The sequence below is a fragment of the Olsenella sp. kh2p3 genome (assembly GCA_900119625.1).
Lineage (GTDB): Bacteria > Actinomycetota > Coriobacteriia > Coriobacteriales > Atopobiaceae > Tractidigestivibacter.
In genome coordinates, this window is record FPKD01000009.1 from 57,672 (window position 1) to 104,548 (window position 46,877).

The 46,877-nt window shown below is 62.2% G+C and carries 43 protein-coding genes, 1 tRNA gene and 1 pseudogene (1 of these 45 only partly in view); 36 read left to right on the forward strand and 9 right to left on the reverse strand.

Going from position 1 to position 46,877, the window contains the following annotated elements:
* The 7 genes in view from infB to rpoD are tightly spaced (at most 43 nt apart) and all read left to right on the forward strand, a layout consistent with a single transcriptional unit that may run on beyond the window.
* Positions 1-148 carry the 3' end of a translation initiation factor IF-2 gene (gene infB / locus BT122_RS09230; protein ID WP_072355636.1) on the forward strand. 2,501 nt of this gene lie to the left of the window's left edge, so only the last 148 of its 2,649 coding nucleotides appear in the window; the start codon falls outside the window, past its left edge; it ends in the stop codon at positions 146-148.
* A 10-nt stretch (positions 149-158) separates the two neighbouring features.
* Complete coding sequence (rbfA, locus tag BT122_RS09235; RefSeq protein ID WP_072355637.1) at positions 159-623, forward strand: 30S ribosome-binding factor RbfA; 465 nt, start codon at positions 159-161, stop codon at positions 621-623.
* A gap of 11 nt (positions 624-634) precedes the next feature.
* A complete protein-coding gene (locus BT122_RS09240; RefSeq protein WP_072355638.1) occupies positions 635-1,690 on the forward strand; it encodes a DHH family phosphoesterase in 1,056 nt (351 codons plus the stop codon).
* A complete protein-coding gene (gene truB / locus BT122_RS09245; protein WP_072355639.1) occupies positions 1,687-2,646 on the forward strand; it encodes a tRNA pseudouridine(55) synthase TruB in 960 nt (319 codons plus the stop codon). The genes BT122_RS09240 and truB overlap by 4 nt, the downstream gene beginning before the upstream one ends.
* Positions 2,643-3,728 carry a riboflavin biosynthesis protein RibF gene (gene ribF / locus BT122_RS09250; RefSeq protein ID WP_083432429.1) on the forward strand — a complete coding sequence of 362 codons (1,086 nt, stop codon included), beginning with the start codon at positions 2,643-2,645 and terminating at the stop codon, positions 3,726-3,728. Before truB ends, ribF begins: the two co-directional genes overlap by 4 nt.
* Positions 3,725-5,707 (forward strand): DNA primase, encoded by a 1,983-nt coding sequence (dnaG, locus tag BT122_RS09255; RefSeq protein ID WP_072355640.1) that lies wholly within the window; start codon positions 3,725-3,727, stop codon positions 5,705-5,707. Before ribF ends, dnaG begins: the two co-directional genes overlap by 4 nt.
* A gap of 43 nt (positions 5,708-5,750) precedes the next feature.
* Complete coding sequence (gene rpoD / locus BT122_RS09260) at positions 5,751-7,139, forward strand: RNA polymerase sigma factor RpoD (RefSeq protein WP_083432430.1); 1,389 nt, start codon at positions 5,751-5,753, stop codon at positions 7,137-7,139.
* A gap of 184 nt (positions 7,140-7,323) precedes the next feature.
* On the opposite strand, the gene yaaA is transcribed toward rpoD, so the two are convergent.
* Complete coding sequence (gene yaaA / locus BT122_RS09265; protein WP_072355641.1) at positions 7,324-8,112, reverse strand: peroxide stress protein YaaA; 789 nt, start codon at positions 8,110-8,112, stop codon at positions 7,324-7,326.
* A 245-nt stretch (positions 8,113-8,357) separates the two neighbouring features.
* Here yaaA and BT122_RS09270 point away from each other — a divergent pair, with 245 nt between their 5' ends.
* Both BT122_RS09270 and BT122_RS09275 read left to right on the forward strand, forming a co-directional pair.
* On the forward strand, positions 8,358-8,825 hold the full coding sequence (locus BT122_RS09270) for a pyridoxamine 5'-phosphate oxidase family protein (protein WP_072355642.1): 468 nt from the start codon (positions 8,358-8,360) through the stop codon (positions 8,823-8,825).
* Positions 8,826-8,901: 76 nt separating this feature from the next.
* Positions 8,902-9,618, forward strand: a complete 717-nt coding sequence (locus BT122_RS09275) for a DUF554 domain-containing protein (RefSeq protein ID WP_072355683.1) — start codon at positions 8,902-8,904, stop codon at positions 9,616-9,618.
* 342 nt (positions 9,619-9,960) lie between these two features.
* On the opposite strand, the gene BT122_RS09280 is transcribed toward BT122_RS09275, so the two are convergent.
* Positions 9,961-10,857: a LysR family transcriptional regulator gene (locus BT122_RS09280; RefSeq protein ID WP_072355643.1), complete on the reverse strand. Its 897-nt coding sequence runs from the start codon at positions 10,855-10,857 to the stop codon at positions 9,961-9,963.
* Between the two features lie 150 nt (positions 10,858-11,007).
* Here BT122_RS09280 and BT122_RS09285 point away from each other — a divergent pair, with 150 nt between their 5' ends.
* From BT122_RS09285 to BT122_RS09295, 3 genes are all read left to right on the forward strand, one after another.
* On the forward strand, positions 11,008-11,886 hold the full coding sequence (locus BT122_RS09285) for an AzlC family ABC transporter permease (protein WP_286130356.1): 879 nt from the start codon (positions 11,008-11,010) through the stop codon (positions 11,884-11,886).
* The gene (locus tag BT122_RS09290) at positions 11,876-12,184 is read left to right on the forward strand and encodes an AzlD domain-containing protein (protein ID WP_072355684.1); all 309 of its coding nucleotides are present in this window, start codon (positions 11,876-11,878) and stop codon (positions 12,182-12,184) included. The genes BT122_RS09285 and BT122_RS09290 overlap by 11 nt, the downstream gene beginning before the upstream one ends.
* A 268-nt stretch (positions 12,185-12,452) precedes the next feature.
* Positions 12,453-13,664: an MFS transporter gene (locus BT122_RS09295; protein WP_072355644.1), complete on the forward strand. Its 1,212-nt coding sequence runs from the start codon at positions 12,453-12,455 to the stop codon at positions 13,662-13,664.
* A gap of 162 nt (positions 13,665-13,826) precedes the next feature.
* Here the strand turns inward: BT122_RS09295 and BT122_RS09300 are convergent, their stop codons facing one another.
* On the reverse strand, positions 13,827-14,372 hold the full coding sequence (locus BT122_RS09300) for a GNAT family N-acetyltransferase (protein ID WP_072355645.1): 546 nt from the start codon (positions 14,370-14,372) through the stop codon (positions 13,827-13,829).
* A 398-nt stretch (positions 14,373-14,770) separates the two neighbouring features.
* Here BT122_RS09300 and BT122_RS09305 point away from each other — a divergent pair, with 398 nt between their 5' ends.
* The 6 genes from BT122_RS09305 to BT122_RS09330 all read left to right on the forward strand — a co-directional run bounded on the left by BT122_RS09305 (position 14,771) and on the right by BT122_RS09330 (position 21,738).
* On the forward strand, positions 14,771-15,976 hold the full coding sequence (locus BT122_RS09305) for a tyrosine-type recombinase/integrase (protein WP_072355646.1): 1,206 nt from the start codon (positions 14,771-14,773) through the stop codon (positions 15,974-15,976).
* A gap of 145 nt (positions 15,977-16,121) precedes the next feature.
* Positions 16,122-18,914, forward strand: a complete 2,793-nt coding sequence (locus BT122_RS11175; protein WP_072355647.1) for a DNA methyltransferase — start codon at positions 16,122-16,124, stop codon at positions 18,912-18,914.
* Between the two features lie 259 nt (positions 18,915-19,173).
* Complete coding sequence (locus tag BT122_RS09315) at positions 19,174-19,662, forward strand: hypothetical protein (RefSeq protein ID WP_072355648.1); 489 nt, start codon at positions 19,174-19,176, stop codon at positions 19,660-19,662.
* A 139-nt stretch (positions 19,663-19,801) separates the two neighbouring features.
* Positions 19,802-19,984, forward strand: a complete 183-nt coding sequence (locus BT122_RS09320) for a helix-turn-helix domain-containing protein (RefSeq protein ID WP_177242223.1) — start codon at positions 19,802-19,804, stop codon at positions 19,982-19,984.
* Between the two features lies 1 nt (position 19,985).
* The gene (locus tag BT122_RS09325) at positions 19,986-20,393 is read left to right on the forward strand and encodes a hypothetical protein (RefSeq protein WP_072355650.1); all 408 of its coding nucleotides are present in this window, start codon (positions 19,986-19,988) and stop codon (positions 20,391-20,393) included.
* Between the two features lie 718 nt (positions 20,394-21,111).
* Positions 21,112-21,738, forward strand: a complete 627-nt coding sequence (locus tag BT122_RS09330) for a hypothetical protein (RefSeq protein WP_072355651.1) — start codon at positions 21,112-21,114, stop codon at positions 21,736-21,738.
* A gap of 248 nt (positions 21,739-21,986) precedes the next feature.
* Here the strand turns inward: BT122_RS09330 and BT122_RS09335 are convergent.
* Positions 21,987-22,063: transfer RNA gene (locus tag BT122_RS09335), tRNA-Pro, on the reverse strand.
* Positions 22,064-22,490: 427 nt separating this feature from the next.
* On the opposite strand from BT122_RS09335, the gene BT122_RS09340 reads away from it, so the two are divergent.
* From BT122_RS09340 to BT122_RS09370, 7 genes are all read left to right on the forward strand, one after another.
* Positions 22,491-22,700, forward strand: coding sequence for a hypothetical protein (locus BT122_RS09340; RefSeq protein ID WP_072355652.1), 210 nt, complete (start codon positions 22,491-22,493; stop codon positions 22,698-22,700).
* A complete protein-coding gene (locus BT122_RS09345) occupies positions 22,697-25,936 on the forward strand; it encodes a helicase-related protein (RefSeq protein WP_072355653.1) in 3,240 nt (1,079 codons plus the stop codon). Before BT122_RS09340 ends, BT122_RS09345 begins: the two co-directional genes overlap by 4 nt.
* The gene (locus tag BT122_RS09350) at positions 25,930-26,550 is read left to right on the forward strand and encodes a DUF4391 domain-containing protein (protein ID WP_072355654.1); all 621 of its coding nucleotides are present in this window, start codon (positions 25,930-25,932) and stop codon (positions 26,548-26,550) included. The genes BT122_RS09345 and BT122_RS09350 overlap by 7 nt, the downstream gene beginning before the upstream one ends.
* The gene (locus BT122_RS09355; RefSeq protein WP_072355655.1) at positions 26,551-28,596 is read left to right on the forward strand and encodes a site-specific DNA-methyltransferase; all 2,046 of its coding nucleotides are present in this window, start codon (positions 26,551-26,553) and stop codon (positions 28,594-28,596) included. It begins immediately after the preceding gene.
* Between the two features lie 71 nt (positions 28,597-28,667).
* Positions 28,668-30,182: an RNA-binding domain-containing protein gene (locus BT122_RS09360; RefSeq protein WP_072355656.1), complete on the forward strand. Its 1,515-nt coding sequence runs from the start codon at positions 28,668-28,670 to the stop codon at positions 30,180-30,182.
* Positions 30,179-33,370: a restriction endonuclease gene (locus BT122_RS09365; RefSeq protein ID WP_072355657.1), complete on the forward strand. Its 3,192-nt coding sequence runs from the start codon at positions 30,179-30,181 to the stop codon at positions 33,368-33,370. The genes BT122_RS09360 and BT122_RS09365 overlap by 4 nt, the downstream gene beginning before the upstream one ends.
* Positions 33,371-33,372: 2 nt before the next feature.
* Positions 33,373-35,151, forward strand: a complete 1,779-nt coding sequence (locus tag BT122_RS09370) for a GmrSD restriction endonuclease domain-containing protein (RefSeq protein ID WP_072355658.1) — start codon at positions 33,373-33,375, stop codon at positions 35,149-35,151.
* 135 nt (positions 35,152-35,286) lie between these two features.
* Here BT122_RS09370 and BT122_RS09375 read toward each other — a convergent pair whose 3' ends face one another.
* Positions 35,287-36,171: an SDR family oxidoreductase gene (locus BT122_RS09375; protein WP_072355659.1), complete on the reverse strand. Its 885-nt coding sequence runs from the start codon at positions 36,169-36,171 to the stop codon at positions 35,287-35,289.
* A 108-nt stretch (positions 36,172-36,279) separates the two neighbouring features.
* Here BT122_RS09375 and BT122_RS09380 point away from each other — a divergent pair, with 108 nt between their 5' ends.
* The gene (locus tag BT122_RS09380; protein ID WP_072355660.1) at positions 36,280-36,801 is read left to right on the forward strand and encodes a TetR/AcrR family transcriptional regulator; all 522 of its coding nucleotides are present in this window, start codon (positions 36,280-36,282) and stop codon (positions 36,799-36,801) included.
* 413 nt (positions 36,802-37,214) lie between these two features.
* Here the strand turns inward: BT122_RS09380 and BT122_RS09385 are convergent, their stop codons facing one another.
* The 4 genes and pseudogenes from BT122_RS09385 to BT122_RS09400 form a co-directional block, all read right to left on the reverse strand.
* Positions 37,215-37,490 (reverse strand): hypothetical protein, encoded by a 276-nt coding sequence (locus BT122_RS09385; protein ID WP_072355661.1) that lies wholly within the window; start codon positions 37,488-37,490, stop codon positions 37,215-37,217.
* Between the two features lie 323 nt (positions 37,491-37,813).
* Positions 37,814-38,458: pseudogene (locus BT122_RS09390) on the reverse strand (type II toxin-antitoxin system HipA family toxin); the annotation flags it as partial.
* A gap of 56 nt (positions 38,459-38,514) precedes the next feature.
* Entirely contained in the window at positions 38,515-38,811 is a 297-nt protein-coding gene (locus BT122_RS09395; protein WP_286130357.1) for a helix-turn-helix transcriptional regulator, read from the reverse strand.
* A 222-nt stretch (positions 38,812-39,033) separates the two neighbouring features.
* Entirely contained in the window at positions 39,034-39,492 is a 459-nt protein-coding gene (locus BT122_RS09400) for a MerR family transcriptional regulator (RefSeq protein ID WP_072355664.1), read from the reverse strand.
* Between the two features lie 229 nt (positions 39,493-39,721).
* Here BT122_RS09400 and BT122_RS09405 point away from each other — a divergent pair, with 229 nt between their 5' ends.
* The 10 genes from BT122_RS09405 (at position 39,722) to BT122_RS09450 (ending at position 46,390) form a co-directional block, all read left to right on the forward strand.
* Positions 39,722-40,270, forward strand: a complete 549-nt coding sequence (locus BT122_RS09405; RefSeq protein ID WP_072355665.1) for a flavin reductase family protein — start codon at positions 39,722-39,724, stop codon at positions 40,268-40,270.
* Between the two features lie 78 nt (positions 40,271-40,348).
* A complete protein-coding gene (locus BT122_RS11180; protein WP_083432434.1) occupies positions 40,349-40,483 on the forward strand; it encodes a flavodoxin in 135 nt (44 codons plus the stop codon).
* Positions 40,484-40,510: 27 nt separating this feature from the next.
* Positions 40,511-41,533 carry an aldo/keto reductase gene (locus BT122_RS09415; RefSeq protein ID WP_072355666.1) on the forward strand — a complete coding sequence of 341 codons (1,023 nt, stop codon included), beginning with the start codon at positions 40,511-40,513 and terminating at the stop codon, positions 41,531-41,533.
* A gap of 115 nt (positions 41,534-41,648) precedes the next feature.
* Complete coding sequence (locus tag BT122_RS09420) at positions 41,649-42,008, forward strand: cyclophilin-like fold protein (RefSeq protein ID WP_072355667.1); 360 nt, start codon at positions 41,649-41,651, stop codon at positions 42,006-42,008.
* Position 42,009: 1 nt separating this feature from the next.
* Positions 42,010-42,528 (forward strand): flavodoxin family protein, encoded by a 519-nt coding sequence (locus BT122_RS09425; RefSeq protein WP_072355668.1) that lies wholly within the window; start codon positions 42,010-42,012, stop codon positions 42,526-42,528.
* A 211-nt stretch (positions 42,529-42,739) separates the two neighbouring features.
* Positions 42,740-43,102 (forward strand): cyclophilin-like fold protein, encoded by a 363-nt coding sequence (locus BT122_RS11015; RefSeq protein ID WP_083432435.1) that lies wholly within the window; start codon positions 42,740-42,742, stop codon positions 43,100-43,102.
* 158 nt (positions 43,103-43,260) lie between these two features.
* Entirely contained in the window at positions 43,261-43,908 is a 648-nt protein-coding gene (locus tag BT122_RS09435) for a flavodoxin family protein (RefSeq protein ID WP_072355670.1), read from the forward strand.
* 146 nt (positions 43,909-44,054) lie between these two features.
* Positions 44,055-44,516, forward strand: coding sequence for an Rrf2 family transcriptional regulator (locus BT122_RS09440; RefSeq protein WP_072355671.1), 462 nt, complete (start codon positions 44,055-44,057; stop codon positions 44,514-44,516).
* On the forward strand, positions 44,513-45,523 hold the full coding sequence (locus BT122_RS09445) for an NADP-dependent oxidoreductase (protein ID WP_072355672.1): 1,011 nt from the start codon (positions 44,513-44,515) through the stop codon (positions 45,521-45,523). The genes BT122_RS09440 and BT122_RS09445 overlap by 4 nt, the downstream gene beginning before the upstream one ends.
* Before the next feature lie 54 nt (positions 45,524-45,577).
* On the forward strand, positions 45,578-46,390 hold the full coding sequence (locus BT122_RS09450) for a nitroreductase family protein (protein WP_072355673.1): 813 nt from the start codon (positions 45,578-45,580) through the stop codon (positions 46,388-46,390).
* The last annotated feature ends 487 nt before the right edge of the window (positions 46,391-46,877 follow it).

The window sequence follows — 46,877 nt, forward strand, 5'->3', positions numbered from 1 at the left end:
GATCGCCTCGCTCAGGCGCTACAAGGACGACGTCAAGAGCGTCAAGGCCGGCTTCGAGTGCGGCATTGGCCTGGAGAACTTCCAGGACATCCACCCCGGCGACCAGATCGAGGCGTTCCGCATCGAAGAGGTCGCCCGCACGGAGTAGGGAGGCACACGTGAAGCAGAACCAGAACTCGCGCCGGACCAACCAGCTCGCGCACGAGAAGCTCGCCACGATCATGCTCTTCGAGGTCTCAGACCCCGACCTCCAGCTCGTGACCATCACGGGCGTGGAGGTCTCGGTCGACAGGTCCTTCATGCGCGCCTACGTGAGCTGCGACGCCTCCCGCTACGAGGAGGTATCCGCGGCCCTCGAGCGCGCGAAGGGACGCATCCGCTCGCTTCTCGGCCACGCGCTCGGCTGGCGCGTGACGCCGGAGCTGGCGTTCCAGATCGACACCACGACCGACGAGGCGGAGCGCATCTCTCGTGCGCTCGAGAACGTCCCGCCGACGCTTGGCGTCGAGAAGGACGAGAACGGCTATCCCATTGCGGCGGACGCCGAGGGGAATGGCGACGACACTGCCGACGAGACGGCCATCGATGTCGCCCCCGCCGGCGACGAGGCAGAGGGCGAGTAGGGAAGAGCCTGATGAGGGTTTCCGAGTACATGGAGCAGGCCGAGCTCTTCAAGGGCGTCGTCGCGCTGATCGAGGATGCGGACACCATCGCGATCTGCGCGCACACCTCGCCCGATGGCGACGCCATCGGGTCCGGCCTCGCGCTCGCCGAGGTCATCCGCACGGCATGGCCCGGCAAGCGCGTGACCAACCTCCTGGCCGACAAGGGCCCCGTGCCGAGGATCTACCGCTTCCTCCCGGGCTCTGACACCTTCGTCCACGCCGCCGACTACGACGTGACGCCCGACCTCTTCATCTGCGTGGACCTCTCCCAGAAGTCCCGGCTGGCAGATGCCGAGAAGGTCTGCGACCGGGCCCGCCACGTCGCCGTCCTCGACCACCATCCCTCGGGCGAGCCCTTCTGGGACGCCGGCGTGGTGCGCCCCGACGCCGCCGCGACGGGCGTCATCATCTCCGAGTTCTGCCTGCACTCCTCGCGCGTGCTCACGCCCACGATCGCTCAGAACCTCCTCTGCGCCATCGTGACCGACACGGGACGCTTCCAGTACCAGAACGCCGACAGCGAGGCCTTCGATACGGCAAGCATGCTGGTCGAGGCCGGTGCCTCTCCCGCAGAGGTCGCGCTCAACGTGTACCAGTCCGACCGTCTCGCCTACGTGCACCTGGCCGCCCGCGTGCTCGCGCGCATCCAGACCTTCGCCGAAGGGCGCATCGCCTACAGCTTTGCCACCAACGAGGACATCGCCCAGGCCGGCGTCACGCTCGACGAACTCGACGGCCTCATCGACCTGGTGCGCTGCATCGAGGGCACCCAGGTGGCCCTCTTCTTGAAGGAGGTCGACGGCGGCAAGGTCCGCGGCAACCTCCGCTCAAAGTGCGACCTCGACGTCTCGGGCATCGCGCGCGAGATGGGCGGCGGCGGGCACCGTGCCGCGGCAGGGTTCACCGCCACGGGCACCGTGGACGAGGTGCGCGCCATCGTGCTCCCCAAGCTCTGCGCCCTCTTCGAGGACGGCGCGTGCCGGGATGTTGCGACTTCGGCAGACGTGCGAGGTGCGTCACGGTGAAGCGCGGCGAGTCGGGTGTGAATGCCCTCCTCGGCATCGACAAGCCCTGCGGCATGACCAGCCACGACGTGGTGAACCGCGTGCGGCGCGTCCTGGGGGAGCGTCGCGTGGGACACGCTGGCACGCTTGACCCCGCCGCGTCCGGCGTCATGGTCGTGGGCGTGGGCCAGGGCACGCGCCTCATGGGCCTTCTCACCGCCGAACGCAAGCGCTACACGGCGGGCATCCTCTTTGGGTGCGAGACCGACACCGACGACGCCGACGGCGCCCCCACGGTTGCCGCCGAGGTCCCCGAGCGCCTGGCCAGCGAGGACGTGGCGCGCGAGGTTCTCGCCGGCTTTGTCGGCGAGCAGGACCAGGTGCCACCCGCATACTCGGCCATCTCCGTGGGTGGCCAGCGCTCCTACGCGCTCGCCCGCGAGGGGAGGGCGCCCGAGCTGGCGGCGCGGCGCATCACGGTCTTCTCGGCCACGCTCGTCGAGATAGCCTCCGTGGAGGGGCAGCTCAGCTGGGTCGTGGACTTTGACGTCTCCAAGGGCACCTACGTGCGGAGCCTGGCGCGCGACATTGGCCGCGCGGCCGGGTCTGCCGCGCACCTCGTGGCGCTGCGGCGCACGCAGTCTGGCTCGGTGGGTCTCGACGCCTGCCTGGCGCTTGACGCCGTCGATGCGGCGCGCGAGCCTGCGGAGGTGCTTGCCCACGCGCTCGACCCCATTGCTGCCTTGGGTGCTCCGGTGCGCCAGCTGAGCGCGCAGGAGGCGGCCGATGCCGCCTGCGGCAAGGTCGTGGCGGCAGGAACGGTGCGCGTGGGAGATGGCACAAAGCGTGCCCCGCTTCCCGGCGAGCGCATTGCCATGGTCTTTGACCAGCGCCTTGTTGGCGTCTGGAGCTGTGGCAGGCGTGGCCTTGCCTGCGAGGTCAACTTCCCGGCCGGCATCACGGGGGTGCGCGCATGACGGGCGAGCCCTTCTCCTGCGCGCCCGCCTGGCACGAGCCCACCTGGCCGCTTGCTGCTGCGGAGGCGCGCCAGCTGGCTGCAGCATCGACCTTCTCGGGCGTGTCGCTTGGCGCATCCGTGCATCTGCCGGACGCCACGGCCTACCTCGCTCCTGGCGTCACGCTGGGGTCTAACCAGCGCTTTGTCTGTGTAATCGGCGCCTTTGATGGCCTGCATGCGGGACACCGCGCCCTCATCACCCAGGCCGCCGCAGACGCCCATGCGCGGAACCTGCCGCTTGCCCTGGTGACCTTTGACCCCGACCCCTCGGAGGTCCTTTCCGCCCGTCCGCCCGAGCGTCTGCTCTCCGATGCGGACCGCGTGCGCTCGCTGGCTCTCGCCGGCGCGGACGCCGTCCTCGTGCACCGCTTCACGCCTGAGCTTGCGGCGCTCCCGTACGACCGCTACGTCACCGAAGTGCTGGGCGGCATTCTTTCGCCTGCGGCCATCCATGTGGGCGAGGACTTCCGCTTTGGCTCCGGCGGCGCGGGAACGGTAACGGCAATGGCTGCCCTGGGCGAGAAGCGCGGCTTCGACGTCTTTGGTCACTCGCTCGTGACGGCGGAGGGAAGCCCCGTCTCGGCCACGCGCGTGCGCGGGCTTCTCGGCGAGGGCAAGGTCGAGAAGGCCGCCCAGCTCCTGCTTCGCCACCACTTCCTGGGTGGGCGCATCGTCTATGGCCGCGGCGAGGGCACCTCCTTTGGGTTCCCCACGGCAAACGTCGAGCTAGACGGCCGCGACTGCCTGCCCGCCAACGGCGTCTACGCCTGTCTCGCCATCATTGACGGGCGCGTCTGGCCGGCGGCGGTCAACGTGGGCGCGCCGCCGTCCTTTGACGTGGCTGCCCACCCCATGCTCGAGGCAAACCTCGTGGGCTTCTCGGGAGACATCTACGGCGAGGACGCCCGCGTGGTGTTCCTTCGCCACCTTCGCGCCTCTCGTCGATTCGACTCGCTCGCCGAGCTGGAATCCGTTGTGTTGGGGAACATCCAATGGGTACGGGAGAACGTCGGGGAGGAGTGCGTGGGGGTGGTCGCGTGATCAGCGACGAGGACAAGGAGCGGGTTCGCCAGGCCACCGACATCGTGCAGCTGGTGGGCGAGACGGTCGAGCTGCGTCAGCGCGGCCGCGAGTTCTGGGGATGCTGCCCCTTCCACCACGAGAAGACCCCCTCGTTCAAGGTGGACCCGGCAACGGGTCTGTGGCATTGCTTTGGCGCGTGCAGCGAGGGCGGCGACGTCTTCAAGTACGTGATGAAGCGCGAGAACCTCTCGTTCCCGGACTCCATCCGCTACCTGGCAGATCGCGCCGGCATCGAGCTTACCGAGGATAGGGGCGCTGCCCGCGGGCCGCGCAAGAACCGCCTGATCGAGGCCCTTACACTGGCGGACGACTACTACCACACCATGCTCATGCGCGGTCGTGGCGAGGGGCCCGCCGCCGCGCGCGCCTACCTCGCGGGCCGCGGCTTTGGCTCGGACGTGTGCCGTCGCTGGCACCTTGGCTACGCGCCTGGACGCGGCGCGCTCGTCGCGTACCTGCGCGGGAAGGGCTTTAGCCCCAAGGAGCTCATCGCCGCCAACCTTGCCGTGGAGCGCTCGGGGCGCCTTGCCGACTGGTTCTACGATCGGGCGATGTTTCCCATCCACGACGAGCAGGGCAGGACCATCGCCTTTGGCGGCCGCATCCTGCGCCCGGCCAACAACGCGCCCAAGTACCTCAACACCCGAGACACCACGGTCTTCAACAAGGGCAAGCACCTCTTTGCCTACGACCGCGCCAAGGAGACCATGGCGGCAACCGGGACGGCCATCGTCTGCGAGGGCTATACCGACGTCATCGCCATGCATGAGGCCGGCTTCACCAACGCGGTGGCGGCGCTGGGGACCGCCTTCCGCATCGACCACATCCGGCTCATGGAGCGCCAGCGCGTCTCTCGCATCATCTGCATGTTCGACGGCGACGAGGCGGGCCAGCGCGCGGCCGAGCGCGCCGTGCAGTTCATTGACAAGACCTCGGCCTCGATGGTCTGCGTGGTTCTGCCCAACGGCCAGGATCCTATGGAGTTCCTCTCGTCCCACGACGCCTCCGCCATGCAGGTGCAGCTCGACGCCGCGGTGCCGCTCATGGACTTCGTGTTCACCAAGCGCCTGGCGGGCTACGACCTCTCGGCGCCAGGCCGGCGCGTCAAGGCGCTGGACGAGATGGCCCAACTTTTGGCGCCGCTCAAGAACTCCGTGCTGCTTGACGAGTACGCCACGCAGCTGGCGGACGCCCTTGGCATGGACGTTGCCGAGACAAAGCGCGTGATTCGCGAGAAGCCCGTGAAGGCGGCCGAGCCCGAGGAGCGGGAACGCCGCCGCGAGGCCGCTCCCAGGCCGAGGACGGCTGGCCCCTGGCAGGCGTCCTCGGCGCCGGACCCCGAGGACGCCTACGTGCCCGAGGACTACGTTCCGGCCGACGCCTACGAGGACGGCGGCGTCCCCGTAGCCGCCGCGACCGCAGGCGGCGCTCCCGCTGCGGGCGGCGGTTCCTTCTCGGTCTCGCGCATGCTCTCGGGCGACGAGCGCATGCAGGTCGCCGTGGAGCGCGAGCTCCTCTCGATGCTCGCCGCCATGCCCGACGAGGTGCGGCCCTACGCTGACCGCCTCGCTGACGTGATGTGGGCGGACGGCCGCCACGAGGGGATGGCGTGGGCCATGCTCGCCACGCCGGAGGGCACCGCGCCCGCAGACGTGGTGGCCGCCGCAACGGCCGTCGAGCCAGACGCGCCGCAGATCCTCTCGTCCGGCCGCGTGGTCTCGAGCCCCGGCATGGATGCGCATGAGAAGGTCGCGTTTCTCGTCGATTCGGTCGAGCTCTACTCGTGCAAGCGGCGCGTGCGCGAGATCAAGGCGCGGCTGCGCCAGGCTGGTGACGCGGGCGGCGAGGACGCCGAGGCGCTCTTCGAGCAGGCCACTGCGCTCCAGAAGCGTATTAATGAGCTGACTAAGAAACTTTCTGCTGTTGTCGAGCAGTAAAAACGGGTAGCATTCTGAAGGTTACTGCGTCGAAGGGAATAACTTGGCTGCTGCAAAGAAGACGAAGGACGACATCAAGCTCTCCGACGAGCTGGGGCGCGTTGTCGATGGGCTGGTGAGCGCATCTGCCAAGGCTGGCGGAAGCGTGTCCGAGGACGACATCCAGGTTGCCATCCGTGACGTCGACGTGGACGGGGACGAGCTCTCCGACCTCTACGACATGCTGCGCGCCAAGGGTGTCGAGATCACCACGTCGGGCGAGACGGCCAACCCCGCCTACGGCATTGGTTCCATGGATTCCGGCGACGACGATGACGACTTTGGCGCTGACGACGACTTCTCCGACGACGAGGACTCCCTCGATGGCGAGGATGACGAGGAGTCCGAGGCCGCCAACGAGGCCAAGGAGATCAAGGAGGCCCTGCGTTCGGTGCCCAAGGCCAAGGTCTCGAAGCCCAAGCGCTCGAGCCGCGCCCGCGCGCGTCGCCAGGACACCTCCACCGTCATGCTCACCGGCGACCCCGTGCGCATGTACCTCAAGGAGATCGGCAAGGTCGACCTGCTCACCGCCGACGAGGAGGTCCACCTCGCCATGAAGATCGAGGCCGGCACCGAGGCCTCCGAGAAGCTCGAGGCCGCGGAGAACGGCGAGATCGAGCTCACGCGTGCCGAGCAGCGCCGCCTCATGCGCATCGAGCAGGTGGGCCTCGATGCCAAGCAGCAGCTCATCTCCGCTAACCTGCGCCTGGTGGTGTCTATCGCCAAGCGCTATGTTGGCCGCGGCATGCTCTTCCTCGACCTCATCCAGGAGGGCAACCTTGGCCTTATCCGCGCGGTCGAGAAGTTCGACTACACCAAGGGCTTCAAGTTCTCCACGTACGCCACGTGGTGGATTCGTCAGGCCATTACCCGCGCCATCGCCGACCAGGCCCGCACCATCCGCATCCCGGTGCACATGGTCGAGACCATCAACAAGCTCATCCGCGTGCAGCGCCAGCTCCTGCAGGACCTGGGCCGCGACCCCACGCCGGAGGAGATTGGCGCCGAGATGGGCATGTCGCCCGACCGCGTGCGCGAGATCCAGAAGATCAGCCAGGAGCCCGTCTCGCTGGAGACGCCTATTGGCGAGGAGGAGGACTCCCAGCTTGGCGACTTCATCGAGGACTCCACCGCGGTGGCGCCGCCCGAGGCCGCGAGCGACTCCATGCTGCGCGAGCAGCTCGACCAGGTGCTCGATGGGCTTGCCGACCGTGAGCGCAAGGTCATTAAGTTCCGCTTTGGCCTTGAGGACGGGCACCCCCGCACGCTTGAGGAGGTTGGCCGTGAGTTTGGCGTGACGCGCGAGCGCATCCGCCAGATCGAGTCCAAGACGCTGGCCAAGCTGCGTCATCCCAGCCGCTCCGGCAGGCTTAAGGACTACATGGAGGAGTAGCGCTTCTCGTACGTGTTGCTGAGAAAACCCGCCCTCCGGCACCAATTGGCGCCGCAGGGCGGGTTTCGTACGTAGTAGCTGCGGGAATGGCCCTTGTGGCGCCAAAACGGCGCCCTAGCTGCGGTTTCGTACGCACTTGCTGCCAAAACGCGGCCTGTGGCGCCCAGGCGGCGCCACAGCGGCGTCAGCGCTTCTCGCTACAGCGCACAAACGTGAGCGTCTCGGCGTCGGAGCGGTCGCGGTCCAAGCGGTACCCGCGCTCGGCGAAGTCCTCGATCTGCTCGGCCTTCTCGACGCCCCTCTCGGCGCACCACCGCACAAAGGCGCCGCGCGCCGCCTTTGCCTCGGTCGCGCGTTGGACAACGCGCCCGTCAGATGCGCGCGTCTCCCCAAAGATGCAGGTCACAACTGGTATCCCGGCTTTTCTCGCCCAGGGGACCACGGCCTTTGCGTACTCCTTGGAGGCTACGTTTACGATGATGTCCGTGCCGTCTCCGACCATGGCCTCGAGCAGCCGCGTCCCCCAGAACCCGTAGAGGTCGCGCTGTCCCGCCACGGAAAGCCTCGCTTGCATCTCGAGCCGGTAGGGCACCACGCCGTCAAACGGACGGAGAACCCCATACATCCCAGAGAGAATGCGCAGGTGAGACGAGAGCCACCCCAGCTCACGTTCGGTCATGACCTGCGGGGCAAGGTGCTGGTACTGTATGCCCACATACGTGAGGACGGCGGGGGAGAGCAGCCACGGGTCTCTCGCCATATCCTCTGGCATGGTACCAAGCCGGTCCCAGTTGGGCCGTGCCAGTGCGTCGCTGCATCGCCAGACCCTGCGTGCGCCGTCGTAGCCAAGGGAGCGCAGCTCGCGGGCTAGGTGCTGCGCGTCGGCGAGAAACGCGGGCCGAGTCTGGGCGAAGGGCGGGCCTTCGACTACGTCCATCCGCTTCGCCGGCGATATTACGAGCATCAATGCCATGTTGGCGCCTTTCGACCACACGTCCAAACGTCCTGCGTAACGTACCAGCCAAACCCAGGGAGATGTGCTGGCCTCTTCCGATTCTGCGAGAAACCAAGGCCGCCCAATGCGGCAACTTAGAATTTTATGTAACAAAGACGGGCTCGATGCGGTTGGCCGGGCGTTGGACGTGCAAGCTTGACCGCGCTTCTCGGGGGTCGGCGTTTCCCGGGGGTATTTTCGCACGGCTTGCAGAGAGGTGAACCATGTTCAGGAAGATGAGGCGCTTCAAACAGCAGCTCTCCCCAGAGGAGTGCGAGCAGATCCTGCTTGCCGAGCGTCGTGGGGTCCTCGCGGTTCACGGCGAGGACGGCTACCCGTATGGTGTCCCCATGGATTACCTCTACGAGCAGGGAAGGATTTACTTCCACGGCGCCAAGGAAGGCCACAAGCTCGACGCGATCAAGGCCGACAATCGCGTGTCGTTCACGGTTGTTGACCAGGGCGTGCAGGTCGAGGGCAAGCAGGGTCCCGACGTGAGGAGCGTCATCGTCTTTGGGCACGTCGCGCTCATGGAGACGACCTCGGAGTCCCTCGAAATTGCCCGCCGCCTTGGCGAGAAGTACGACCCCGCGGACTTTGTTGCCGACGAGCTGGTCCGTAACGAGAAGCGCCTGCAGATGCTCGAGCTTGTCGTCGACCACATGACCGGCAAGCGCGTGAACGAGTCGTAGGCGAGCCTTTCTCGCACGTCGGGTGCGTGCAGGAGTGCACGGCTGAACGGCAGGGCAAAGCAAGCAGGGAGTGAACGTGGTACTAGCAGGAGCCCTTATTAACGGTCTCGAGGCAGCGGTTGGAGGTATTCTCGGCCTTCTCTTCAAGGGGCGTGTTTCCGAGCGCCTTGGGGACTTTCTCCTCAAGGGACAGGGGCTCGCCGTGGTTCTGGTGGCCGTCCAGGGTATGATGCGCGGCGGCAACGTTGCCATTGTCACGCTGTCGCTGGCGCTTGGCTCTGTGGTTGGCCTGGGCATCGACATCGACGCGCGGATCCGCTCGCTGGGCGACTGGGCCCAGCGGCGTCTCAACCAAGCGTTTGCTGGCTCGAAGCGGCTGGGGAACTTCTCGGATGGGTTTGTGACGGCGTCGATTTTCACCTGCACGGGGGCTATGGCCATCGTGGGGTCGCTCTCTAGCGGCATCTCGCTTGATCACGCGACTCTCATCTCGAAGGGCGTCATCGACCTTGCCGTTTGCCTGCCCATGGCGGCGACCATGGGCATCGGTGTGCCCTTCTGCGGGGTGAGCCTTGTTGTGTACGAGGGGGTCCTTTCCGTTGCGGCAAGCCTGGTGGGGTCGTTTCTCACCGACGCCGTGGTCACCGAGGTTGCCGTCACGGGATCCACGCTGTTGCTCGCCGTTGGCACCAACCTCCTTGGCGTGACCGACATCAAGGTGGCCAACCTCATCCCTGCGGCATTTGTCCCCATTCTTCTGGTTCCCGTCGCGACGGCGCTTGGCCTGATGTAGCGGCCGGGGCGCCTACGCTGGAGCGCCAAGGAAGCGCGCTCGAAGCTTGTGTCGGCTGCATCCGGCGCAGGATTCCGCAGGCGGAGGTCTCGGTGCGCGACGGCGGACCGACAGTGCGTTGTTACCGGCCCGGGGTGCTGTCCGAGCGTTTCCCCAGATAACGGCAACGACTCCTCGTCGTGCCGGTAACAACAGAACTGATGCGGCAGCGCGTTGTTACCGGCTCGCGGCTTCTGCCAGACCTTATCTGCGAAAACGCTCGCGAGCAAAGACGGGCCGGTAACAACGTGCGCGCGGGCGCCGGGTGGCACGCGAGCAGACCAACCCCAGTCTGCGGCGCGGCTACCCCAGCTCGCTGATGAGGTATTCCGCAAAGCGCCGCGCCGCCAGCGGCAGCGTGGCAGAGTTGCGCCAGCCAAGCGTGATGGTGCGCCGCGGCTCCTCGCGAATGGGCCGCACCACCACGCCAGACTCAAAGCCCACGAGCATCATCTCGTAGAGAATCGTGACGCCCAGCCCCTGGCGCACCATGGCAAGGATCGAGTAGTCGTCCGTGACCTCGTAGCACACGCGTGGCGAGAGACCCGCCTGCTCAAACGCGTGAAGCGTCACGGATTCGCGGCCCTCGTCAAGGAGGATGAACGGCTGTGTGGCGAGGTCGGCAAGCGTGAGCTCGTCCTTCTTGGCAAGCGGGTTCTCGGGCGGCACCACGGCCATCATACGGTCGGGGCCAAACGAGTGGGACTCCAGACCCGCGGACTCGGCGTCCGCCAGGTTGGTGAAGCCTAGGTCGCATTCCCCGGTGCGCACCCACTCCGCAATCGAGGTGTACTCGCTCTGGCGCAGGTTGAAGCGGACAGAGGGGTACAGGCGCCTGAAGTCGAGCATGGGGCGGGGGAGAAGGTTCCTGCTCACGCTGGTGAAGGTGCCAATCGTGATGGAGGCGCGTCCCAGGCCCTGGACCTCGCGCTGCTTCTCGGCAAGCGCCCGCTCGTCGCGAGCAACCGCCTGCAGGTAGGGCATGAACTGCTGCCCGTCCTTGGTGAGGGTGACGCCGTCGCGGCCGCGCTCCACAAGCGTGCACCCAAGCTCGCGCTCCAGGGCCTTGACCGTCTGCGAGACGGCGCTCTGGGTGTAGCCAATGCGGTTGGCGACCTTGGTGAAGCTGCCCTCCTCGACAACGTCGACAAAGACTGCGTAGCGAGAGTAGCGTGCCTGTGCGTCCGGCTGCTGAGGCATGTGCGGCCCTTTCTTCAGTTGCTTCCTCGGGTTTCTAGATATTAGTATAGCTACTCAACTAATTAGAACCATTCGTTTTACTAATAACTGAATCTGTTGCTTAATGTGCTCAGAACGCTTTGAGCGGAGAAGTTCGAGCAGGTTTGGCGGGTGATTCTTGTGGAGTTTGCAGAGACGAGAAACGCGTTTGCCACGGGTGCGCTTGTGAGCGGCGATCGTCGTGCCCACCGTGGGGCGGGGCTTCTCGCCCGCCATGGTGAGGCGCTGCGCGAGGGTGTTCGCGACGGTGTTCCCATTGCCCTGGGATACCTGGCCGTCTCGTTCTCGCTGGGAATCGCCGCGCGCAAGGTGGGCCTCGATGCGGTGCAGGGCTTCTTTGCAAGCCTCTTCAACAACGCTTCGGCAGGGGAGTACGCTGGCTTTGCCGTGATTGGTGCAGGCGGGTCGCTCCTCGAGATGGCCGTGGTGATGCTCGTGGCAAATGCTCGCTACCTGCTTATGAGCTGCTCGATGGCACAGCGTTTCTCGCCCAAGACGCCGCTCATCCATCGCGTGCTTGTGGGTTTTGACCTTACCGACGAGCTCTTTGGCATCGCGATTGCGCGGCCGGGTTTGGCCGACCCGTACTACAGCTACGGAGCCATGGTGGTGGCGCTTCCCGGATGGGCGTTTGGCGGCATGGCGGGCGTGATTGCCGGCAGCGTGCTGCCCGAGCGCATCGTGAGCGCGCTTTCCGTGGCGCTCTTTGGGATGTTCCTTGCCATCATCATTCCGCCGGCGCGCAAGAGCCGCGTGATTGCGGGGCTGGTGCTGGCCGGCTTTGCTACCAGCGCTTTGTTTGCATGGACACCACTGCTCTCGGGAGTCTCCGAGGGCACGCGCACCATCATTCTCACCGTGGCGCTTTCGGCGCTTGCGGCGGCGCTCTTCCCGGTGGACGAGCAGGACGGCGGCAGCGAGAACGCGGGTGCCGCGGACCCCGCGATTGCGGTTCCTGCTCCAGAGGGGGATGCCTGCCGTGCGGCCTAGCATTGTTGCCTATCTTGTGGTGATGTCGGCGGTCACGCTGGGGACCAGGATTTTGCCGCTCACGCTCATCCGGCGGCCGATCTCCAACCGGTTCCTGCGGTCGTTTCTCTACTACGTGCCGTACGTGACGCTTGCCGTGATGACCTTCCCGGCGATCCTCTCTGCGACGGATTCTCCGCTTGCCGGTGCGGCGGCGCTGGTCGTAGGCATTGTGGCCGCGTGGTTTGGGGCGAGCCTCCCGCAGGTTGCGGCCGGATGCTGCGGCGTGGTGTTTGCGCTGGAGCTGCTGCTCGCGTAGGGGTGTCCGGGCCTGGCACCGGCGCCAGCTTCCGCAGGTGCTGCCGAGAATAAATTCGACATTTTCCCGCCCTCGCCGGCTGATTTCTGTCGAAATTGTTCTCGTTAGCACCAGCCGCCCGGCTGGCCGGCTTCCAACCTCGAGCACATGTGGCTGTTTTGCTCAGCCGGTAGCCAACGCCACGCTAACCCGCGCAATCCCCCATACTAGGGGACTTACAAACGAGAAGAACAAGGGCGGCCGCAAGGCTCGAGGGGCTGGTAGTACCGTGGGTTCACGCAGCAAGACGCAGGAGAAAACCGACAAGATCACGCGTGGCCAATGGCTTGCGCTTGCCGGCCTGGCGGTTTCGGCTTTTATCTTCAACACGTCCGAGTTCATCCCCATTGGTCTTCTCAGTGACATCGGCCAGACCTTCTCGCTCACCGAGGCCCAGACCGGCATCATGATCTCGGTCTACGCGTGGGGCGTCATGATCCTTTCGCTGCCGCTCATGGTCTTTGCGTCGCGCTTTGACTTTCGCCGACTGCTGCTGGGACTTATCGCCATCTTTGCCACGGGGCAGTTCCTTTCGGCGATTTCGCCCACCTACCTGCTGCTCATTTGCTCGCGCCTGGTGGTGGCAACGGCGCACGCGGTTTTCTGGTCCATCGTTATGGTGGTCGCGGCCCGCGTGGTGAGCCCCCGCCACTCGTCCACGGCGATGGGCATCGTTGCCACGGGAAGCTCCATCGCGCAGATCTTTGGCATGCCGCTGGGCCGTGCGATAGGTCTTGCGCTTGGCTGGCGCATGACCTTTGCCGTGGTGGGGCTGGTCGCTGTCGCAAGCTTTGTGTATCTGGCGATGGTCTTCCCGCCGCTCAGCGCCGGCGAGAGGTTCACGCTGGACAAGCTTCCCGAGCTCTTCCGCAATGGGCCGTTGGTCTCGCTTTACGTGGCTATCGTGTTTCTCGCCACGGGGCAGTACGTGGCATACAGCTACGTCGAGCCGTTCCTTTCGCAGACGGTCGCCCTGAGCGCGGAGGGCGTGACGGCGGCGCTGGTGGTCATTGGCGTCGCCGGGCTACTTGGCAGCTACCTCTTCTCACGCTTCTACGACGGCCACAAGAAGGGCTTCATTGCGGCGTCGCTGGTGGGGGAGACTGTTGCCCTGCTGGCGCTGCTGCCCGCGGCAGCCTCGCTGGGCGCGACGGTTGTCGTGCTTGTGGTGTGGGGCGCGTGCGAGATGGGCTTCTGCGTGGCGTTCCAGTCGATTCTCATCTACATCACCGAGAATGACCAGGCGTCGGTGGCGATGTCGATCTACTCGGGGCTCTTTAACCTGGGCATTGGCGCGGGATCGGCGATTGGTGGCGTTACGGTGACGCAGCTAGGCGTGAGTGCCGTCGGGCTTGTGGGCGGCGCGTTTGTGGCCGTGGGAACCGTTGTTACCGTTGTGGTGATGTTTGCGCTCATGCGGCGCAGGGCCGTGTGCGCGTAGGCGATGCCGTGTGTGACGCCGCTGCCGGCGCCGTTTGGCGACGTATTTCTCGGCGCAATTACGCACGTCTGAAGGCGAGAACGACAAAAGCCCAGCAATCCACAAACCTTAATCGCAGTCGTGCGTAATTCGGCTACGAGAGGAGCGCCGGCCTAGCAAGGCTCAGCGATGCTCTCTCCACTCGCTCTCCAGGATTGACATCAGGATGTCGTCGCCGTAGCTGCCAGTCGCTGAGTCAATGACGGCGTCTCTCAATGCGCCTTCACGAACGAACCCCGCTTTCTCATACGCACGAATTGCGCGAGGATTGAAGCTGAAGACGTCAAGGGAAAGCCGGTGCAGACCAATCTCGCGGAAAGCAAAGTCGATTGTCTGCTCGATTGCCCAAGAACCGATTCCGCATCCTAGTGAACTTGTATCAAATATTCCGATACGGAAATTGGCGGAGCGGAGCTTGGAATCGATTTCGTTGATGACGGATTCGCCGATGATGCGGGACGTGGGGTCAAGAAGCAGAAAGTCACGTCTGGTTTCGTCGTCGATGTTGGCGAGAAAGAACGAGACAACCTCGTCGCAATCGTAGTGCAGAGCGCTACCCGTAAGTCGAGCAACTTCGGGATTGACCTGGTCGAAGAGCCGTGCGTAGTTTTGCGCATCCTCGGGTAGGGAAGGGCGCAGGATGTAGCCAGAGTCGTTGCGAGAAATCATCTCGTGGCCTTTCGAAGTTACCGAAGTGCAGCCGCGTAGCGCATCGAAAACAAAGACCCGCCAGTTGAGCTTCTGCGAGAGGCCGGCGGGTTTACTGGAGACAAGTGTACATGACTAGGAGAGACCTACAAAAAGAAAAAGGCCGCACGGTAAATCCCATGCGGCCCGCTCATTTCTGGTCGGGTGGACTGGATTCGAACCAGCGACCCCTTGACCCCCAGCGGGACACGCTGGGCAAACTTCTTCGACAGGCGTGAACACGCTCGCAGATATCGCCACGTAAACGGCGCAATGCCGTGTAACCTTCGCCATGACCGGAAGGGCTCGACGCCCAAGTTTGGTGCACGTGCACCAAGCGATTTGGTGCACGTTTGGTGCAAGGCGAGGGGACGGATTCTATGCACTTCACCAACGCGTTTATACGCGGCAAGAAGCCGCCGTTCCGCGGCGTCTTCAAGTACAAGGACAAGGACGGCGAGTGGCGTCAGACAGTTCGCACACTAAAGGCCCAAGGCATCTCCGAGGCAAAGCGAGAACTCGCGGAGATGAGAATCGCGCTCGAGGAGGAGCACGAGCGCAAGGCGGAGGTCGCGAAGGCCACCATGACGGTGGACGAGTACCTCGAGAGTTACATATCCGACCTCGACAGGTCTCGCTCGCTCGAGCGCTCCACCATCAACGGCTACCGCTGCTACGCCAAGAACGTCTCGAACGGCCTCGGCAGGATCCGCCTCTCGGAGCTCAACGCGGCACAGGTGAGGGCGTGGGAGGCCAAGCTCCTCAAGGACGGCCTCTCGGGCACCACGGTGCGCAAGGCCCACGTCCTGCTCAAGAGCGCCTGCGAGCAGGCCGTCCAGGCCGACCTCATCCCCAGGAACCCGCTCGCCGCCGTGAGGCCTCCCAAGGCGGAGGACCCCATGCCCAACGCCCTCAGCGAGCGCACGAGGCGCGCTCTCCTCACGTACCTCGACGCAGCCGCGGACACGCCCTTCAACCTCGCCGTCCTCATGGCGCTCTCCACCGGTATGCGAGAGGGCGAGCTCTGCGGCCTCAGGTGGGCCGATGTGGACCTCAAGAACCGCACCCTCTGGGTGAGGAGGTCTGTGGCACGCGATAACGGAAAGTACTACGTCAAGCCTCCCAAGACGCGCACGAGCGTGCGCGACATCCCCCTCACGCTCGCCCTCGCTGAGAAGCTGAAGGCAAGGAAGGACGCTCAGGAGACCGAGCTCATCGTCGCGGGCCTCGAGCCCTCGGAGGAGCGCATGTCCCAGATCTACGTCCTCGGTGAGGTGGACGGCTCGTTCATGAAGCCGCATGGGCTCTGGAGGCCTTGGAAGGCGCTTGCAGACTCGATGGGCCTCGTGGGCACGCAAGGCAGGAGGCCGACCTTCCACGACCTCCGTCACACCTTCGCCACTTTCGCAATCGCAGAGGGAATCGACGTCAAGACCGTGAGCTCGATCATGGGCCATGCAAACGCGGCGATGACGCTCAACATCTACGCAAGCGCTGACGCGGACGCCAAGCGGGCGGCCGCCATGACGATAGACGAGGTCATGGGCAGGAGGCTCGCTCCGCAGGAGCTGAGGAGCTTCGCATGACCGTACAACCATGCTACGGTTTCTCAATGTTGTAGCAGCGTTGGAACCATGTGAGGCGTAGTTGCGCTCACCCACAAGGCCCCTCATGTGTCCGGAGGGTCTGCGATAATGTCACTCGTGACTGATTCGTACGCGGGAGGCACGCATGGCATCGAGCAAGAAGGCCGCCGAGGAGTTCGTCAAGCGCTGGACGGGCAAGGGCAACGAGGAACAGGACAAGCACCTCTACTGGATCGGGCTCTTCCAAGACGTCCTCGGGCTCACAGACGCGCTCGACCGCCTCAAGTTCGAGCAGCCAGTCCACACCAAGGCGTCGGAGCACCAGGGCTTCATCGACGTGCTCATCCCCACCGCGTCCGCAATCGTGGAGCAGAAGGGCATCGGGCACGACCTCTCCAAGGCGGAGGTGCGCCAGGGACGCCCCGTGACGCCCGCCCAGCAGGCGCTCGCCTACACCGAGGGCCTGCCCCTCTCGCAGAAGCCCCGCTACGTCATCGCCTCCAACTTCGCCGAGATGTGGGTCTACGACACCGAGCGCGACCCGCTCTGCAAGGGCGAGCCCCTGGTCATCACGCTCGCCGACCTCCCCAAGAACCTCCCCGCTATCCAGTTCCTCGCGGGCAAGGGCCAGGCGCCCGAGACCATCCAGCGCGCCGTCTCGGTCGAGGCGGGCCGCATCATGGGCCGCATCCACGAGGCTGTGGCCAAGAGCTTCGAGAGCGCGGGGTTCGACCGCAACGACGAAGCCACGCACCATGCCATCAGCGCCTTCTGCTGCCGCGTGATGTTCCTCATGTTCTGCGAGGACGAGGCGGGCCTCATACCTCAGAACGCCTTCCGGAACTACGTCCAGCACTTCCCTGCAGACTACCTCAGGAACGCCCTGCGCGAGCTCTTCGAGTGGCTCGACACGCCAGACGAGGCGCGCGACCCCTTCGCGAGCGACCTCCTCAAAGCGTTCCCCTACATGAACGGAGGCCTCTTCTCGGAGCGCACCATCATCCCCACGCTCTCGGAGGACCTGCGCACCACCATCATCGTCGAAGGCTGCCAGGAGTTCGACTGGTCCGAGGTCAACCCCACGGTCTTCGGCTCCATCTTCGAGGGGAGCCTTAGCCACGACCAGAGGCGCGCGGGTGGCATGCACTACACCACACCGGAGGCCATCCATAAGGCAATCGACCCGCTCTTCCTCGACGACCTCGAAACCGCATTTGCCGATGCCTGTGCGAAGCCCCTCGCGGGAGGCGCCCGTACCAAGGCACTCGAGGACCTGCACGAGAGGCTCGGCAGCATCTCCATCTTCGACCCAGCCTGCGGCAGCGGCAACTTCCTCACCGAGAGCTACCAGTGCCTGCGTAGGCTAGAGAACCGCGTGCTCATCGAGCTCTCCAAGGACGGCCAGATCTCCTTCGACATCGAGGGTACCGGAGAGGACCAGGTCAAGGTGTCCCTCGCTAACTTCCATGGCATCGAGATTAACGACTTCGCCTGCGCAGTCGCACGCACCGCCCTCTGGATCGCCGAGAAGCAGGCGGACGCCGACACCGCGAGCATCGTCCACCGCGTCTACCAGGCGTTGCCCCTCACCGACTACGGCAACGTTCGCCAAGGAAACGCCTTGCGCATGGACTGGAACGAGGTCGTGCCAGCTGAGAAGTGCTCGTTCATCTGCGGAAATCCACCCTTCATAGGCTACTCAAACCTTAATAGCGAGCAAAAGGAGGACCGTGCCGGCATTTTCGGCAAGGATGGCGGCACGCTCGACTACGTTTCATGCTGGTACAAGAAGAGCGCTGACTATATGCGCGGCCATCACATCCGAGCCGCGCTTGTCTCTACCAATTCAATCTGCCAAGGCCAGCAAGTGGCACCTTTGTGGAAGCCACTATTCGCTGATGGCATTCATATCGACTTTGCCCATCGCACCTTCGTCTGGAACTCCCAAGCAGACGATGTGGCCCACGTGCACGTTATCATTGTGGGTTTTTCACGCGAGAACGTAGAGCCGAAGTTGCTCTTCACGGGTAGTCAGATACGTGAGGCTGCACACATAAACGGATATCTTTCTGCCATGGATGATGTGTATGTTGCCAAGAGAGCTACGCCTATTTCTCCCGTGCCAACTATGAAACGGGGTGGAGGCGTTGGCGATTGGGGGTTGCTCACCCTCTCAGAAGGCGAACGCGATGAGATGGTGAAAGCAGATCCTGAAGCAAATCAATGGATACGACCGTTCTCGATGGGTGCGGAATTCATAAAGGGAGAAGAGCGCTTCTGTCTGTGGATGCCCGACATTAACCCGACACAGCTTAAATATCACCCTCTCATACTTGATCGCGTGAAGGCTGTAAGAGAAAAGAGGCTATCATCCAATAGAAAGAGAACTCTCAAGGCAGCCGAAACGCCTTGGCGGTTTGACGAACCGATTGAGCCATGTGGCACCTTTTTAGCGCTTCCGCAAGTTTCGTCTGGCCGCCGAAAGTACATCCCTATTGGGTTTATAACCACTGGTCTCATCCCTGGGAATAAACTGTTCTTTGTGGACGGCGCCGGTCTTTATGAGTTTGGCGTTCTCATGAGTCGAGTGCATAATGCCTGGATGCGAATGGTCGCTGGTCGTCTAAAAAGTGATTATCAGTATTCGAGCACCATCGTTTACAACACGTTTGCTTGGCCTGATACAACCCCACAGCAGCGTGAGAGAATTGAAACTTGTGCCCAGGCCATACTTGATGCTCGTGATCTCTATGTTGGATCAACTCTTGCCGATCTATATGATCCCGACGATGAGTGGATGTATCCCAAGCTCGTGGAAGCCCACCGCGCGCTCGATGCTGCTGTCGAGGCGGCCTATGGCGTCGACTTCAACGGTGACGAGGAGAAGATCGTCGCGCACCTGTTCAAGCTCTATGCAGAGAAGACCGCTCAAGAATAGCAACTCGTACGGCTACTTGGTCGCCATCGAAGTGTTAAGCAAGTAGCCTATTGCATACGTCCGTATAGGCAGCTCGACTTAGCGAGCTGCCTATTCCGTACGGCTTCGCCGCCGCAATAGCAAACGTCCGCCATCCTCGCCTACGACGCTACGGCAATGCCCCTGGCCTGCCAGACTTCGTCTGTACGGCTGGTGCTTGCCCCTGCTCGGGCGGGCGGACGTTTGCGGGGGATGCCCCGCGCCCCTAGGAGGCACATACATGGGAGAGCTCAGGAGGCTTGAGGCTCGGCTAACAGAAGGGCAAATGAATATGCTTGATGGGCTCGCACGTGATACTGGGCTCACGAAGACGGACGTCATACGTACGCTCATAACGCACGTTTCCGTCGCGGACGAGCCGGATATCACTGGCGACACCGTCATCGTTCTCGACCGCGTCTCCGCATCAAAGATTGCCTACCAACTGCGGATGGTGGGCATAAATCTCAACCAGGCAACGGCAGCGCTCAACACGATTGCCCGGGCGGCACAGAAGGCCTCAGACGATCCCCTACAGGTACTCGACCTTGTCGAGGCTATCGAGTCCGTGAAGTATCTCCTCATCGGTTACGAGGAGACGAGGAGGTCGGCTAGAAATCTAATGGAGGGCCTTACGGGCTCCCGCGGAGTGTTCCTCGACCGCCTGGACTCTGTAGCGGGAAGAGCCAACCATGCTGCTGCACCCGAGCCTCTCTCGGACCTCGACTGATGGAGATTCCATGACTCAGCAACTTAGGGCCACTTAGAGACACTTATCGTTCGCCGTCGGGAGCTTGAAAGACTGCCAACTGCGACCATCTTTGCCATCCAAGTGGAACCGCACTCAGGGAGGCAAGATGGTGCAACAAATGACAACGAGGAACGCGCGAGAGCCCGAGCTCATATCGATAAGAGAAGCCGCGAGGATGCTCAACGTGTCCACGCGGACGGTGAACAGACTCTGCCTCGAGGGAAGGGTCAAGGCCGTGCGCGTGGGGTACCAGTGGCGCATCAACCGTCGTGCTCTCCGCGAGTACGCAGGGCTCGACTAGCATGTCCGAGGAATCGCCCTCTTATTCTCGCGTCTGGGGACCAATCGTGCACGCCATGGTCCAGTCGGGAGCCTCGGGGCAGGAGTGGGCGGTGCTTGTCGCGCTCCTGCGCTGGCAGAGGGAGGGCAGCAACGTTCTCTCCATGAGTGTGCAGACGATCTGCAAGTACACGGGGCTTGACGAGGACACCGTACGCCACAGGCTCTCAAGCCTCTCAAAGCGCTGCTTCGTGAGCGCTGGAGGCAACGAATTCCCCATCCTAGAGGTTATAAAGCCCGCAGGTAAAGGCCGAACGGCCTTATACGCCCTCTGCGTGCCCCGTCTGGGGCCCGAGGACGGCTCGAATATGCTCACGCGCAAGGAGCGCGTCGAGTGGGAGAAGAGACACAAGGACAACGGCAACGCATGACGCATTTGTCATATGGAGCTTTCCGCAGCCCAGAGTACCCTATCGAATGACGGGATTGTCATGCTTTGGGCCTTCCTCGACCCCCTGCGGACGGATCGTATGGCCCGCATCGCATGATATTCCCGTCATACGTTGGCCTGACAGAACGACACTCCCATGACACCATGCCAGAGGAGCGTCAGCGCAAGGACAAACTCGCCATCAATAGACAACGATCACGTAGACAATGCCGTCAGCCAAACGGACGGATTTGTCATGCAGCCCATGACAGGGATGTCATCCTTAGAAGAACAGTAACAAGAACCTTTTATAAGAATGCTTGCCCACATGAGACCAAGAAGCGCATGACTGCTTGGCGTACTTCAAGCAGTTGATGTCATCTGGCGACCACACGATCCGGACGTCGTTGAGGTCATATATGACAACCGATGAATGACATGGCGTTTCCGCAGGTAAACGACTTGTTCTAAGGCCATATACGGCCATTGCGAGGTAATGATGGCGGTATGTTCGACCACACCATCTCAAGTCCATATAAGGGCTTAGGGCAGGTCATCTACCTGCTGCTTTGCTTATAGAAGCAATAGCGGTATCTGGCGGAAGCTGGTTGCGAGACTTCCAGGAGAACGCCCTTGTCCCATATTTGTCCGACCCTCGTGATAAGTCTTCCCTAGCTTACCTACGGGTACTGAGGTTGCGTTGACGAGGGGAAGATAAGATGACTGGCGTCTTCGAGATGATGACGGGGCCGTACATTCCAACAGAACACGTGCCGCTTGATGTTCTCCCGTGGAACAGAGAGGAGGGATACGAGGTCTTTTCGTACCCTCCAGAGATCAGTGATGTCGACGAAGCCCTCTTCGAAGCGGAGGGCCTCGATCGAGATGGGCGCGGGGCCAGGGTTGCTCTCATTTACCCCTACGGCTACCACATTTATGGCGAGTACTTCGCCCACCTGCAGGGTTTTGTTGACAAGTACGAGGAAACAGCCCCGGAACTCGCAGACTCGATCAGACAGCTCATCGAGTCCATCAAGCGCATGAACGTGAAGGAAGACTGGTCGGTCGTACGCTATGTCGGGCACGAGTACGACGACAAGCCGAGAGTATTCGGGCTCACAAGGGGACGCTGCTACTACTGGCCTTGCTCGAAGGAGAGGCCAGTCTATGAGGGCGTCATCGATGACGAAGAGTTCACCTCGTATCTGTATCCGTGTGATGCCGAATGCTGGGAGATCGTTCTCGACCCTACGGGTATGGCGGCTCGAGCGTTGGCGGGAGATGCGGACACGCTCCACGCGTGGTATCCGGAGATGAACCTAGAGGAGCACTTCAACAAGAGCTAAGAAATCATCTTGAGGAGTGAGTTTTATTCGAATCCGATTAAGGGACAGAGGCACTTGTACATGTCTTATGAGCAAGCTGTCTCGAATCGTTTATTTATGCAACCCCACTAAACCAGCTACCGCTTGCCGATTCGCGTTCTGGTGCAAGATGAGGCCGAAGTTTGGTGCACGCTTGGTGCAAAATCGGGATTCCTTGGTGCAAGCTTGGTGCAAAAAGGTCAGGGCATATGCCCTGACCTCGGAAGTTCTGGTCGGGTGGACTGGATTCGAACCAGCGACCCCTTGACCCCCAGTCAAGTGCGCTACCAAGCTGCGCCACCACCCGTTTGTGCGAACCACCGTCCGCGCAAGTAAGAACTCTAACACGGAGTCGCCGGAGCTTCAACCACAAATTTCGGAAACAAGGATTTGTTCGGATACTCTGAAGAATCTGCTAGGTCCAATGGGCATCCCTTTGGGATTGACGAGAAGACTCGACTTAAGGGTTGGCCTTGTTCTACAGAGTTCACAATGATGAGCACGCGGGACATCCCCCGTATGGAGAAGGGAGGGTCGGACGTCACGGCCGCGTAGGCGCATCCGCGGCGCAGACTCAAGTCTTCGCCATCGGGCTGCATCCCTGGCCACCTTGTCCGAGCCCTTCGCCCCGACCATCCTGGCCACCGTAGGTGTACGGGATGGGCTAGAAGCCTGCAAGCCCTCTGCTAGAATGGACTGCACTTGTAATGCACGTGGCATTCGAGGGGAGCCCTATGAAGTACTCAGAGCTCGTCGACTCCGGCGCCACCCCCACCGAGATCCAGGCGTTCCTCGTGGGGTCGGAGAACGTCCCAGTCACCATGCGGATCCCGCGGAACCTGCGCGACGCGGCGAAGGAGGCGGCGGAGCTGAAGGGCATGAGCCTTACAACGTACGTGAAGGTGTGCCTCATAGAGAGGCTCTCGGAGGGAAGCAAAGAATGACGCATCCCCCCTTCTTCGACAACAAGGCGAACATCGTGAAGGACGACCTGGTCTCGACCATCAGGTCCGGAGACCGCGTGTCGGTCGCAGCCGAGGTCTTCTCGATGTACGCCTACCAGGAGCTCAAGGAGCAACTCGACGGCCTCGACGAGTTCCGCTTCATCTTCACGTCGCAGGCGTTCACCAGGAGCCGGCCCCCCAAGCAGGAGCGGGAGTTCTACATCCCCCGACTCGTCCGGGAGAAGGGGCTCTGCGGGACCCAGCTGGAGATCCGCCTCCGCAACGAGCTGACGCAGAAGTCGGTCGCCTCCGAGTGCGCCCGCTGGATCCGCCGGAAGGCCAAGTTCCGCTCCTTCGGCGTGGACAGGGGAATGGACAACACCTTCCTCGTGGTGGACGGCCCGGAGGGGACCGCCGCCTACACGCCGTTCGCCGGGCTGACCACGGCGGAGCTGGGCGTGGACAACTCCTCGGGCAGGCAGGCGCTTGTCATGCGGCCGGACGCGTCCACGTCGAGGGCCCTCCTCGACATCTTCGACGAGGCCTGGGACTCAGGACAGCTCGACGACGTTACGGACGCGGTGGTGGACTCCATCACGGCCATGTACAAGGAGAACCCTCCCGAGCTCGTCTACTACATGGCCCTCTATCGCATCTTCAGCGAGTTCCTCGACGACGTGTCCGAGGACGTGCTCCCCAAGGAGGGCACCGGCTTCCGCGAGAGCGCCATCTGGGGCAAGCTGTACGACTTCCAGAGGGATGCCGCCATCGCGATCATCAACAAGCTCGAGACCTTCGACGGCTGCATCCTCGCGGACTCCGTCGGCCTGGGCAAGACGTTCACGGCGCTAGCGGTCATAAAGTACTACGAGTCCCGCAACAGGAACGTGCTCGTCCTGTGCCCCAAGAAGCTCCGGGACAACTGGACAACATACAACCGCAACGTCGTGAACAACCCCATCGCCTCGGACAGGCTCCGCTACGACGTGCTCTACCACACGGACCTTTCGCGCGAGCGCGGCATGTCCGAGACCATGGGGGTCGACCTCTCCCGCGTCAACTGGGGCAACTACGACCTCGTCGTGATAGACGAGAGCCACAACTTCAGGAACGGCGGTGACTCGGCCACCGACGACAGGCTCAACCGATATCAGACTCTCATGGAGAAGGTGGTCAAGCAGGGCGTGAGGACCAAGGTGCTCATGCTATCCGCCACCCCGGTTAACAACCGCTTCCGCGACCTCAGGAACCAGCTTGCGCTCGCCTACCAGGGAGACCCAGAGGCGTGGTCGGCACGCCTCGGGCTCTCGTGCGATGTGGAGACGGTCTTCAGGAACGCGCAGAGCGCCTACACCGCGTGGTCCAAGCTGCCCGTCGGCCAGAGGACCACCGCCAGGCTCCAGGACATGCTCGACTTCGACTTCTTCGAGGTGCTGGACCAGGTTACGATCGCCCGAAGCAGGCGGCACATACAGCAGTACTACGACACGGCGGCGCTCGGGCCGTTCCCGAAGCGCCTCCCGCCAATCTCGCGCGACCCCAGCCTCTCAACCCTGCCTGGCGCCATCAACTACCGCGAGATCTACGCGGAGCTGGACTCCCTCACGCTCTCGGTCTACATGCCAAGCGCCTTCCTGCAGCCGAGCAAGGTGGGGAAGTACGAGGACCCCGAGAGCGGCAACCTCTCCGCCGCAGGCCGCGAGGCGGGCATCAGGCGCCTCATGACGACGAACCTCCTCAAGCGGCTCGAGAGCTCCGTGAGCTCCTTCCGGCTCACGCTCGAGCGCGTGCTCTCCTACATGGAGCAGACGCTCAGGACCATCGAGCACTACAAGCAGCGCAGAGAGGGGAACGCCTCGGTCTCGGACGCCGGGGCGGTCGCCGTGCTCGACCTCGACCCCGACGACGCGGAGGCGGTGGAGGCCGGTGGCGGCACCGGGATCCTCCTCGAGGACATGGACTGGATGCGCTGGGAGGGCGAGATAGAGCGCGACGCGGACACGGTGCGCCTTCTGCTCTCCATGATTGACGACATCGACCCAAAGCACGACGCGAAGCTCCTGCAGCTCTGCGAGGACATAAGAGAGAAGGCCGAGCATCCCATCAACCCCGGCAACAGGAAGGTCATCGTCTTCACCGCATTCTCCGACACGGCACGCTATCTCTACGAGCACGTATCCGAGTTCGCGAAGAATGAACTCGGCCTGAATACCGCTGTCGTCACGGGCCAGGGCTGCAGGACCAACTGCCCCGGCGTCCCCGCGCGGATGGCCGAGGTGCTCGAGTGCTTCAGTCCCGCCTCCAAGGAGCGCGCCGTGCTTTCGCCTGCGCTCGAGGGCCACGACATAGACGTCCTCATAGCCACGGACTGCATCTCCGAGGGCCAGAACCTGCAGGACTGCGACTACCTCGTGAACTACGACATACACTGGAACCCCGTGCGCATCGTGCAGCGCTTCGGGCGGATCGACCGCATCGGCTCCAGAAACGCCTGCATCCAGCTCGTCAACTACTGGCCCAACGTCGAGCTGGACGAGTACATCAACCTCAAGGAGCGGGTCGAGGCGCGGATGAGGGCCACCGTGCTCGCGTCCACGGGGGACGACGACTACGTGAACCCGGGCGAGAGGGGCGACCTCGAGTACCGCAGGCAGCAGCTCGAGCAGATGCGCCACGAGGTCGTCGACCTCGAGGACGTCTCCGGCGGGGTCTCGATCACGGACCTGGGGCTCAACGAGTTCCGCATGGACCTGCTCTCCTACTACAAGGAGAACCCCGAGATAGACCGGGTCCCCTCCGGGATCGAGGCGGTGTGCGAGGGCGACACGCCCGGCATCGTCTTCGTCCTTCGCAACGTGAACGAGGCGATGAACCCCGACGGCAGGAACCGCATCCACCCGTTCTACGTGGTGCAGGTCGCCTCGGACGGGGAGGTGGTCCACTCACACCTGGAGCCCAAGGCAGTCCTCGACGAGATGAGGCTACTCTGCAAGGGGAGAGGCAAGCCGGACCCGCGGCTTTACAGGCCCTTCAACAGAGAGACCAAGAACGGCCGTGACATGCGCTGGGCAATGGGACTCCTCAATGCCGCCGTGAGCTCCATCATGGGCGCCAAGGAGGAGTCGGACGTGGACAGCTTCTTCGGCGGCGGCACGACCGGCTTCCTGGAGAACGACGTGGCGGGCCTCGACGACTTCGAGCTCGTGTGCTTCCTGGTGGTGAGGCCAAGATGCTAGGACTGCCGAGCACGACGGAGGTCGACAGGGTCCTGCCGAAGAGGGCGTTCTACGAGCACCTCCAGCTCGACCCCGCGACCAGGCGATCGTTCGTGGACGACATCGAGTCCCTCACCGTGAGGAACTCGATTAAGCCCTCGACGACCGGCATCCCCGCGGGGGATGTCGTCCAGGAGGTGCTCGTCCTCGAGGTGGCGCTCAAGGGGGCGACGGTGCCGAAGGCTGCCCTTGCGGCAATCGCTCGCTTGAACCCGCACAGGCTGCTGTTCGCATGCACCTGGGACGGAAAGGCATGCCTCGCGGTGCTGCTCGGGAACCTCGTCGTGGGACAGTGGCAGGACGCCGGCAAGCTCGCACTCGGGCTCGACCCCATCGGCATGGACCAGACCTGGGACCGCATGGCATCGCAGGTGGCCTACGGCGATGAGGGACGTGCGGGCGAGACCGTGGAGGAGCGCCATGCTACGGACGAGAAGATCGAGCGTCTCAAGGAGCAGCTTGCCAAGGTAGAGGCAAGGCACAGGAAAGAGAAGCAGTTCGCGCGCAGGAACCGGCTCTTTGACGAGGTAAAGGCGCTGCAGGAAGAAATCAGGCAGCTCGAGGGAGGCAGATAGATGGTTGAGAGGATCAAGCCCGGCACTCCGGACGGCACCGAGGAGAACGTCGAGCGCATAGCGGAGCTCTTCCCCGAGGTGGTGACCGAGGTCGAGGGTGCAGACGGCAACCTCGAGCACGTCGTGGACTTCGATGCGCTGCGCGACCTCCTGGGCGACGTGGCCGAGGGGCAGCGCGAGCGCTACCAGTTCACCTGGCCAGGCAAGGCAGCCGCGAAGGCCGAGGCCAGAAGGCCCATCTGGAAGACCATGCGGCCAGAGCCCGTGAAGTCCGTGGACTGGGACACGACGAAGAACCTCTACATCGAAGGCGACAACCTGGACGCGCTCAAGCTCCTCAAGGAGACCTACGCCGACCAGGTGAAGCTCATCTACATCGACCCACCCTACAACACGGGACACGACTTCGTCTACGACGACGACTACAGGCAGACCCACGAGGAGTACGACGCGGGGAGCGCCGACTTCGACGAGGACGGCGGCAGGCTCGTCGCCAACCCCGAGTCCAACGGCCGCTTCCACTCTGACTGGTGCTCGATGATCTACCCCAGGCTCGTTCTGGCGAGGGACATGCTCTCCGCCGACGGAGCCATCTTCATCAGCATCGACGACAACGAGAGCGCCAACCTCCGCAAGATCTGCGACGAGGTGTTCGGTGCGGGATGCTTCGTAGGGGACATTGCCTGGCAGAGGACTTATTCTCCAAGGAATGACTCGAAGGGCATTCCGGCTGAGATTGAACATATCCTGGTGTTCTCAAAACAATGCGGATGGATTCCGGGGAGGCTGCCCAGAACAGAAGAGATGGACTCCAGGTATTCAAGCCCTGATGGCGACCCCATTCCTTGGAAGGCAGCCGATGCCTCTGCTCCTGGAGCTGCGACGCATCAGGGTATGGTGTATGCAATTCAGCATCCTATAACCGGGGAGCTCCTTTATCCGCCCAACGGCCGGTGCCGGCCGTTGGGCGCCGAACAAATGTACTCAATACTGAGTGAGTGGGCTGAGTATGAGTGGCGCGATATTCATGACGAGAATAAGCGTGCTGAGATTTGTGGGGTAGCGGAAGACGAAGTACGTCCTAGCGTTAAAGCGCTTATGCTCAAAGAACCGACAGACGAGACTTTCGCAAAAGCTCGAAAGCGCTATGAAGCAGGCAGCTGGCCGCGCCTATGCTTCACAAGCAATGGCAATGGCGGAATGATTGTCAAGCGGTATATTACGGACGTTGAGGGTAAGATGCCCACTAATCTTTGGCCGTTCTTAGAAGTCGGCCATACCGATGAGGCAAAGAAGGAACTCCAAAAGCTCTTCGATGGCTCTGCACCCTTCGACACCCCAAAACCGGTTCGTCTCATCGATCGCATCCTGACCATTGCAAGCGAGGCGGATTCCCTTGTGCTCGACTTCTTCTCCGGGTCCGCCACCACCGCGGAGGCCGTCATGCGCAAAAACGCCGAGGATGGAGGCGAGCGTCGCTTCGTTCTCGTCCAGCTTCCCGAGGAGGCCTCTGGCGGCTGGGACAACCTCTGCAACGTGGGCGAGGAGCGCATCCGCCGGGCAGGCAAGAGGATTGCCGCCGAGGTCGAGGAGTCGAACCGCCAGCTCAAGCTCGGGGAGGAGCCCAAGCCCGTCCCAGACATCGGCTTCCGCGTGCTGCGCATAGACTCCTCCAACATGGAGGATACCTACCGCACACCCGGCGAGACGGACCAGATGGACCTGCTCTCGCTTGCGGACAACGTGAAGCTCGATAGGACCCCGGAGGACCTCCTCTTCGAGGTGCTGCCCAAGTTTCGCATCCCGTACTCGGCGAGGATCGAGAAGAGGGAGCTCGGCGGCAGGGAGTGCTTCCTCGTCGACGGCAACCGCCTCGTCGCCTGCTTCGACACGGAGGTGGGGACGGAGACCATCGAGGAGATGGCAAAGCTGGAGCCCGACTACGCGGTGATGCGCGACGCCTCCATGAGGGACGATGCGACGCAGGCGAACTTCGAGGAGCTGTTCAAGACCTACAGCCCCGACACCGTGCGGCGGGTCATATAGTTCGCTCTCTGATTTGCTGCTGTCTGTTGTGGCGGGCATATTCTCTGTCGGATTGTATATGAGGTGGGGTAATGGCAGGTCTGGATGAACTGCTGTCGGGCGAGTCCCAGACGGTCGAGTACAAGGTCAGGCGATCTCCGAATGCGAAGAGCTATCTCAAGAGCGTGGTCGCCTTTGCCAACGCCCGCGGTGGAACGCTGATATTTGGGGTGGACGACAAGACACGTGAGGTCGTGGGCATACCCGCGGACGAGGTGTTCACTGAAATGGACGCTATCGCGAACGCTATCATGGACTCCATCGAGCCACAGATGCTGCCCGAGATAACCCTCCGGACCGTCGACGGAAAGAGTCTCATCCTCGTTGATGTGCCTGCCGGAAGGCAGTGCCCGTACTTCATCAAGACAGATGGAATCGAGAACGGGACGTACGTGCGTGTCGGTGCCACCTCTCGGCATGCCGACCTAGACTGGGTACGCGAGCTCACACAGGAGTGCGCCCCGGAGGGATTTGACCGCCTGGTCCGCAGAGGCTTCGCAATCACGGACGAGAGGATCGAGACGCTCTGCGAGCGCATGTACGAAGTCGCCCGCTCGCACGCCGACACCAATCGGCGCGGAACCCTCCGCAAGCCTACGGTGAGCCAGCTTCTCACCTGGGGCATCCTGAAGGAGCGCGACGGGGAGGTCTTGCCCACCAATGCCTTCCTTATCCTCGAGGGTGACCGGGAACTTGTGGCACCCCTGCAGTGCGCCCTGTTCAAAGGCAGCTCCCGTGCGACGTTCCTCGATCGGAGGGACATTGCAGGCGACGTGATGTCGCAGGTGGAGGGCGCCTACCAGTTCGTACTGGAGAAGATGAACATGGGAGCGGACCTTGACGGCGTGGTTCGAAGGGACGTCTTCGAGCTGCCGGAGTGGTCCGTCCGTGAGGCCATCACCAACGCGGTGGTGCACCGCTCGTACGTGGAGCGCTCGTCGGTGCAGGTCGCCCTCTACGACGACCGCCTAGAGGTGAGCTCTCCGGGAGGCATCGTGAGGGGCTTCTCGCTCGACAGGGCTCTGTCAGGCCAGTCGCGACCCCGCAACGAGGCGCTGGCGCAGGCATTCCTTTACATGGGGCTCATCGAGGGCTGGGGGAGCGGCATTCCCAGGATTATGCACGAGTTCGAGGAGAGGGGGCTGCGTGCTCCAGAGTTCCAGGACATCGACGGCATGCTACGTGTGAATATGTGGCGGCCGACGGCTGAGCAGTTCGCCGCCTTCCTCCATGGATGGGCCGTCACGGATTCGAGCGGTCTGGCGCCGGACAATAAAGACAATAAATCGGACAATAAAGACATTAAAGACAATAAATCGGACAATAAGCTGGACGGCAGGCAGGATGTCACCTCGGAGGAGGAAGCCCTACTTGCGCTGATCAGGGAGGACCCTTCCATCACTCAAGCGAGGATGGCGGAGCTGCTCGGACTGTCGAGAAGCACCGTTGCACTCATGCTCGCACGCCTCCAGCAGGCGGGCTTGGTGAGGCGCGAGGGATCGCGAAAGGCCGGCACCTGGGTGGTCGTAGATGGTGGTGGACGATGAGGCTCAAGTTCAAGGTGCAGCAGTACCAGACGGACGCGACGGATGCCGTGTGCGACGTCTTCGAGGGGCAGCCCAACCAGGGCGCGGCAGCCTACCTGCGAGATATGGGTACGCTTCCCGTTCGCGGGGGCATGGGAGCACTGTTCAATGCCGGCGACCTACAGCAGGGCATGGAGGAGGGCTATGCCAACGCGCCCGTGAGGCTCACGAAATCCGAGCTCCTCTCCAACATTCGCCGCGTGGAGCGTCGCAACCAGCTTGACGAGTCCGAGACCACCTGCCGCGACATGGCGGGAATCGCCTGCCACCTGGACGTGGAGATGGAGACGGGCACCGGCAAGACCTACGTCTACACCAAGACGATGCTGGAGCTCAACCGGCGCTACGGTTGGTGCAAGTTCATTGTGGTCGTGCCCTCCGTCGCCATCCGCGAGGGTGTGAAAAAGTCGCTCGAGTCCACCGAGCAGCACTTCTTCGAGCAGTATGGCAAGCGTGTCAACGCCTTCATCTATGACTCGGACCGGCTGAACGAGCTGGACTCCTTCGCGCAGTCCTCGGACGTCTCCTGCATGATCATCAACATGCAGGCCTTCAACACCTCCATGAAGGAGGGCGCGAGCAACAAGGCGTCCCGCATCATCTTCGACGAGCGCGACGACTTCGGGAGCAGACGCCCCATCGACGTGATAGCCGCAATGCGCCCCATCGTGATCCTGGACGAGCCGCAGAAGATGGGAAAGAGGGGATCTGCCACCCAGAAGGGCATCGCGCTCTTCAAACCCCTCTTCGTGCTGGGCTACTCCGCCACGCACCGGGAGAGGCACGACCTCGTCTACTCCCTCGATGCACTCGACGCCTACAACCAGCGTCTCGTGAAGCGCATCGAGGTCAAGGGCTTCAAGCTCAAGAACATGCGCGGAACGGATGCCTACCTCTTCCTCCGGCAGATCCTGGTTACCAAGAACAGGCCGCCCGTGGCAGTTATCGAGTACAAGAGGATGTCGGCTTCAGGCAGGGTAGGCAAAGCCACGGGCCGTTTCGAGGAGGGGGACAGCATCTACGACGTCTCTGGCTCGACGAGGCTCGAGGCCTACCGTGGTTACCAGATTGCTGGCGGCAACGACGGCGTCGTCCCCGGCGTGGACGGCCGTCCCGGCCGCGTCCGCTTCCTCAACGGCGTTGAGATCGAGGAGGGCACCGTCTACAACGACTCCGCCCTCGAGGACATGCAGCGCGTGCAGATACGCGAGACCATCCGGAGCCACCTCGAGAAGGAGCAGGCGCTCTTCAGTCGCGGCATCAAGTGCCTCTCGCTCTTCTTCATCGACGAGGTCGCGAAGTACCGCGACGTGACCGGCAACGGGGCGACCGTCGGCTACGGGAAGGTCTTCGAGGAGGAGTATGCCGCCGCCGTTGCGGACAGGCTTGCGCACCCCACGACGGACGACCTCGCGGACCCGAGCTACCTGGAGTACCTGAGGCGCGACACAGCGCACCAGGTCCACGATGGGTACTTCTCCATCGACAAGAAGGGCCACGCGGTCGAGTCCAAGCGCGAGAAGAAGGCCGAGGCGGTGGAGGGCATCGGCATCAACGACGATGACGCCCGGCGCGGCTACGACCTCATCCTCAAGGACAAGGAGCGGCTGCTCTCGCTCGACGAGCCCGTGCGGTTCGTCTTCAGCCACTCGGCCCTGCGCGAGGGCTGGGACAACCCCAACATCTTCCAGATCTGCACGCTCAAGGAGTCGGGGTCGGAGACCTCTAAGCGTCAGGAGGTCGGCCGCGGAATGCGCCTCTGCGTTGACCAGGACGGCGTGCGCCAGGACGCCCAGCTCCTCGGGCCCGACGAGGTCCAGCGCGTGAACGTGCTCACGGTCATTGCCTCGGAGAGCTACGAGACCTTCGTGCGGGACCTGCAGAGCGACATCAGGGGCACGCTGCGTGAGAGGCCGCAGAAGGTCGAGATCGACTTCTTCAGCGGAAAGACGCTCGAGGTCGAAGGCGAGGAGGTGAGCTTCTCCGCGTCGGATTCCAAGGCCATCTACAAGTACCTCATCAAGAACGACTTCCTCGATGACGCCGATCGCCCCTCCAACGACTTCCGAGCCATGGTGGGGGAGGGGAAGTTCCAGGCCAATGCCATGCACGAGCTGCCCGAGGGCCTCGGCGACGAGGCGCACGCCAAGGCAATCGAGGCGCTCCTCCGCGGCGTCTACGACCCACATGCTCTTGACGGCATGGTGCAGCGCGCCCAGGAGAAGGTCACCGAGAACGCAATCGTTCAGGAGAACTTCGGACGGACCGAGTTCAAGGAACTGTGGGACCGCATCAGCCGGAAGCACAGCTACACCGTCTCCTTCGACGACTCGGAGCTCGAGCGCAAGGCCGTGGCGAGGATTGACAGGGATCTCGCGGTGAGCCGGCTACAGTACACCATGACCGCTGGCTCCCAGCGCGACGAGGGGAGGCGTGAGGACCTTACGAGCGGGAGGTCTTTCGTCGCGCAGAGGAGCGAGACCCACGACGTGGACGAGGCTTCTGCTCCGGTTGCGGTCACCTACGACCTGGTGGGCGAGGTCGCCGCAGCGGCCCAGGTCACCCGGGCGAGCGCCGCGAGGATCCTCTCCGCCATATCGCCCCAGGTCTTCTCGCTCTACCGGGTGAACCCCGAGGAGTTCATCAAGCGCGCGGGAGGGCTCATCCTCTCCGAGAAGGCCGCGATGGTCGTGGAGCACGTGGAGTACCACGAGACGGACCGCAGCTACGACACAGCCATCTTCACCTCGCGCATGCCGGACGACGCGAGCAAGGCCTACGAGGCGAGCAAGAACGTCCAGCGCTTCGTGTTCCCGGACAGCCAGGGCGAGCGCAGGTTTGCCGAGGACCTGGACGCAGCCAGCGAGGTCGTGGTCTACGCCAAGCTACCAAGGGCGTTCCAGATACCCACCCCGGTAGGCAACTACGCGCCGGACTGGGCGATAGCCTTCAGGAAGGGCAGCGTGCGCCACGTGTTCTTCGTCGCCGAGACCAAGGGCACCATGGACACGATGGAGATCTCGGGTGTCGAGAAGGCCAAGATCGCCTGTGCGGAGAGGCTCTTCGACGAGGCGAGCACGTCCGACGTGCGCTACCATCAGGTGGCTGACTACGACGACCTGCTCCAGTGGGTCGGGAGGCTGGAGTAGCCATGGGAAAAGAACTGTTCGACAACATCCCCAGCAAGGTCGAGGACCTCCTCCACGACGTGAAGCTGGGAAAAATCGGCCTGCCCGACCTACAGAGGCCGTTCGTCTGGCCCGACAGCAAGGTCAGGGACCTCCTCGACTCAATGCTCAAGGGCTACCCCGTCGGCTACATCATGCTCTGGTCGTCGCCGGAAGAGTACGAGAACGCCAAGCATATTGGCGACAACGAGAAGACTTACAAGGAGCCGGACGACCTTGTCATCGACGGCCAGCAAAGGCTTACGGCGCTGCTGGCGGCGTTGTACGGGACGCGGGTAAGGGACAAGAACTACAGGGACAGGACAATCAAGATTTCGTTCAACCCGCTCACGAGGGAGTTCGAGGTCTGGACGCAGGCATACGAGAGGAACACGGAGTGGATCAGCTCCGTGAGCTCGGTGTTCGAAGCCGACAGGAACCACTCCGTGTCCAAGTTCCGAAAGTCCTTCATAAGGCAGGCCAACGAGGGTAGGAGGAGGAACGACCGGCCCAATCTGACCGACGAGGAGGAGGATCTGGTTGAGGAGAACCTCAACGACCTTCTCAACCTCGGCATATACACCCTGCCGACACTCAAGATCAGCTCGAAGGCAGACGAGGAGGACGTGGCGGAGATCTTCGTGCGCGTGAACTCGGGCGGGACCAAACTCACGGAGAAGAACTTCATCGAGACCTTGCTCGCGGTGTTCGACAACGAGGTTCACTCGCGCATAGACAGTTTCTGCGCGGAGTCACGCGTCCCCAAGAACGGGACCGCATACAACCAGATCATAGAGGTCGACCCGTCGCATCTCATCCGGGTTGCGGTCGGAGTCGGATTCAGGCGCGCCCGGCTGAAGTACGCCTACATGCTTCTCCGGGGGAAGGATCTCAAGACCGGCATCACCTCGAGCAAGACGCGCGAGGAGAACCTCGAGAAGTTCAAGAGGTCGCTTGACCTCGCGCTCAACCTCAACAACTGGCATGCGTTCCTCAACCTGTTCGGCAAGGCGGGATACCTCAAGGGGAGCATCGTTGCCTCCACCAACGCGGTGGTCTTCAGCTACGTCCTCTATCTCATCGGCAAGTACGACTACAAGGTACCGCCGTTCGAGCTCAACAAGGTCATAACCAAGTGGATCTTCATGTCCACCATCACCGGCTTCTACACCGGGTCGACCGAGTCCGAGGTCGAGAAGCAGTTCGCCGACCTGAGAGGCGTCACGACGGCGGAGGGCTTCGTGGCATATCTCGAGTCTGCCATCGAGACCAGGTTCACCGACGACTTCTTCACCTACAGCCTTCCGAGCAGCCTCGAGGGTTCGTCTGCCAGCTCGCCGTCGTGGTTCGGCTACGTCGCCTCGCTCATCGTCCTTGGCACGCCCATGCTGTTCAGCACGTCGCCGCTCGCCCAGTACTTTGCCATCGGGGCGAGCGGGAAGAAGGGCGCCATAGACAAGCACCACATCTTCCCGAAGAGCTACCTGACGAAGATCGGCTACGACAACGACCGCGACCGGAACCAGATCGCCAACTTCACGTACCTCGACTACAACACGAACATCGAAATCGGCGACCAGGCCCCTTCCGAATACGTCGCTGCCTTCAGGGAGAGGCTTGGCGAAGAGGGGTATGCCAGGACCTGCGATGACAACGCGCTTCCCCTCGGCTTCGAGAGCCTCGAGTACCCCGAGTTCCTCGCCAAGAGGAGGGTGCTCATGGCGGGCATCGTCAAGAAGGCGTACAAGAGGCTCTGCGAGTGAGGGCATCTGCCTGCGGGAGCCCGGAGATTCCTGTGTTTAAGCAAGCCTGTTTTCGACAGCAAACAAGACGCTATCAAACACAGTCCCCGTGGCCCTTTCCCAGCGCCCCTGCACATGCGCCACGTGGAGGCGGCCCTATGCTTTCCGGCTCATGGCTCTCTTTGCGGCCGCAAGCACCAGCGGGTTTGTTACCGGAATGTCCTCGATATCCTTTTTGAGCTTTAGCGCCTTCATCTGCGTGTCCGCATAATCGACATTCAGCTCAAGGCCAGACACGAAGCTGGCCCCGGCAGAGTTCACGAACACGATAGGCCATGCCATCTCGAGGGATGTGGCCAGACGACCCGCGGCTCCGGCCTCCTTGAGCAGTGCTTGCTCGCTGCCTGCCATTTTCTGGAACTCGCTCTTCATGCCGGTATCGGTACTTCCAGGCAGCACCGTGTTCACGCGGATACCCTTCTTGCCAAGCTCAGTTGAGAGGCGCGCTGCATAGTAGCTGATGCATCTCTTTGCAAAGACGTAGGCGAAGGTCGAAGGAGAAGACTTCTCAAGGTGCGCGATGGCCTCCTGGACCGCATCCCAGGACGAGGAGGATATAACCTTCTCCTCCTCTTTCCGGTACTTCATCCAGTTGAGTCCGGCGGTGGACGATACGTACATGATTGCTCCGCCAGCGCTCATGCGTGTCTTCAAGTACTGCTCGGTAATGTACCAGTTTGCCGTGTAATCGCAGTTGAACGTGGTGGCGTAGTCGGTTTTCAGACCGCTGAGCCCGGCTATTCCGAAGTAGCAGTCGATGTGGTCAGGGATCTTGAGAAATGCCCGGTCAATTGCTGCCTGGTCGGACAGGTTGACCATTATGTACTCCTTGATCCCCTCGACAGGGCACTCGCGCATGTCAAGTGCGTAAACCTCTGCGCCAAGCTCTGCCAGGATCTTGGCGGTCGCAAGCCCCATGCCACTTGATGCGCCGGTAACAACGCACTTCTTCCCCTCGTATCCCAAGAGTTCGTCAATCATCGCGGTCTCCTCCTTCGATATAGTGTGCTGTGGCTGAGTGTACTGGCACGGCTGTGGGACAAATCATGCGGAGACGTGGGCCTGAGACAGGTGGGGAGGATGTGTCTCATGTATTCGAGCGAGATGTCTATCATGCATGCCCTGCTCACCATCATGGACAAGAAGGCTCTGCCAGACGTCACCATGCGCGAGATTGCGCAGGAAGCGGGCGTCTCGCGCGCAACGCTGTACCGGCACTTCTCCTCGCCCGAAGACATCGTTCGGCGTTGGCTCCGAGAGCTATGCCGAAAGGTGGTAACCGACCAGGATTCGTGGGAACTCAACGGCCGCGAGGCAATCCTGCATGCCTTTACTGTGCTGTATGGGGAGAGAGACGCCCTCAGGTGTCTGACACGGCAGGGGCTGGACCATGAGGTGGCCCGTGCCATGTACGACGCGACCCTGTACCAGATCCGACGGCTCGGCGTTCTGCATAGCAATTATCAGATCTGTTACTTTGCGGGCGCCTCGATGGGGTTGCTTTCGTGCTGGACTAGGGGAGGCATGAAGGAAAGCCCTGAGGAAATCACTGACATCTTCATCGAGCTTCTCCATGGCTACATGGATGTGCGCGGCTCCCAGGACCAATAGCTCTCAGAAGGGAGGTCATTGCTGTTCGGAGCGCTCGCAGGGAAGATGAGAGCTGAGAACTTACGCTGCTCCCAAGTGGAAGGCGTTCCTACTGCACCTCCCAGTGGCCGTTACGGTTGGCGCCTATACGCACGAGCGAGAGCAGTCGCTCACGCGTTGTCTCGTCCTCGTTCGTTATACCGACATTCATACCGTCATTTATACCGACATCGTAGCCAGACTCACCGAGAGCGGGTTGGACAAGTCGATGTCTTCGTAGACCTTGATGGCGTTCTGCGCCTCGAGCAAGTCCTTGGGTGGTGCAATCGCCAGAGGACGGGTTTCTCGCCGTCCCCTGGCCACGTTTGACGCGTCCTCGCAGTCGCGCAGTCTCGTTATCCCCCGCGCGACATGCGACTCGACTGCCTCGCGTTCTACAGGCTGTGCTTCTTGAGCTTCTGGTCGAAGATTGCATTCACGATGTCGCTGAGCTGTGAGCGTGCTTCGTCAGGAAGCGGACCTTCCTGCGCTGCCACGGCATAGAGCTCGGGGTGCTCGTGCTCGATCTTCTCGAAGGTCTTGCTCAATGCATGCTTGCGCACGAAGAACGGTATGCGCTTCACCTTCGCTTCATCCACCAGCTCAAGGATCTTCCTGTTGGCGGTCTCGCTGCTCGAAGAGCCAATCGGCCCCGTCTCCTTCTCGGCCATGCGTCTTCCTCTCCTCGGTAAATACATTGTGCACAATGTATCTTAGGTATCCTGAATGCTGCCTGCCGCGGCGACATGCGATATGCACAGCTTGTCCACGGAGTCGGGAAGGCTTGGCAGAAGAACTCTCAGAGCTATGCCCTGAGACGTCTTTCGAGCACCAGCATCACGAGCAGGTGCCTTGATCAGGCGCCTGCCACATTAGAGGCGCTGGTCTCGTAGATTTGCGATCACGATGCCGACCAGGGCGAATGCAGAGACGCTGGTATGTCCCAGGGTGGACCGCAGGGATTCCCCGCTTGCGGGGTTCCCATTCGCGCAACTTAGCTGAACGCCTCGTTTAACGCTTGGACGCGCTCATCCACGACGCGGCCCATCAGTTCGCCCTCCGCTTCCTTGCAACCGTTTCGCCTTGCAAGGCTTCTCCACAAACGTGCCGCGCCTACCACCCTCGCGACCGCAGTCGCGCTCTTCTCGGCTGTGAGGCCACATGCTTCTGCCAGCTCCCGCAGTCCGTCGATCTCGGACCTGCCCGTCTCGCCAAAGACCGACGTGACGCGCTGTTTCCCTGGGTCGGGATTGATGTTGACGTCAAATACGGGGGAGAGAACCCAGCTTCCTCCTTTTCGAAGGAGGCCCAAGTTCCGTAGGTGGTCGTCTGTGTTGTGCAAGGCGATGGACAAGGCGACGCGCGTGAACAGGGATTCGAGCTGGGTGAGTGGATCTCGACACCAATCCACTAGCGCGTCTGCAACGTCAGCGTAGTCGCATTGCAATCCGTCACGTGCACCGACTAGGCTCATGGCGCTCAAGTACGGAATCCTCGGTCCATTCATAAGCGAGCCCTCGCGGTCGAACCTCTCTAGCAGAAGGACCGAATCAGATCCTATCCTGAGCAGTCTTGCCACAGGGACCGCGAGTCCGACCGCCCTGGCGACGTCGAGGCTGGTCTTCTCCCATGCCATAACGTCCCACTCGTCGCCTGGGTGCGAGAACTTGGCGAGAAGGAGCCTGCCCCTGTCCGTTACCGATGCCTGCTCCTCACACGTTGTGGAAGCGCTTGGTCGGCCCTTGCGCGCCCCAAGTCCGTCTGATAGGGGTCCGTTGCCTCAACTACGGCGTTGAGGGTCTGCAGCGCCCGACATGCGTTAAGGAACGTCTCGAGGCTAACGGAGGGGTCGCCGTTCTCCAGGCGCGAGATGGTCGCACGTGAGACATTGGCCTTGTCGGCAAGCTCCTGCGAGGTCAGGCCGTATAGCCTGCGCCATGTGGCTATGTTCTCGCCGATGCTCTTGGCCGCTAGTTTCGTTTTGGCTGACATAGGTCGCTTCATATTACTACCTGTCATAAATATAATACGTAAAGTGCAATTACGTATAATATAGTATACGTAATCGATGAATCAATCCAGTTTGCAGGGCCCTGCGGTGACGCGTGACCAAGGATTCGTCTGGTTTGCGGTGGCAACGGCTCGTGCATGACATCAAAAGCATGTACGCAAGGACCGCCATCGAGCCCTCCGCGCGCGGCGCTTTCCGGCAACCTAGTACCTGTTGATTCGGCACTCCGCCTTGATGCGGCGGATGTCTTCCGGAAGCTCCTCGGCGGGCATGTTCTTGGGTGTGTCGCAGGTGCCCGACTTTGCCGCCACGTCGTAATACCAGCACTTGTAGGTAATGAAGTCGAGCGAGAGCCTGAGGTCCTCCATCTGCCTCAGGATGGCCTCACGCCGCTCGTTCACGATGCGCCGGCGCTCCTCGATGGTGGAGTCTCCCTTGCGATAGAGGTCTATGTAGCGCTTGATCTCGCGGATGGGCATGCCAGACACCTTGAGCCGCTCTATGAATCGCGCCCACTCCAGGTCGTCCTCGGTGAACACGCGGATGCCGCCCTGGCTTCGCGCCATGTCCGGGAACAGGCCGTTCTTGTCGTAGTAGCGGATGGTCGACGCCGGCATCCCCAGCACGGCCGCCGCCTCTCCAATGGTGTAGACCTTCTCCAAAACGCTTCCCCTCCTGGTGGCGCCCCGCACCCCGTCACAGGATGTGAAGCCGCTTTCATAATTTAGAGAAAGTATATTGACTTAAACCATAGTCTAAGTCTGAGAATCGTCCCAGCGACTTGAGGAAGACACAACTCGGACGATGGGAGACAGGAATGAACGACGAGAAGGATCCCAAGATCGTGCTGGGTGCCTGGGCCTGGGGAAAGAAGATGGACTAGGAGAGACAATGGCAAAGAAGAACCTTGGATCGAAGCTCGCGCTGTACCCCACGCCCGTGACGGCCGTGGGCGCCATGACGGACAAGGGTCCCAACTGGCTTCTCGTCGCGCACATCGGCATCATAGGGCACGACAGGGTGACCATCAGCTGCGCCAAGCAGCACTACACCAACCAGTGGATCCGCAAGAACGGCACCTGCTCGGTTAACCTGATCGATGAGAAGCTCCTTCGCGCGGCAGACCACGTGGGCAGCGTGAGCGGCACCAAGGAGGACAAGTCCTGCGCCTTTGCGTGGAGCGCGGCCGAGGACGGCGCGCCGCTCATCGACGAGTCGCCCCTCTCGCTTGCCTGCTCCGTCGAGGATGTGTACGAGACGGACGGCTTCGAGACCTTTGTGCTCGCGATCGACGGCACGTACGTGGACGAGGCATGCCTGGACGAGAAGGGAAAGATAGACTACGGCAGGGTGGCGCCGGTCCTCTTCGAGTTCCCCACCTACTCGTACTGGAGTCTTGGCGAGCGCGTCGGGGGATGCCTGCGTCTTGACAGGGAGTAGTCTCGTGCCTGGCGTGAACGGTGGGCTCGGATTCCGCGACATCCGGACGGCGCCAATCCAAATGAGGGAGTATTCACTATGACAAGAACGATCGTCACGTTCTTCAGCGCTACCGGCACGACGGAGATGGCGGCGGAGGCCCTTGCAAAGGCAGGTCACGCCGAGCTCTACCGGATTGAGCCCACAGAGCGCTACACGAGGCTTGGGATATAGCTGGCTTTCTGCCGAAAGGAGGCAATCGTGGAGTACGCAACTCTTGGCAAGACCGACATCAAGGTATCGCGCGTGTGCATCGGCGGCATGAGTTTTGGCAAGGTGTTTCCCGACTTTCACCAGTGGGTCATCGACCAGCCGGCAACGCAAGCCGTCCTCAAACGTGCCCTCGAGCTCGGCGTAAACTTCATCGACACGGCGAATTGCTACGCGCACGGTACGAGCGAGGAGTTCATAGGTACTTCTCTGAAGAACCTCGGGATGAGGCGCGAGGACGTTGTGCTGGCGAGCAAGGTGTTCTTCAACGAGGGGAGCCTCGGGCACCTTACCAAGGCCGCGATAGAGCATGAAATCGATGGCACCCTACGGCGCCTTGGCACCGACTACCTGGACCTCTACATCATCCACCGCTTCGACTACGACACACCCATCGAGGAGACCATGGAGGCGCTGGACAGTCTCGTGCGCGCAGGCAAGGTGCGGGCACTGGGCGCGAGCGCGATGTACGGCTACCAGTTCCACAACATGCAGGTCACGGCGCAAGAAAACGGTTGGGCCCCGTTCAGCACCATGCAGTGCCACTACAACCTGCTGTACCGCGAGGACGAGCGCGAGATGATTCCCGTGTGCCGGCAGTACGGCGTGTCGCTCACCCCGTACAGCCCGCTCGCGAGCGGCCACCTCACGCGTCCGACGTGGGACTCCGAAAGCAGACGCTCCAGGACCGACTCCACCATGCACGAGAAGTACGACCACGACCAGGAGCTGGATATGCCAGTGGTCGCGCGCGTTGCCGAGCTAGCGCAAAGGCGGGGCGTGCCCATGGCCGACATCGCGCTCGCGTGGCATTGGGCCCGTGGGGTTACCGCGCCCATCGTGGGCTGCTCCAGGCCCGACCGCGTGGACGATGCCGTGAGGGCGCTGGACTTGAGTCTTTCTGATGAGGAGGTGGGCTTCCTCGAGGATCCATACCGCCCCCACGAGCTCGTTGGCCCCCTCGCGCGTCCGGGGGAGAGACCCCTTGCGGGCACGACCGACCCGACGAAATAGATGCGCGTGCCCGCCCGATGCCGTCGCAGTACGTGAAGTTGCCTTAGCCATATCTTTCTTACAGGATGCCTATGAGCTTGGCCACAATCTATCGTAAAGATGCAGGAGGTCAGAAATGCACATTGAGATGGACTTTGACGGAACCATCGTCTCGGGAACCCTGAACGATACGGAAACCGCGAAAGCGTTCTTCGAAGCGCTCCCCATCTCCATTCATGTGGGGTCATCGGGAATGGATTTCTGTGGCCAGATGGAGCAGAGCTTTCCCTATGACGCGGCACAAGTCGGGTATGGATGGTCGAACGGTGACATCAACTACAACCCCGGCGGCGGTTGGTTCGCCGTCTTCTTCGATGGCGAAGACGCTTCAGGGTCCTATGGGGACCAGCTGAACCTGGGCCGCTTGGACGATGATGCCATCGAGACCTTGCGCGGGCTGAAGGGATCCTATGACATCACGATCAGGAAGGCATAGCATGAAGATACTCGTCCTGCAGGGAAGCGCCCGCAAGAATGGGCATACGACCGCGTTGGCCCAGGCGTTCGCCGAGGGAGCGCGCGAAGCGGGCCATGAAGTGACCGTGTTCGATGTTGCCTCCATGGACATCCATGGGTGCATCGGGTGCGAGTGGTGCCACACCCAAGGGAACGGCGAATGCATCCAAAAGGATGACATGCAGCAGATCTACCCCCATTACGCCAGCGCTGACATGATCGTGCTGGCAAGCCCGATCTACTACGGCTCGTTCACGGGGCAGCTGCACTGCGCCATCCATCGGACCTATGCCCTTGAGATCCCGAAGGCATGCAAGAAGATGGCCATGATCTTGGATTCCGGATCTTCGGGCGTGTATGCCGCGGCTGAGCGCATCTACCATGGGTTCCTGCAAGGCTGGTACGGCGCGGAGGACTGTGGCATCTTCGAATATCCCGGCGCAGCTGCGTCCTCTCCCCAGAGCCTGGAAGAGGTTCGCCAGTTCGGCCGGAGCTTGTGAGGAGGAAGGGACCCCCGTGAAGAGAATCCTGTTGACAGCTGCCTTAGCGTCCGTGCTCTGCATCTCCTTCCTTGGAGGATGCGCTCAGGAGCAATCCAGCGATAAGAATGGCGTGAATGCATCCAGTGCGAATGCGAGCGCACCTCAAGAGATCGATCCAGCGAACCAGGATGCAACGGCATCTTCTACCAACCAAGGGGAGGAGTCCTCTATGAACCCGTCCATTTCAACGGTCACGCTCTCGGTTGAGGGACACCAGTTCGCCATCGACCTGGATGATAATGAGACAGCAGCAGCCTTCGCGGCGATGCTCCCGCTGCAGACGGAGATGAGCGAGCTCAACGGGAACGAGAAGTACGTCTATCTGGACAGCTCGCTCCCGACCAACGCGTCCAACCCCGGTACCATCGAGGCGGGGGATGTGATGCTCTATGGGAACAACTGCCTGGTGGTCTTCTACGAATCCCACACCACCTCCTATGCCTATACGCGCATCGGCAAGATAGCGGATGCTTCGGATTTGGCGGCCGTGGTGGGAAGCGGCTCCATCAGCGCAAGCTTCGCTGCCGCGTAAGTAAATGTAAGGCGAATCCTCAGGGCAAGTGCAACGACTGGCCCTAGCGGGCCTGAGGCCTCGATAGCGCACCAAGCTGCGTGAGTCCAGCCTTGAGGCGCTCCACGCCACACGTAGAATGAGCATGTGCGAACGAGATCCACGGGGGAGGGAGACCTATGACAAAGACCCTGGTGCTCAACGCAAGCCCTCGCAAAGCTTGGAACACGGCAAAGCTCTTGAAGTCGGCGGCCGAGGGCGCCAGGGACGCCGGCTCCGAGGTCGAGTACATTGACCTCTACGACCTCAACTTCACCGGGTGCAGGAGCTGCATGCTCTGCAAGAGGAAGGGTGCCGAGAGGTGCCACTGCTACTGGAAGGACGATCTGTCCCCGATAATCGACAAGGTATTCCGGTCGGATGTCCTTCTCGTTGGCACGGCAATCTACCTGGGCAGGCCGACGAGCCGGTACTTCGAGGTTATGGAGCGGCTGCATTTCTGCGCGCTGTCCTACGACGACTACAGCAACTACTTCACCGGGAAGGTGAACGTGGGATTCTTTGTCAGCATGAACGCGTCGAAGGAGTTCTACGACAGGCTCTACAAGGACGCGTTCGAGGGGTACGCGCGGGAGCTCCAGATGCTCAACGGCGAGGTCTGCCTGTACCCGTGCTTTGACACGTTGCAGGTGGCGGATTACTCCAAGTACTCCATGGCGGGCTTTGACGCCGAGAAGAAGCAGCTCTCGCGCGAGAAGAACTTCCCCAAGGACCTGGAGAACGCCTACGCGATCGGGCAGAGGCTGGTGCGAGAGTGTAGCAAGTGAGCTTGACGTAGAGATGCTCCTGCGCTTCTCGTCGCGACGCAAGTGGTGAGTTTATGCGACTGGGGAGGCAACCTTTTGTTGTCGTGGTAGATGTATCAGTACGTGATACAATTACAACTCGACAGAAGCAGGAAGTAGGGGAGTGCATGGACACCAAGTTCTCGACGGCCATTCACATGTTGATTCTTGTCTCCGAGGCGGAGCAGCCCATGAACTCGGAGCAGATCGCGACGAGCGTGGGGACAAACGCCAGCTACATCCGTAAGGTCGCTGCACGTCTCAGCCGTGCCGGAATCATCGAGGGTCGACGTGGCGTAAGCGGGTTTTCCCTGCTCAAGGCACCTTCTGACATCTCCCTTCTCGACGTGTACCGCGCGGTTGAGGAGACGGATGACGTTCACGTGTTCGACATCCACCAGAACCCCAGCGACTCGTGCATTGTGGGCAAGAACATCCGGCCCGTGCTCAGCGGGATGTTCCGCCATGCGGAGCAGGTCGTGGAGGACGAGCTTGCGGGCGCGACGCTTGCGGACTGTATGGCGCGCATGCGCGAACGGATTGAGAAGGACGAGAGAAGCTCCCACCGGCAGGAAGGCGTTAAGCAATGAAGGCAGCGATTCTGGACGGCTACGACAAGAACGGCGCAACCCTTGCGGTGCGCGATGTCCCCGTCCCCGAGCCCGCGGCGCACGAGGTTCTCGTGCGCATCCACACGGCGGCGGTGAACCCGCTGGACAACATGATCATCCGTGGTGAGGTGCGTCTCATCGTGCCGTATCGCACGCCGCTCGTGATGGGCAACGAGTTCTCGGGCACCGTCGTGAAGGCGGGTTCTGCGGCGGCAAAGTTCAAGGCCGGCGACCGTGTGTACGGACGCATGCCGCTCGCGAAGATCGGCGCGTTTGCCGAGTACGCTGCAGTAGATGAGTCCGCCCTCGCCGTTGTGCCCGACTACCTCTCGATGGAGGAGGCTGCGTGCGTGCCCCTCACGGCGCTCACCGCCATGCAGGCGCTCGAGCTTATGGAGGCGAAGGCGGGCCAGACGCTCTTCATCTCGGGAGGGACGGGTAGCCTTGGCGCCATGGCCATCCCTATTGCCGCGCGCATGGGGCTTGTGGTGGCGACCAATGGCAGCGCCCGCAACGAGGAGCGCGTCCGCGAGCTTGGTGCCAGCACTTTCATCGACTACAGGGCGCAGCACTACGTGGACGTGCTCCACGACGTTGACTGCGTGCTCGACACTCTGGGCGAGCGCGAGCTGCCGGACGAGTTCAGCGTGCTCAAGCGCGGCGGACACCTCGTGTCGCTGCGCGGACTGCCCAATGGTCGCTTTGCTAGGCGGGCGGGCCTCTCGCCTGTTAAGCGCGCGCTCTTTGGCATTGCCGGCCGCAAGTTCGACAGGATGGCGGCGCAGAGGGACCAGACTTACGACTTCATCTTTGTTCACGAGGACGGCGCGCAGCTCGAGCGCGTGGGGGATCTCTTCCCGGCGGAGCGCCCGCTGCAGGTTTCCATCGACGGTACCTACGGGCTCGACCAGGTCAATGACGCGCTCGAGCGCGTGAGGTCGGGCCACTCCCAGGGCAAGACCCTCCTGCACATTTCGCAGGACTAAGGCACTCCGGCAAGACGCGGCATGCAGTGGCGAGAAGAACAGGGGACACAGCACATGGACTCCAGCACCATCAAAGCGCGCAAGAGCGTGCGGACCTTCAACGACAGACCAATCCCGGACGAGCTAATGGCGAAGCTCGAGGACTTCACCAAGCACGACACCAATCCCTTTGGCGTACCCATAACGTTCAAGTTTCTCGACCGCAAGCGCGACGGCGTGTCCAGCCCCGTGATCGTGGGGGCCAACACGTACGTTGCTGCCAAGTACCACAGGCAGGAGGACGCGGAGCTGGGCTTTGGCTATTCCTTCGAGAGGTTCGTCCTTCTCGCCACGTCGCTGGGGCTGGGGACGGTGTGGCTTGCCGCGACGATCGACAGGAAGGCCTTCGAGCGGGCGCTGGGCGTGGGGGCCGACGAGGTCATGCCTGCCGTGACCCCTCTCGGCTACGCTGCGGACAAGAGGTCCGTGTGCGAGACCCTCATGCGCAAGAACATGCGGTCGGACGAGCGGGCCCCGTTCGAGTCACTCTTCTTCAGGGGAGACTTCGACCATCCCCTTGGCGAGGGTGAGGCGGGTGGCCTCCTTGAGCCGCTTCAGACGGTGCGCTGGTCTCCCTCGGCAACCAACAAGCAGCCGTGGCGCCTTGTTCTTGACGGCGAGAAGGTCCACTTCTACGAGCACAAGACCAAGGGGTACGCGCGGGAGTCTACCGGCGACATCCAGAAGGTCGACATGGGCATTGCGGCGTGCCACTTCCAGATTGCCGTCCAGGATGCCGGATTTGAGGGGACGTTTGTGAAGTCCGACCCGGGGATAGCGGCACCCGAAGCCACCGACTACGTGACCACGTTCGTGATTTCTAACTAGTTCCCGTGTGTCTGGTGGCCACTGTGTAAGGGCGCTGCACAAAATTTGCGGTTGACGGCCTTTTTCGGGGGTTCCGCTTAGTATCACCTGGCAGGTACCATTTCGCTACCTGCGGCTCCGCAAAAAGTTAGAGCTTTCGTACTCGGCGATTCGCCCAAAATGGGCCGTCAACCGCAAATTTTGGGCTCTTCGGTGGTTTCTGTGGGAGAGATTCCGGCATAGGCCCAGCTCAGCGGGCGAAAACAACGATCTGGAACTGAAACGGCCCCGGGAGGGGCCGTTTCCGCGTCATCCGCCTATGATTGCTAAGCCAAATTCAGACAACCGAAGAGGTGTGACGCATGAAGAGTCTACTACTTCTCGCCCTCGGTCTGGCCCGCACGGTCGTCCTGGGCGCGCGCATCGAGGCCGAGCGCATCGTCGTGAGCGTCCGGCCCTACAAGCGCGAGCAGCGCCGCTGCCCCGTATGCGGCAGGGCCTGCGACTT

Bases quoted from the DNA above. Each gene is read 5' to 3' on its own strand.
- BT122_RS09450 (WP_072355673.1), top strand. From the start codon at position 45,578: ATGGACTCCAGCACCATCAAAGCGCGCAAGAGCGTGCGGACCTTCAAC.
- BT122_RS09355 (WP_072355655.1), top strand. From the start codon at position 26,551: ATGGTTGAGAGGATCAAGCCCGGCACTCCGGACGGCACCGAGGAGAAC.
- BT122_RS09340 (WP_072355652.1), top strand. From the start codon at position 22,491: ATGAAGTACTCAGAGCTCGTCGACTCCGGCGCCACCCCCACCGAGATC.
- BT122_RS09280 (WP_072355643.1), bottom strand. From the start codon at position 10,857: ATGCCTCAGCAGCCGGACGCACAGGCACGCTACTCTCGCTACGCAGTC.
- BT122_RS09345 (WP_072355653.1), top strand. From the start codon at position 22,697: ATGACGCATCCCCCCTTCTTCGACAACAAGGCGAACATCGTGAAGGAC.
- BT122_RS09395 (WP_286130357.1), bottom strand. From the start codon at position 38,811: ATGTCAGCCAAAACGAAACTAGCGGCCAAGAGCATCGGCGAGAACATA.
- BT122_RS11015 (WP_083432435.1), top strand. From the start codon at position 42,740: ATGAACCCGTCCATTTCAACGGTCACGCTCTCGGTTGAGGGACACCAG.
- BT122_RS09315 (WP_072355648.1), top strand. From the start codon at position 19,174: ATGGGAGAGCTCAGGAGGCTTGAGGCTCGGCTAACAGAAGGGCAAATG.
- BT122_RS09445 (WP_072355672.1), top strand. From the start codon at position 44,513: ATGAAGGCAGCGATTCTGGACGGCTACGACAAGAACGGCGCAACCCTT.
- BT122_RS09350 (WP_072355654.1), top strand. From the start codon at position 25,930: ATGCTAGGACTGCCGAGCACGACGGAGGTCGACAGGGTCCTGCCGAAG.
- BT122_RS09360 (WP_072355656.1), top strand. From the start codon at position 28,668: ATGGCAGGTCTGGATGAACTGCTGTCGGGCGAGTCCCAGACGGTCGAG.
- BT122_RS09365 (WP_072355657.1), top strand. From the start codon at position 30,179: ATGAGGCTCAAGTTCAAGGTGCAGCAGTACCAGACGGACGCGACGGAT.
- BT122_RS09240 (WP_072355638.1), top strand. From the start codon at position 635: ATGAGGGTTTCCGAGTACATGGAGCAGGCCGAGCTCTTCAAGGGCGTC.
- BT122_RS09325 (WP_072355650.1), top strand. From the start codon at position 19,986: ATGTCCGAGGAATCGCCCTCTTATTCTCGCGTCTGGGGACCAATCGTG.
- BT122_RS09385 (WP_072355661.1), bottom strand. From the start codon at position 37,490: ATGGCCGAGAAGGAGACGGGGCCGATTGGCTCTTCGAGCAGCGAGACC.
- BT122_RS09270 (WP_072355642.1), top strand. From the start codon at position 8,358: ATGTTCAGGAAGATGAGGCGCTTCAAACAGCAGCTCTCCCCAGAGGAG.
- BT122_RS09405 (WP_072355665.1), top strand. From the start codon at position 39,722: ATGGCAAAGAAGAACCTTGGATCGAAGCTCGCGCTGTACCCCACGCCC.
- BT122_RS09425 (WP_072355668.1), top strand. From the start codon at position 42,010: ATGAAGATACTCGTCCTGCAGGGAAGCGCCCGCAAGAATGGGCATACG.
- BT122_RS09380 (WP_072355660.1), top strand. From the start codon at position 36,280: ATGTATTCGAGCGAGATGTCTATCATGCATGCCCTGCTCACCATCATG.
- BT122_RS09435 (WP_072355670.1), top strand. From the start codon at position 43,261: ATGACAAAGACCCTGGTGCTCAACGCAAGCCCTCGCAAAGCTTGGAAC.
- BT122_RS09300 (WP_072355645.1), bottom strand. From the start codon at position 14,372: ATGATTTCTCGCAACGACTCTGGCTACATCCTGCGCCCTTCCCTACCC.
- BT122_RS09375 (WP_072355659.1), bottom strand. From the start codon at position 36,171: ATGATTGACGAACTCTTGGGATACGAGGGGAAGAAGTGCGTTGTTACC.
- BT122_RS09305 (WP_072355646.1), top strand. From the start codon at position 14,771: ATGCACTTCACCAACGCGTTTATACGCGGCAAGAAGCCGCCGTTCCGC.
- ribF (WP_083432429.1), top strand. From the start codon at position 2,643: ATGACGGGCGAGCCCTTCTCCTGCGCGCCCGCCTGGCACGAGCCCACC.
- BT122_RS11175 (WP_072355647.1), top strand. From the start codon at position 16,122: ATGGCATCGAGCAAGAAGGCCGCCGAGGAGTTCGTCAAGCGCTGGACG.
- BT122_RS09320 (WP_177242223.1), top strand. From the start codon at position 19,802: ATGACAACGAGGAACGCGCGAGAGCCCGAGCTCATATCGATAAGAGAA.
- BT122_RS09440 (WP_072355671.1), top strand. From the start codon at position 44,055: ATGGACACCAAGTTCTCGACGGCCATTCACATGTTGATTCTTGTCTCC.
- BT122_RS09370 (WP_072355658.1), top strand. From the start codon at position 33,373: ATGGGAAAAGAACTGTTCGACAACATCCCCAGCAAGGTCGAGGACCTC.
- BT122_RS11180 (WP_083432434.1), top strand. From the start codon at position 40,349: ATGACAAGAACGATCGTCACGTTCTTCAGCGCTACCGGCACGACGGAG.
- yaaA (WP_072355641.1), bottom strand. From the start codon at position 8,112: ATGGCATTGATGCTCGTAATATCGCCGGCGAAGCGGATGGACGTAGTC.
- BT122_RS09420 (WP_072355667.1), top strand. From the start codon at position 41,649: ATGCACATTGAGATGGACTTTGACGGAACCATCGTCTCGGGAACCCTG.
- BT122_RS09330 (WP_072355651.1), top strand. From the start codon at position 21,112: ATGACTGGCGTCTTCGAGATGATGACGGGGCCGTACATTCCAACAGAA.